Annotated in this window: 53 protein-coding genes (2 of these 53 cut by a window edge); 23 read left to right on the plus strand and 30 right to left on the minus strand. The window is 61.6% G+C overall.

Annotated features, from left to right (window positions below; all coding sequences use genetic code 11):
- The 7 genes from BN3266_RS11880 to BN3266_RS11910 all read right to left on the minus strand — a co-directional run.
- On the minus strand, positions 1-148 hold the start of the coding sequence (locus BN3266_RS11880) for an ABC transporter permease (RefSeq protein ID WP_075109754.1). Its footprint begins 953 nt before the window's first position; 148 of the gene's 1101 nt are visible here — the first part of the coding sequence; its start codon is at positions 146-148; its stop codon lies off the left edge, out of view.
- Positions 132-1676: an ABC transporter ATP-binding protein gene (locus BN3266_RS11885; protein ID WP_242861772.1), complete on the minus strand. Its 1545-nt coding sequence runs from the start codon at positions 1674-1676 to the stop codon at positions 132-134. The genes BN3266_RS11880 and BN3266_RS11885 overlap by 17 nt, the downstream gene beginning before the upstream one ends.
- Before the next feature lie 90 nt (positions 1677-1766).
- On the minus strand, positions 1767-2867 hold the full coding sequence (locus BN3266_RS11890) for a BMP family ABC transporter substrate-binding protein (protein ID WP_059005293.1): 1101 nt from the start codon (positions 2865-2867) through the stop codon (positions 1767-1769).
- Positions 2868-3049: 182 nt separating this feature from the next.
- Positions 3050-4477: a helix-turn-helix domain-containing protein gene (locus tag BN3266_RS11895; protein ID WP_059005294.1), complete on the minus strand. Its 1428-nt coding sequence runs from the start codon at positions 4475-4477 to the stop codon at positions 3050-3052.
- A complete protein-coding gene (locus tag BN3266_RS11900) occupies positions 4474-6297 on the minus strand; it encodes a cache domain-containing sensor histidine kinase (protein WP_059005295.1) in 1824 nt (607 codons plus the stop codon). Before BN3266_RS11900 ends, BN3266_RS11895 begins: the two co-directional genes overlap by 4 nt.
- Positions 6298-6518: 221 nt before the next feature.
- Positions 6519-7991, minus strand: coding sequence for a stage IV sporulation protein A (gene spoIVA / locus BN3266_RS11905; protein WP_021659300.1), 1473 nt, complete (start codon positions 7989-7991; stop codon positions 6519-6521).
- 18 nt (positions 7992-8009) lie between these two features.
- Entirely contained in the window at positions 8010-9548 is a 1539-nt protein-coding gene (locus BN3266_RS11910) for a DUF3794 and LysM peptidoglycan-binding domain-containing protein (protein WP_059005296.1), read from the minus strand.
- A 329-nt stretch (positions 9549-9877) separates the two neighbouring features.
- On the opposite strand from BN3266_RS11910, the gene BN3266_RS11915 reads away from it, so the two are divergent.
- Positions 9878-10522, plus strand: coding sequence for a helix-turn-helix transcriptional regulator (locus tag BN3266_RS11915; protein WP_242861773.1), 645 nt, complete (start codon positions 9878-9880; stop codon positions 10520-10522).
- A gap of 120 nt (positions 10523-10642) precedes the next feature.
- Here BN3266_RS11915 and BN3266_RS11920 read toward each other — a convergent pair whose 3' ends face one another.
- From BN3266_RS11920 to BN3266_RS11935, 4 genes are all read right to left on the minus strand, one after another.
- On the minus strand, positions 10643-11755 hold the full coding sequence (locus BN3266_RS11920) for a nucleoside 2-deoxyribosyltransferase (protein WP_044992445.1): 1113 nt from the start codon (positions 11753-11755) through the stop codon (positions 10643-10645).
- A 1378-nt stretch (positions 11756-13133) separates the two neighbouring features.
- Positions 13134-14042, minus strand: a complete 909-nt coding sequence (gene tsf / locus BN3266_RS11925) for a translation elongation factor Ts (RefSeq protein ID WP_021659305.1) — start codon at positions 14040-14042, stop codon at positions 13134-13136.
- A gap of 109 nt (positions 14043-14151) precedes the next feature.
- On the minus strand, positions 14152-14877 hold the full coding sequence (gene rpsB, locus BN3266_RS11930; protein ID WP_044992446.1) for a 30S ribosomal protein S2: 726 nt from the start codon (positions 14875-14877) through the stop codon (positions 14152-14154).
- Between the two features lie 143 nt (positions 14878-15020).
- A complete protein-coding gene (locus BN3266_RS11935; protein WP_021659307.1) occupies positions 15021-15311 on the minus strand; it encodes a YlmC/YmxH family sporulation protein in 291 nt (96 codons plus the stop codon).
- Between the two features lie 292 nt (positions 15312-15603).
- On the opposite strand from BN3266_RS11935, the gene sdaAB reads away from it, so the two are divergent.
- The 5 genes from sdaAB to sigG all read left to right on the plus strand — a co-directional run bounded on the left by sdaAB (position 15604) and on the right by sigG (position 20192).
- Positions 15604-16275 carry an L-serine ammonia-lyase, iron-sulfur-dependent subunit beta gene (sdaAB, locus tag BN3266_RS11940; RefSeq protein WP_059005298.1) on the plus strand — a complete coding sequence of 224 codons (672 nt, stop codon included), beginning with the start codon at positions 15604-15606 and terminating at the stop codon, positions 16273-16275.
- A 15-nt stretch (positions 16276-16290) separates the two neighbouring features.
- On the plus strand, positions 16291-17163 hold the full coding sequence (gene sdaAA, locus BN3266_RS11945) for an L-serine ammonia-lyase, iron-sulfur-dependent, subunit alpha (RefSeq protein ID WP_021659310.1): 873 nt from the start codon (positions 16291-16293) through the stop codon (positions 17161-17163).
- A 111-nt stretch (positions 17164-17274) separates the two neighbouring features.
- Positions 17275-18222 carry a glycerophosphoryl diester phosphodiesterase membrane domain-containing protein gene (locus BN3266_RS11950; protein WP_059005299.1) on the plus strand — a complete coding sequence of 316 codons (948 nt, stop codon included), beginning with the start codon at positions 17275-17277 and terminating at the stop codon, positions 18220-18222.
- 222 nt (positions 18223-18444) lie between these two features.
- Positions 18445-19251, plus strand: a complete 807-nt coding sequence (locus BN3266_RS11955; RefSeq protein ID WP_059005300.1) for a glycerophosphodiester phosphodiesterase family protein — start codon at positions 18445-18447, stop codon at positions 19249-19251.
- A 167-nt stretch (positions 19252-19418) separates the two neighbouring features.
- Entirely contained in the window at positions 19419-20192 is a 774-nt protein-coding gene (gene sigG / locus BN3266_RS11960) for an RNA polymerase sporulation sigma factor SigG (protein ID WP_044992518.1), read from the plus strand.
- A 72-nt stretch (positions 20193-20264) separates the two neighbouring features.
- On the opposite strand, the gene BN3266_RS11965 is transcribed toward sigG, so the two are convergent.
- Genes BN3266_RS11965 through BN3266_RS11975 form a run of 3 tightly spaced genes read right to left on the minus strand, consistent with a single transcriptional unit; the run spans position 20265 to position 22025 of the window.
- Positions 20265-20753, minus strand: coding sequence for a hypothetical protein (locus tag BN3266_RS11965; RefSeq protein WP_059005301.1), 489 nt, complete (start codon positions 20751-20753; stop codon positions 20265-20267).
- 16 nt (positions 20754-20769) lie between these two features.
- Entirely contained in the window at positions 20770-21243 is a 474-nt protein-coding gene (locus tag BN3266_RS11970) for a threonine/serine exporter family protein (protein ID WP_242861774.1), read from the minus strand.
- Positions 21240-22025, minus strand: a complete 786-nt coding sequence (locus BN3266_RS11975) for a threonine/serine exporter family protein (protein ID WP_021659330.1) — start codon at positions 22023-22025, stop codon at positions 21240-21242. The genes BN3266_RS11970 and BN3266_RS11975 overlap by 4 nt, the downstream gene beginning before the upstream one ends.
- 291 nt (positions 22026-22316) lie before the next feature.
- On the opposite strand from BN3266_RS11975, the gene BN3266_RS11980 reads away from it, so the two are divergent.
- Together BN3266_RS11980 and BN3266_RS11985 are read left to right on the plus strand one after the other, a co-directional pair.
- Positions 22317-23390 carry a 6-phosphofructokinase gene (locus BN3266_RS11980; RefSeq protein WP_044992470.1) on the plus strand — a complete coding sequence of 358 codons (1074 nt, stop codon included), beginning with the start codon at positions 22317-22319 and terminating at the stop codon, positions 23388-23390.
- Positions 23391-23674: 284 nt separating this feature from the next.
- On the plus strand, positions 23675-24367 hold the full coding sequence (locus tag BN3266_RS11985; protein WP_059005302.1) for a DUF2238 domain-containing protein: 693 nt from the start codon (positions 23675-23677) through the stop codon (positions 24365-24367).
- Between the two features lie 236 nt (positions 24368-24603).
- On the opposite strand, the gene BN3266_RS11990 is transcribed toward BN3266_RS11985, so the two are convergent.
- From BN3266_RS11990 to htpG, 3 genes are all read right to left on the minus strand, one after another.
- Positions 24604-24855: a VOC family protein gene (locus BN3266_RS11990; protein ID WP_242861775.1), complete on the minus strand. Its 252-nt coding sequence runs from the start codon at positions 24853-24855 to the stop codon at positions 24604-24606.
- Complete coding sequence (locus BN3266_RS11995) at positions 24852-25316, minus strand: pyridoxamine 5'-phosphate oxidase family protein (RefSeq protein ID WP_059005598.1); 465 nt, start codon at positions 25314-25316, stop codon at positions 24852-24854. Before BN3266_RS11995 ends, BN3266_RS11990 begins: the two co-directional genes overlap by 4 nt.
- A gap of 202 nt (positions 25317-25518) precedes the next feature.
- Positions 25519-27426 (minus strand): molecular chaperone HtpG, encoded by a 1908-nt coding sequence (htpG, locus tag BN3266_RS12000; RefSeq protein WP_059005303.1) that lies wholly within the window; start codon positions 27424-27426, stop codon positions 25519-25521.
- Positions 27427-27629: 203 nt separating this feature from the next.
- On the opposite strand from htpG, the gene BN3266_RS12005 reads away from it, so the two are divergent.
- On the plus strand, positions 27630-27875 hold the full coding sequence (locus tag BN3266_RS12005) for a hypothetical protein (protein ID WP_044992476.1): 246 nt from the start codon (positions 27630-27632) through the stop codon (positions 27873-27875).
- A gap of 911 nt (positions 27876-28786) precedes the next feature.
- Here the strand turns inward: BN3266_RS12005 and BN3266_RS12010 are convergent.
- The 5 genes from BN3266_RS12010 to BN3266_RS12025 all read right to left on the minus strand — a co-directional run bounded on the left by BN3266_RS12010 (position 28787) and on the right by BN3266_RS12025 (position 33281).
- The gene (locus BN3266_RS12010) at positions 28787-28996 is read right to left on the minus strand and encodes a DUF6514 family protein (protein WP_021659338.1); all 210 of its coding nucleotides are present in this window, start codon (positions 28994-28996) and stop codon (positions 28787-28789) included.
- A 131-nt stretch (positions 28997-29127) separates the two neighbouring features.
- Positions 29128-29700, minus strand: a complete 573-nt coding sequence (locus BN3266_RS12015) for an ATP-binding protein (protein WP_059005304.1) — start codon at positions 29698-29700, stop codon at positions 29128-29130.
- Positions 29601-30497 (minus strand): hypothetical protein, encoded by an 897-nt coding sequence (locus tag BN3266_RS13995; protein ID WP_154669082.1) that lies wholly within the window; start codon positions 30495-30497, stop codon positions 29601-29603. The genes BN3266_RS12015 and BN3266_RS13995 overlap by 100 nt, the downstream gene beginning before the upstream one ends.
- Positions 30498-31035: 538 nt before the next feature.
- Positions 31036-31851, minus strand: coding sequence for a sporulation initiation factor Spo0A C-terminal domain-containing protein (locus BN3266_RS12020; RefSeq protein WP_082671830.1), 816 nt, complete (start codon positions 31849-31851; stop codon positions 31036-31038).
- Between the two features lie 620 nt (positions 31852-32471).
- Positions 32472-33281: a sporulation initiation factor Spo0A C-terminal domain-containing protein gene (locus BN3266_RS12025; RefSeq protein WP_059005306.1), complete on the minus strand. Its 810-nt coding sequence runs from the start codon at positions 33279-33281 to the stop codon at positions 32472-32474.
- Between BN3266_RS12025 and BN3266_RS14000 the strand changes: the two genes are divergently transcribed.
- The 3 genes from BN3266_RS14000 (at position 33271) to BN3266_RS12035 (ending at position 35863) form a co-directional block, all read left to right on the plus strand.
- Positions 33271-33477: a hypothetical protein gene (locus BN3266_RS14000; RefSeq protein ID WP_154669083.1), complete on the plus strand. Its 207-nt coding sequence runs from the start codon at positions 33271-33273 to the stop codon at positions 33475-33477. The genes BN3266_RS12025 and BN3266_RS14000 overlap by 11 nt on opposite strands.
- Positions 33478-33542: 65 nt before the next feature.
- Entirely contained in the window at positions 33543-34538 is a 996-nt protein-coding gene (locus BN3266_RS12030; RefSeq protein ID WP_059005309.1) for an adenosine deaminase family protein, read from the plus strand.
- A 44-nt stretch (positions 34539-34582) separates the two neighbouring features.
- Positions 34583-35863: a metal-dependent hydrolase family protein gene (locus BN3266_RS12035; RefSeq protein WP_059005310.1), complete on the plus strand. Its 1281-nt coding sequence runs from the start codon at positions 34583-34585 to the stop codon at positions 35861-35863.
- 84 nt (positions 35864-35947) lie between these two features.
- Here BN3266_RS12035 and BN3266_RS12040 read toward each other — a convergent pair whose 3' ends face one another.
- Positions 35948-36466, minus strand: a complete 519-nt coding sequence (locus BN3266_RS12040) for a ferritin-like domain-containing protein (RefSeq protein ID WP_059005313.1) — start codon at positions 36464-36466, stop codon at positions 35948-35950.
- A 107-nt stretch (positions 36467-36573) separates the two neighbouring features.
- On the opposite strand from BN3266_RS12040, the gene BN3266_RS12045 reads away from it, so the two are divergent.
- On the plus strand, positions 36574-37125 hold the full coding sequence (locus BN3266_RS12045) for a P-loop NTPase family protein (RefSeq protein ID WP_059005315.1): 552 nt from the start codon (positions 36574-36576) through the stop codon (positions 37123-37125).
- 574 nt (positions 37126-37699) lie between these two features.
- Positions 37700-38104, plus strand: coding sequence for a GNAT family N-acetyltransferase (locus BN3266_RS12055; RefSeq protein WP_059005319.1), 405 nt, complete (start codon positions 37700-37702; stop codon positions 38102-38104).
- A 60-nt stretch (positions 38105-38164) separates the two neighbouring features.
- On the opposite strand, the gene BN3266_RS12060 is transcribed toward BN3266_RS12055, so the two are convergent.
- A complete protein-coding gene (locus tag BN3266_RS12060) occupies positions 38165-39871 on the minus strand; it encodes a DEAD/DEAH box helicase (RefSeq protein WP_082671832.1) in 1707 nt (568 codons plus the stop codon).
- A 326-nt stretch (positions 39872-40197) separates the two neighbouring features.
- Positions 40198-41310 carry an FtsW/RodA/SpoVE family cell cycle protein gene (locus tag BN3266_RS12065; RefSeq protein WP_242861795.1) on the minus strand — a complete coding sequence of 371 codons (1113 nt, stop codon included), beginning with the start codon at positions 41308-41310 and terminating at the stop codon, positions 40198-40200.
- Positions 41311-41556: 246 nt separating this feature from the next.
- Between BN3266_RS12065 and BN3266_RS12070 the strand changes: the two genes are divergently transcribed.
- The 6 genes from BN3266_RS12070 (at position 41557) to BN3266_RS12095 (ending at position 48408) form a co-directional block, all read left to right on the plus strand.
- A complete protein-coding gene (locus tag BN3266_RS12070; RefSeq protein WP_059005322.1) occupies positions 41557-43224 on the plus strand; it encodes a formate--tetrahydrofolate ligase in 1668 nt (555 codons plus the stop codon).
- 16 nt (positions 43225-43240) lie between these two features.
- A complete protein-coding gene (gene tsaE, locus BN3266_RS12075) occupies positions 43241-43684 on the plus strand; it encodes a tRNA (adenosine(37)-N6)-threonylcarbamoyltransferase complex ATPase subunit type 1 TsaE (protein WP_059005324.1) in 444 nt (147 codons plus the stop codon).
- Positions 43684-44397, plus strand: coding sequence for a tRNA (adenosine(37)-N6)-threonylcarbamoyltransferase complex dimerization subunit type 1 TsaB (gene tsaB, locus BN3266_RS12080; protein WP_059005325.1), 714 nt, complete (start codon positions 43684-43686; stop codon positions 44395-44397). The genes tsaE and tsaB overlap by 1 nt, the downstream gene beginning before the upstream one ends.
- Before the next feature lie 2 nt (positions 44398-44399).
- On the plus strand, positions 44400-44840 hold the full coding sequence (gene rpiB, locus BN3266_RS12085; protein ID WP_059005327.1) for a ribose 5-phosphate isomerase B: 441 nt from the start codon (positions 44400-44402) through the stop codon (positions 44838-44840).
- Between the two features lie 135 nt (positions 44841-44975).
- Positions 44976-45608, plus strand: a complete 633-nt coding sequence (gene upp / locus BN3266_RS12090; protein WP_021659362.1) for a uracil phosphoribosyltransferase — start codon at positions 44976-44978, stop codon at positions 45606-45608.
- A 328-nt stretch (positions 45609-45936) separates the two neighbouring features.
- On the plus strand, positions 45937-48408 hold the full coding sequence (locus BN3266_RS12095) for an InlB B-repeat-containing protein (RefSeq protein ID WP_059005329.1): 2472 nt from the start codon (positions 45937-45939) through the stop codon (positions 48406-48408).
- A 1179-nt stretch (positions 48409-49587) separates the two neighbouring features.
- Here the strand turns inward: BN3266_RS12095 and BN3266_RS12100 are convergent.
- The 4 genes from BN3266_RS12100 to BN3266_RS12115 all read right to left on the minus strand — a co-directional run bounded on the left by BN3266_RS12100 (position 49588) and on the right by BN3266_RS12115 (position 54256).
- Positions 49588-52176: a S8 family peptidase gene (locus tag BN3266_RS12100; RefSeq protein WP_059005330.1), complete on the minus strand. Its 2589-nt coding sequence runs from the start codon at positions 52174-52176 to the stop codon at positions 49588-49590.
- Complete coding sequence (locus BN3266_RS12105; RefSeq protein ID WP_059005333.1) at positions 52176-53189, minus strand: AAA family ATPase; 1014 nt, start codon at positions 53187-53189, stop codon at positions 52176-52178. Before BN3266_RS12105 ends, BN3266_RS12100 begins: the two co-directional genes overlap by 1 nt.
- Before the next feature lie 27 nt (positions 53190-53216).
- Positions 53217-53432 (minus strand): helix-turn-helix transcriptional regulator, encoded by a 216-nt coding sequence (locus BN3266_RS12110; protein WP_059005335.1) that lies wholly within the window; start codon positions 53430-53432, stop codon positions 53217-53219.
- Between the two features lie 497 nt (positions 53433-53929).
- Entirely contained in the window at positions 53930-54256 is a 327-nt protein-coding gene (locus tag BN3266_RS12115; RefSeq protein WP_021659367.1) for a helix-turn-helix domain-containing protein, read from the minus strand.
- Positions 54257-54451: 195 nt separating this feature from the next.
- On the opposite strand from BN3266_RS12115, the gene BN3266_RS12120 reads away from it, so the two are divergent.
- Positions 54452-54697 (plus strand): hypothetical protein, encoded by a 246-nt coding sequence (locus BN3266_RS12120; protein ID WP_059005337.1) that lies wholly within the window; start codon positions 54452-54454, stop codon positions 54695-54697.
- Positions 54698-54886: 189 nt separating this feature from the next.
- Complete coding sequence (locus BN3266_RS12125; RefSeq protein ID WP_059005339.1) at positions 54887-55435, plus strand: GNAT family N-acetyltransferase; 549 nt, start codon at positions 54887-54889, stop codon at positions 55433-55435.
- 75 nt (positions 55436-55510) lie between these two features.
- Here BN3266_RS12125 and BN3266_RS12130 read toward each other — a convergent pair whose 3' ends face one another.
- Complete coding sequence (locus BN3266_RS12130) at positions 55511-56968, minus strand: GntR family transcriptional regulator (protein ID WP_059005341.1); 1458 nt, start codon at positions 56966-56968, stop codon at positions 55511-55513.
- A gap of 219 nt (positions 56969-57187) precedes the next feature.
- On the opposite strand from BN3266_RS12130, the gene BN3266_RS12135 reads away from it, so the two are divergent.
- Positions 57188-57671 carry the start of a bifunctional diguanylate cyclase/phosphodiesterase gene (locus BN3266_RS12135; protein WP_059005343.1) on the plus strand. 1724 nt of this gene lie beyond the right edge of the window, so the window shows 484 of its 2208 coding nt (coding positions 1-484); the start codon lies at positions 57188-57190; its stop codon lies off the right edge, out of view.

Consider the following 57671-nt stretch of genomic DNA (forward strand, 5'->3'; position numbering starts at 1 on the left):
GGATGGCCCCGTAGGCCCCCAGGGGGTTGGCGCCGGTGAGCAGCAGGATGACCGCCCCCAAAATCAGGGCGATGAGCAGGGCCCCCACCGACTGGATGGCCGTGTTGGCCGAGTGGGCCAACTTTGACTTGTTAAGCGGTTTTCCCATCTGCCAGCACCTCCTCTCCGTCCATTTTGCCGCTGAGCATGTACATGCCGATCTCCTGTTCGCTGAGGGTGTCCGCCGGGGTCTCGGTGACGATCTCCCCCTCGTAGAGGACGGCCAGGGTGTCCGACAGGCGGCGCACCTCGTCCAGATCCGCCGAGATGAGGAGGATGGCCGCCCCCGCGTCCCGCAGGTTTAAAAGCACCTCGTGGATGTACTCCATGGCGCCGATGTCCACCCCGCGGGTGGGCTGGGCGACGATGATGACCTGGGGGTTTTCCTCAAACACCCGGCCGATGATGACCTTTTGCTGGTTGCCGCCGGAGAGGGCGCTGATGAGGGCCTTCTCGCTGGGGGCCTTGATGCGGTAGTCTTTGATGACCTTGCGGGAGAACTCGGTGATGTCGTTCATCTTGAGGAAGAAGCGCCCGGCGAAGCGGTCGCTCCACTGGTAGCCCAAAATCAGGTTCTCGCGGATGTTCAGGTCCTTGATGAGGCCCCGGGCCAGCCGGTCCTCGGGGACGTGGCCCACTCCCTTTTGCAGAAAGTGCAGGGGGCCGCCGGTCAGGGGTTCGCCCCGCAGCAGCACCTGGCCGCTCTCGGGGGTGCGCAGGCCGGTGAGGGCCTCGATGAGCTCGGTCTGGCCGTTGCCCTCGACCCCGGCGATGCCCAAAATCTCGCCGGCGCGGATGCGCAGGTCGATGTTCTTGAGCACCGGGCCGTGCCGGTCGGAACAGCAGAGGTCTTTGACCTCCAGCACCGTCTCGCCGAACTGCTGGGCGCGGCGGGTGCTGTCCAGTTCGATGTCCCGCCCCACCATCCACTTGGCCAGCAGGTCGGTGGAGCACTCGACAATGGGGACGTCGGCCTTGACCATCTTCCCGTCGCGCATCACCGACGCGGCGTCGGAGATGGCGATGGCCTCTTTGAGCTTGTGGGTGATGATGATGACCGTCTTGCCCAGCGAGCGCATCCGGTCGATGACCTTGAAGAGCTCGTCCACCTCCTGCGGGGTGAGGACGGCGGTGGGCTCGTCGAGGATGAGGATCTGCGCCCCCCGGTAGAGGGCCTTGATGATCTCCACCCGCTGCTGCTCCCCCACCGAAAGGTCCCCCACCCGCTTTCCGGCGTCGATCTTGAAGCCGTATTCACGGATGATCTCGTTGACCGCGGCGATGGCCTTTTTGCGGTTGAAGTTCCACCAGGACTGGCGCTCCTCCCCCACCACCACGTTTTCGGCCACCGTGAGCACCGGGGTCAGCTGAAAGTGCTGGTGGACCATGCCGATGCCGGCGGCGATGGCGTCGCCCGGCTTTTTGAAGTTGACCGGCTTGCCGCCGATGGCGATCTCCCCCCCGTTTTTGGAGGTCATGCCGTAAAGGATCTTCATCAGGGTGGTCTTGCCCGCCCCGTTTTCTCCCACCAGGGCGTGGACCTCGCCCCGGCGGACCCGGAAGCTCACGTCGTCGACGGCGAGCACCAGGGGGTACTGTTTGGTGATGTGGGTCATTTCAATGTCGTACTGGCACAACCCTCGCTCACTCCCTCTCTCTCACACAGATCGGGGCCGCGCGGTACTCGCGCCGCCGCAGCCCCGTCTGCTCAATCAGGTGTCAAATTCTCACTTGGCGGGCTGATAGACGTTCTGCTTCAGCCAGTTTTCCAGCTCGGACTTCTGGCCCGGAGGGACCAGTTTCCCCTCTTCCATCTGCTTTTTGATGGCGTCGACCTGGTCGATGATCTCCTGGGGGACCTTGACGTTGGAGCCCTCGGTGGTGTAGCCGGTGCCGCCGCCGATGATGCCGATCTCGTGGATGCCCGGCTCCCAGGTGCCGTCGATGAGCTTTTTCACTTCGTTGTAGGAGATGTTGCGCACGTCCTTGAGGGAGGTGGCGACGATGTGGTCGGGCTCGACATCATTTTGGTTGGAGCCCACGCCGAAGGCGTAGCGGTTGGCCTCGACCGCGGCGTTGAAGACGCCCAGGCCGGAGCCGCCGGCGATGTGCTGGATGAAGTCGGCGCCCTTGTCGTACATGGTCAGGGCCATCTCCTTGGCCTTGCCGGGGTCGGTGAAGGAGCCGATGGTGGCCTGCAGGACGGTGGCGTTGGGGTTGGTGTAGCGGACCCCCGCCTCAAAGCCCACGGTGCCCTCTACCAGGGCGGGCTGCTCGGAGCCCAGCAGGCAGCCGACCACGCTCTTGTCCTTGTTGGCCAGGGGCATGTCGCTGTTGGTGGCAAGCCCCGCCAGGCAGCCGCAGAGGAAGGTCTGCTGGGGCCAGATGGTGGCGATGGAGTTGACGTTGGGCAACTCCACATTGCCGTCGAGCCATCTGAACTTCTGGTCGGGGAACTCGGCCGCGACCTTGGTGATGCCGTCTTTCTGGTCGACACCGGCCAGGAAGATCAGGTCGTACTCGCCGCTCTCGGCGTACATCCGCTGCACCTGGTCGTAGTCGCTCTTGGAGGCGGGGGAGGCGTAGTCCAGGGTGATCCCCAGCTCCTCCTGGGCCTTGACCAGCCCTTCATAGGACATGTCGTTCATGTTCTTGTCGCCCAGGCCGTTGGGGCCGATGACCAGCCCGACCTTGATGTTCTTGCCGGGCTTGTCGCTGCCGCTGCTGCTGTCTCCCTTGTCATCTCCCCCGCCGCAGGCGGTGAGGGAGAGGGTCATGGCGCCGGCCAGCAGGAGGGCCAACAGCCGCTTTTTGCCTTCTCGTTTCATTCCTTCTCGCTCCTTTTGTTTGGTTTTTGGGGGTGCTCTGTCCCCCGCCGTTTTTTGCCTGTCTCTATTGTAGGATTTTGTCGCTTCCCCTGTCGATGGAGGATTTTGCCACCAAAGCATAAAAAATTGACAGATTCTCAAAGGGAAGAATCTGTCAGCTTGTACGATTTTGACATTCTGTTTTAATTTTGACCTGCCGGCGGGGCGGCCCGCCGCTCCTGCTCCGGGGAGAGGCCCATGTGCTTTTTGTAGAGGCGGGAGAAGTAGCTGGCGTTTTCATACCCCACCTGCCGGGCCACCTCGGCCATCTTCAAGTCGGTGGTGCAGATGAGTTCCCTGGCCCGGGTGAGGCGGTAGGTGGTGAGATAGGTGCCGTAACTGACCCCCGTCTTTTGCTTGAAGAGGCGGCAGAAGTACTCGGGCGAGAGGTGGACGCTGCCGGCCAGCTTGGTCAGGGAGAGGGCGCTGTCGCCGTAGTGGCGCTCGATGTAGCGCACGGCGGTGTCGATGGCGGGGGCGTCCCGCTCCCCCTGCCGCTCCTCCACGGCGGCGAGCATCTCCTCCATCTGGGCGCGAAAGTCCTCCAGCGAGCGCACCGGCTTGCCCACCCGGCGGGCGTCAGGCTCGATCTCCCGCAGCTCCTGCAGGTAGCGGTCCTCCATCTGCGCCAGCAGCCGGTGGCAGTTTTTGCGCACCCAGTCCACCCGGGTGGGACCGGCCTGGGCGCAGCGGGTGAGGAACTGGGACAGGTCGCCCCGGACGGTGGGGACGCCCCCGTAGGCGATCTCGGTGGAGAGGCGCTTGCGCAGGGCGTGCAGGGCGCTGTCCAATTGGGGCGGCTCCTGGGCGTCGCCGAAGCGGTAGAGGCCGGGGCGGCCGCTGAGAAAGGCCGTCTCCAGGGCCAGGACGGCCTCCTGCAGGGCGGCCTGCAATCCCTCCGCCCCGGCGTGGGGGGCCGAGAGCCCGACGGCAAAGGGGGGCTCCCACCCGGGAAACCCGGCCGCCCCCGCGGGGAGGAGGGCCTCCCAGCAGTCGCCCCAGAGGACGGGGGTCAGGGGGGTGTCGGGGAGTTGCCGCTGCAGCACCGCCCCCCGGTCCGCCCCCCGCACCGCCACCGCCCGGTAGCGCCCGGGCCCGTCCGCCCCCAGGCGGCGTGCCAGGGCGGGCCAATCCACCCCCTCCGGCTCCTCGATGCGCTCGACCTCCCCCGCCCCGGCGGGCTGGGGGGCGGCGGTGAAGAACCCCTTCTGGATGTCCGCCAGGGTCTGGGCCACCTTCTCGGCGGTGATCTCACTCTTGAGCAGGTAGTCGTAGACCCCCAGCCCCACCGCCCGCTGGGCGAAGGTGAACTCGGCGTGGTTGGTGAGGATGACAAAGACGGTGCGGGGGAACCGCTCCTTGGCCTGCTCGATGAGGCCGATGCCGTCGAGTCCGGGCATCTTGATGTCGGCAAAGACCACGTCGGGCGGGTCCTTTTCCATCTTCTCCAGGGCTTCCAGCCCGCCGGCGGCGGTCTCGACCTGGGCCTTCAGTCCGGGGATCTTCTGGGTGAGCACGTAGGCAAACCAGTCGCGGATGGGCGCCTCGTCGTCGGCAATCAAAATCTTCACGCGGGTCCCTCCCCCTCTTCGATGTGATAGAGCACGCTGGTCCCCAGCCCCTTTTGGGAGCGGACTTTCAAATAGCTGCCGCTGCCGTAGACCAGTTCCAGCCGGCTGTGGATGTTGGCGATGCCCACGCTGTCGTCCATCTTGATGGAGAAGCTCTTGATGCGCTGCAGCCGCTCCTTGTCGATGCCCTGGCCGTTGTCGGTGACGGTGATGCGGAGCACCCCTGCCCGGTAGCGGGCCCGCACCCGGATCTTGCAGGGCGGGCCGCCGGTCTGCAGGTTGTGGTAGACGGCGTTTTCGATGGTGGGCTGGAGGATAAAGGAGGGGATCTGCCGCGCCCCCGCCGCCGGGTCGATGTCGTAGGCGATGGAGAAGCTGTCCGGATAGCGGTAGCGGAGGATCTCGGCGTAGTTTTGGATCTGCTCCACCTCCTCCGCCAGGGTGACTTGCTTGTCGGTCTTGTCGGTGATGTAGCGCATCATCTTTACAAAGCGGATGAGCATCTCCTCGGCCTCGTCGTTTCTGCCCATGGCCACCATAAAGCGGACCGAGGAGAGGGTGTTGTAGATGAAGTGGGGGTTGATCTGGGCCTGCAAAAAGTCCAGTTCGGCCTTGCGCTTGAGCCGCTCCCCCTCCTTGATGGACCGGATCAGGGACTGGGTCTTGGCGGCCATGTTGTTAAAGGAGGAGGCCAGCCGCCCCAGTTCATCCCCCCGCTCCACCGGGGTGCGCACCGCCAGCTCTCCCCGGGAGAAGCGATCCATCGCCCCCTCCAGGGCGAGGATGGGGCCGGTCATCCAGTGGGTAAAGATAAGATCGGCCAGGGCCACCAGCAGGACGATGGCCCCCAGCAGCAAGATGGCGTAAAAGCGGAGGGCGCGCACCGGCTGCACCAGTTCCGAGAGGGGGGTCAGCTCGACAAAGGTAAAGTCGGTGCCCTCCACCGGGGTGCGCACCACCATCACCTGCTCTCCCGAGGAGGCGGTGGCCACGCTGTACCCCCCCTCCTTGGAGAGTTCACTCCGCCAGTCCCCCACCTGCTGGATGGGCTGGCCGATATCGGGCTTGTACCAGCTGGAGAGGACGGCATCACTCTTGTCCACCAGATAGGCCTGCCGGTGCTGACTGCGGGCCGAGCCCATGGACTCTGCGTACTTGGCCTCGCTGATCTTAAAAAAAGTGATCCCCACCGGCTTGCCGGTGATGTGGTCCTTGACCAGCCGCGCCTTGATGATGTAGTAGCGAAAGACCCCACTGCCCTGTTCGTCCCGGTAGGTGCTGCTGGTGACAATGGCGCCGTCGGCCTCCAGCACCTGCCGGTACCAGCTCTGCCCCTTCAGGTCTTGCTGCGAATAGCGGTCGGAGGCGAGGGTGTTCAGGGACATGCCGTTAAAGCCCACCACATAGGCGTTGATGGCGTAACCGTAGCCCCCCGAGGTATAGGTGAGGGAGGAGTAGGGATCGGCGGCGGCCGTGCCGGTGGACTGGGCGCTCCAGCGGTCCAGCAACTTGATGCGAGCCTCCCGCTGGCTGGTTTCGTCCACCTGCTCCGCCGGGGTCTCCAGGGCGGCGATGATGGCGCTGTCCTCGGCCAAGCCGTGAAGGAGCCGGTCGGTGGAGAGGCTGTAACTGGCCACCGCCTGGGCCAGTTGGGAGGAGGCGGCCCGCTGCATCTCAAAGAGGTTTTGCTCCAATGCCTGCTGGGCGTTGCCAAAAAGGGCCCAGACCGCCAGCGCCACCACCGAGACCGGCAGACAGAACACCAGCAGAAAGACCTTGTACTTGATACTCAGCCCCTGCCTGTTGTACTTCCTCGCCAAACTCGACACCCCCCGACAAAAAACTACAACTTTATCATACTGTCCCGGCGGTGGGGTTGTCAATCGAGCTCTTTGGTCAAAATCCATTTCTTTTGCGGGGGCAGAGAAAAGACGTCCCCTCCCCCCTGCGCCGGCGGCCGGGCAAAAAGAGAGGGCGCCGGGGCGGTCTACCCGCGCCCGGCGCCCTCACGGCCACCCGTTTTTCACGTCCCTGGGGCCCTCTAGATGATGATGCAGATGAGCCCCGAGCAGCCCTCGTTGATGACCCGCTCCACCGTCTCCTGGATTTTGGTGCGGGCGTCCATGGGCATCCGGTAGAGCTTGTTGTGCAGCCCCTCGTTGACCAGGTCGTGCAGGCTCTTGCCGAAGATGTTCGACTCCCAGATCTTGCCCGGGCTCTCCTCGAACTCCTTGAGCAGGTACATCACCAGCTCCTCCGACTGCTTCTCGCTGCCGACGATGGGCGAGACCTCGGTGGTGATGTTGGCCTTCATCATGTGGATGGAGGGGGCCGACGCCTTGAGCCGGACCCCGTAGCGCCCGCCCTGCTTGACGATCTCCGGCTCCTCCAGCGAGAGCTCGTCGATGGTGGGCATGACGATGCCGTAGCCGGTGGCCTCCACCTCGGCCATGGCGTCCTTGATCTTGTCGTACTCGGCCTTGGCCTTGGCCAGGGAGACGATGCAGGGCATCAAATCGGACTCGTCGTTTAGGTCCAGCCCGGTGTTCTCGGCGATGATCTTGTAAAAGAGATCGCTCTCCAGGCCGATATTCAGGCTGGCCGCGCCGGTGCCCAGGTCGATGGACTTGACGTTGACGTTGGAGATCTGGGGGCAGTCGTAGAGCTTTTGGGCCGTCTCGTCGATTTGAGAGATGCGGTCCACCTCGCCGAAGAGCTCGGTGATCTTGCCGAAGACCGCCGACTTGAGCCAGTGGTCCTTCTCCAAGGTGTTGATCCAGCGGGGCATCTGGATGGAGATCTCCTTGACCGGGAACTCGTGCAGCAGCCCCTTGAGGACGCCGGTGATGTCGGCGGCCGACAGCTCCAGGCAGTTGAGGGGGAGCACCGGCACCTGGTGGCGCTCCTGCAGGTAGTCGCGCAGGTGGAGGGTGCGCTCGTCCCCCGGGTGGGCCGAGTTGAGGATGACCACAAAGGGTTTGCCCAGCTCCTTGAGCTCCTTGATGACCCGGGTCTCGGCCTCGGCGTAATCCTCGCGGGGGATCTCGCAGATGGAGCCGTCGGTGGTCACCACCACCCCCACGGTGGCGTGCTCCTGAATGACCTTTTCGGTGCCGATCTCAGCGGCCTTCTCAAAGGGCATGGGGGTGTCCGACCAGGGGGAGTCCACCAGCCGGGAACCCTCGCCGTCGGTGTAGCCGATGCTCGACTGCACCACAAAGCCCACGCTGTCCACCATCCGCACCTTGAAGTGGGAGCCGCCGTCCAGCAGCACCTCCACCGGCTCCTCGGGGATGAACTTGGGCTCGGTGGTCATGATCATCTTGCCGGCCGCCGACTGGGGCAGTTCGTCCACCGCCCGCTGGCGGATGGCGTCGTCGCCGATGTTGGGGATGACCATGGTCTCCATCATCCGCTTGATGAAGGTGGATTTGCCGGTGCGCACCGGGCCCACCACCCCCACATAGATGCAACCCCCTGTGCGGCGGGCGATGTCTTGATAGATGTCGTTCATTTTTTTACCCCCACTTTCCTATTCGGACACGATCGGGATGAGCAGCGTCCGCTTTTCGGGCACGGTGTCTCCCTCCAGGCTGTTTTCCTGCACGATTCCCTCCACCGAGGTGTTGTAGCGCTTGGCAATCTGCCAGACGTCCTCTCCCCTGTCGCAGTAGTAGATGGTGAGGGCGATGTTCTTGTCGGTCTCCTTGGGCGACTCCTCGTCCACCGACAGGTCCTCCACCACGTTGCCGGTAAAGGTGGAGGTGAGCACCGCCTCCCCCTCTAAATCAAAGCGGAGTTCGGCCCCGCCGTCCGGGGCGAGGGAGGCGCTGCTGCCGGTCAGCTTGATGGTCAGGTCGGCCGTCTGGTTCTGGCCGTCCCCGGGGGCGGGGATGCGGGTCTCGAAGTCCACGTTCTTCTCAGAAAAGTGGAGGGTCCCCTCCCCGTCGGCCCCAATGACGGTGGCCTTGACGTTGCCGGCGGCCACCAGCACCCCCTCCTCCATCTTCTGGGTGAGGAGGTTGACCTCCCCCCAGACGTCGTAGACGGTGGTCAGGGCCGGGCCGTCCAGCTTGACCTGGCGGGTGACGGTGAAGGCCTGCTTGGGGAGGATGGACACCGAACTGGCGGTGAAGGGCCGGGTCTTGTACTCGCTCTCAAAGGTGGTGGAGAAGAGGTCGCGGATGGTCTCGATCTCCTCTTGCCGGTAGCAGACCACCGAGGCCTCGCAGACCATCTGGGTGGAGAGGACGGTGTTCTCCCCCTCGATGTTCTGTTTGAGCTCCGCCTTGCAGTCCAGCACCGCCGCCCGCACCGAGAAGGCCATGTCGGCGCTGCAGTTCTCGATGTCCACGATCTGGCTGACGGGGATGGTGTAGTCGGCGCTCTCCACCTGGTTGTTCTGCAGCAGGTAGCTGACGTGGTTGCGGCACTCGCCCTTGAGGATGACCTTGCCGGTGATGACCTTGTAGTCGTCGATGGAGAGGTAGCTGTCCACCCCCAACACCGCCTCCGGCGGGCTGGAGAGGGCCAGGTCGGTCTCGTCCTCCAGGCTGAAGGCCTTCTGCCCCGAGGCGGCGGGGACGGTGGCGGAGAAGCGCTCCTTCTTCATCTGCACCCCCATGCCGCTGACGTCCGAGAGGACGGTCTGCTCGGCCTTCCCCACCGCCTTGACGCGGATGGAGACCGAGCTGCGCACCGAGATGGCGCGGGGGTTGGTGGCCCGGCAGTTGATGTACTCGCCCTTGACGGCGGTCTCCACCAGCGCGTCCTCCACCGCCACCTTGGCGTCGATCTGTTTGGTGAAGGGGATGGACTGCTCGAAGCTGTAGAGCTTGGCGCCGTCCTCCGAGGTGTAGAGCAGGTGGAAGTGGACGTAGCCGTCGAGGATGATCTTCTGGTCCGCCCTCTGCTTGGAGACGATGTGGGGGGTGCCCATGCACTTGACGATCCGGACAATTTCGGCCAGATAGTCGGGCAGGATGAACTCGCTCTCCACGGTCTGTTCAAATGTTTTATCCAATATCACTTGGCTGAGCTGGTAGGAACGGGTGGCCTTTTTGAGCTCCATAGCGAAAAACCTCCTAAAGTCAATGCTTTACTTCCATTCTATTGGGCGGCTTGGCCGGATATGCCAGCGCGGCCGGGGCGGGGCGGCTTTTTTTGCGGGGGGCAGGAAAAGGGCGGGCCGGCCCATCCCCTATGCCCAGATCAAAGCGCGCAGAGGAGGGCTCCCCCTGTCGGGCAACCGGGAGTTGCCCTCTCCCCCCAAAACGAAACCTGGCGTTTGTGGAAGCCCTCCCGCGCGGTGTGGTATACTGGGCGCACCAAAGAGAGAAGGAGGAAAGGGAGATGCATTTTGGCCAGAATTTGCAGCTTTTGAGGAAGATCAGAAGCGGGATGACACAGGAGGAACTGGCGGAAAAAATCGGGGTCAGCAGACAGACTGTCTCCAAATGGGAGCTGAACGCTGCCTATCCCGAGATCGAAAAGGTGATTGAGCTGTGCACCCTGTTTTCCTGCTCGATGGACCAGCTGATCCGGGAGGACATGGGGGTGATCGACGAGTCCTATTCAGACATCCGCTGCGAGTGGGTGGAGTCGTTTCGGTATCTTCAATACGCGGTTGTCAGCGCCGACCCGGAGGGGGACGCCATCGGCCATGTGACCCGCTGGGCGGAGGAGATAAAGATAGAGGCGCCCCGAATCATCGGCTGGGATTTCCCCACTGTGTCGCAGGAACAGATCAACCTGTTTCACATGCACGGCTACGCCGCGGCGCTCATTTTGGAGGACGGGATCGAGCTCTGTGAGGAGGGGATGGAAATTGTCTCGCAGCCGAGGCAGCAGTATGTCGCGCTCACCATCAGGCAGCCGTTTACGTCTCCCTTCCACCTGATTCCCAACGCGTTTAAGGTCCTGCTCACCTACATGAAGGCCAACGGAATCAAAGCGAGGTATGACAAAGCCGTACTCTCCTGTTTTGAGCGGGTATACACCGCCGACGGGGTGGAGTACATGGACATCTATGTGGCGCGGGAGTAGTCGCCGCGGCTGATCGGCCCCAAAAGAGAAAAGAGCATCTCCCCCGGTTCGCGCCGGATGAGATGCTCTTTTTCTTTTTGTAAATATCTCCGCCCTGTCGGGAAAAACCGAGGGGGAAAACTACTTGTTCAGCTCTTCCATCACCTGGTCGATGATCTCTTCAAACTTGCCGCCATAGACGGGCATCGAGCCGGAGAACATCAGGTTGACCGGGTAGTTGAAATTCTCCACGTCGTTGCCGTAGATGTCGCGGTTGTCCTTGTCCTCGCCGTAGTGGGCGATGCGCTGGCGCATCCAGGTGGCGTCGTGCATGTAGGCAAAGCACTTTTTGCCCAGCTGCCAGGCCATGCCGCACTCAAAGGCCACATCGCTGTTGGGCTCAAAGCCGTGGTAGTCGCTCAGGTCGGCGATGATGATGTCGCAGTTGCGCACGTGCTGCTGCCAGCGGTCAAAGAGGTTATAGGCCTTGGTGTAGGGGTCGTCGGACTCCACTTCGGCCACGCCGGGGGCGGCGTCGAGGGGGGTGATGGCCACCAGGCCCCGCTCCTCGCAGAGCTTCTTCATGGCGGCGTACTTCTCGGCGGCGTCGGGGTCGTACCGCTCGGGCCCGGCCAGGTAGACGACCGGCTTGTCGCCCTTTTCCAGGGTGACCTCGGCGCTGTGGTCCACGGCGGGGGTCTGGCGTTTGGCCTTGTGCTTGCGCTCCTCGTCCAGGTCGGTGCGCAGGGCCTTTAGGCAGTCGGTGTACTTGCCCTCGACGATTTTGCAGGAGCCGACGATGCAGGGGGCAAAGGGGATGTCCATGTGGGGGAGGACCCGGCCGTCCAGGTCGTAGACCTTGCCGTCCTCCTTCAGGGCCGCTCTCTGGTACTTGTGCACCACCGGGCGCAGGTCCCGGGTGTAGGCGTAGCAGCGCAGGCCGCGGGCATAGGCCATGCCGATCTCGTAGATGGTGCCGCCGTCGGGCTCGGTGCCGCGGAAGGACTCCAAATCGGCGAGGATGGCGGTGGAGACGGCCATGCTGTCGGCGCAGTTTTGGAAGATGGAGCGGGCGTTGTCGCGGGGCTCGGTGTCCGACCAATCGAGCTTTTTGTCGTTGGGCAGGGCCACCTGGAAGCCGTAGAACTCGGACTCTTTGCGCATGGCCGCCAGGAAGTTGGAGCCGCCGGTGTAGAAGCACTCGGGGCCGGCGATGTAGAGGCTCTCGTCGGGGTATTGGCTGTACTGATGCATACTTTTTTCCTCCTTAAAAAGAGCGGCGGAACCAAATTCCACCGCGATGGGCAAGGGGTGTCTGGGACATTTTTCACCTATTTTCAGAGTAAAGCAAAGGGCGGGGCTTGTCAATACAAAAGCCCTCGTCGCAGCGCACAAAAAACCGGGCGAAATTTTTACGGCAAACGGTTGCAGGGCGGCGCGCACTCCTTATCTCTTCTGAAGCTGTCCCTCAAACTGCGAAAAGACAATCCCCCGCGCGGCCGGCCCGCGCCGCCCCTCTTGAACAGGCCGCTCCTCGCCGCGGCGCTTGAAGCAGGTGTCTGTCCTGCATCCTCCCTCCCCGCGGTTTTGCAGCCGGCGAAACCCGCGCGGAGGGCGCCCCTATATGTCTGACCGCACCCCTTCTCGTGGCGATTTTGATTTGTGCCCCCCATAGGCGGCGAGGACGATGCGGGGATGGGCCCTGATAACATCGCGGCCATTCACCCACCCGCCTGGGGGAGAGCGGGATGGCCTTCGCGCCAATTTGGCTGTTTGGCAACTTTCGATTTGCGCATCCATGTGGGGACGTCTTCCCGTTGCCCGGCGCGCTTTCCATTTTCGGCATTTCAATCCACATGTCCGCTTGGGGGATACCTTCTGATGTCAGGGCCTGACCGCGGTCGCAACCACTTTGGTTCATGTCCCCCCACGTGAGGGCGAGACCAGGCCAGCGCTTTATCGGCCCCCCGCCGGGCGGATTTCAATCCACTCGCCCTGTGTGAGGGGACGACACGACACGCTCTAGAACTGCGGGATCGCCCCTGCATTTCGACTTATCCTCTCGCGCAGGGGACGACTCCAGAACAGACTCGGCAAAATGGGGAAAAGCAGGCGTTTCCCCCACGTTCCCACGCGGGGGCGGCCCAGGGGTGCTTCAGCATCCGTCAATCCTTGCGGCATTTCAATCTACGTCCCCGCGCAGGGTGCGACGGTGCCGCGAGCTCCTTGGCCTCGCCGCGGCAGTCATTCAACCCCCAGCACCCGAACGGGATGTGACCATTGCCCACCAAACCGCCCTCTCTTTATCAATCTATTTCAGTCCATACATCCGGGGTGCGACTATACCCGCCATACGGCCCAGCCGGTACGCCGCCCATTTCAATCCACACACCCGCGCGGGGTGCGACCTGCTGTATAAGCACCAGATTGGAGGGCGGGAGAAGATTTCAATCCACGTCCCCGCGCGAGGTGCGACCCGACGCGGTTTCTCCACCAGAAGGACGGCGGCTGCATTTAAACCTGCGCTCAGCTGCACCCCATCCGCCCGGCCCCTCTCCCCCGTCCGCGCCCCGGCGCGCAAAGAGGGCCCGGGGCAGATTGCCCCGGGCCCTCTTGACGCGGTCGGTCCCGCTTATTTCACCATCTTGGCGACTTCAGAAGCCAGATCGTCCTCTCTCTTCTCGATGCCTTCGCCCTTTTCAAAGCGGGCGAACTTGACGATGGAGATGTTGCCGCCCAGCTCTTTTGCCACCTGGGCGGTGTACTTGGCGACGGTCAGGTCCTGGTCCTTGACAAAGGGCTGCTCCAGCAGGCAGACCTCTTTGTAGTACTTGTTGATGCGGCCGTTGACCATCTTGTCGACGATGGCCTCGGGTTTGCCCTCGTTGAGAGCCTGCGCCCGGAGGATCTCCTTCTCCTTCTCGATCTCGTCGGAGGGGACCTCGTCCTTGGAGACATAGGTGGGGTTGGCCGCGGCAATCTGCATGGCCACGTCCTTGCCGTAGGCGGCAAAGCCCTCTTTCCCGGCCACGTCGGTGTCGAAGAGCACCATGACGCCGTGGGTGCCGCCACCGTGGATGTAGGTGACGACCTCGCCCTCAAAGCGGGCGAAGCGGCGGACGATCAGGTTCTCGCCGATGGTGAGGATCTTGTCGCGCAGCAGGGCCTCGACGGTGTCCTCGCTGCCGGCGGCTTTGCAGGCCAGCAGGGCGGCCACGTCGGCGGGAGCCTCTTTGATGACGGTCTTGGCGCAGGTGTCCACGAAGTCCTTGAAGTCGGCGTTCTTGGCCACGAAGTCGGTCTCGCTGTTGACCTCGACCAGGGCGCCCACCTTGGCGGCCTCGTCGACATAGGCGTAGACCAGCCCGTCGGCGGCGACCCGGCTGGATTTCTTGGCGGCGGCAGCCAGACCCTTTTCGCGCAGCAGCTCGACGGCCTTCTCCATGTCGCCGTCGGCCTCGGTGAGGGCCTTCTTGCAGTCCATCATGCCGCAGCCGGTCTTCTCACGCAGCTCTTTTACGTCTTTTGCAGTAAATGCCATTGTACTTCCTCCTATATGCGAATGATCAAATATGCCTGTTTGTGGGGCGAATATATCGCACAAATGCCCGTGCAACCTGCGCGGGCATTTCTCGGCGTATGGGGGCTGATTACTCAGCGGCTTCCTCGGCCTCAGCGGCCTCTTCCATCTGCTCGCCCTGACGGCCTTCCAGGTAGGCGTTGGCCATGGCGCCGGAAATCAGTTTCACCGCGCGGATGGCGTCGTCGTTGCCGGGGATGATATAGTCGATGTCGTCGGGATCGCAGTTGGTGTCGACGATGGCGACGATGGGGATGTGCAGCTTCTTGGCCTCGGCCACGGCGATCTTCTCCTTGCGGGGATCGACGATGAACAGGGCGCCGGGCAGCCGGTCCATTGTCTTGACGCCGCCCAGGAACTTCTCCAGCTTCTCGATTTCGAGGTTGAGCTTGGTGACCTCTTTCTTGGGCAGCAGGTCAAAGGTGCCGTCCTCTTTCATTTTATTGAGCTGGTACAGCCGGTCGATGCGCTTGCGGATGGTGCGGAAGTTGGTCAGCATGCCGCCCAGCCAACGGGCGTTGACATAGTGGCAGCCCGCGCGGGTGGCCTCGTCCTTCACAGACTCCTGGGCCTGCTTCTTGGTGCCGACAAACAGGACGGACTTGCCCTCTTCGGCGACACTGCGGACAAAGTTGTAGGCATCGTCGAGCTTTTTGACGGTCTTCTGCAGGTCGATGATGTAGATGCCGTTTCTCTCGGTGAAGATGTAAGGAGCCATTTTGGGGTTCCATCTTCTGGTCTGGTGGCCGAAGTGAACGCCGGCCTCCAAAAGCTGTTTCATAGATACTACTGCCATGATTTCTTTCCTCCTAGGTTTTGTTTCCTCCGCCGGGTTTATGGCGCGGTCTCACGGGGTCGTTCCCCGCAACCTTCCGCACAGGCCCGGCGTGTGTTTTACCGGAGTATTATAGCATACCCTCCGGCAGGTGACAAGCCCATCTAGCCAAAAAATTTGTCCAGAAGGGCCCCTTTTTTCTTGCGGATCTCGGGCTTTTCCAGGTAGTCCACCAGCACGGTGTCCTTGCCGATGGTCTGGATCTCCTCCCACTTGATCACGATGTCGGGCTCCCGGCCCAACAGGCCGAAGAATTTCAGTTTGCCGAAGAGGACGATGGCGGTGATCTGGGCGCTCTCGCCGTCAAACTCCAGATCGCACACCTCGCCCAGTTTGACCCCGTCTTTAATGTTGACCACGTCCTTGTCTCGCAGATCGTAAAAACTGCTCACCATCGCCGGTCTCCTCCTCCCCCGCGCAAACCGTCTCGGTGCGCGGTCTCTCCCCACAGTGTATGCCCCCCCGCGCCCGCTCTATTCGACAAAGCCCGTCCCCTTCCTGCAAAAAAGACAGCATCCGAGGTTGTCCGCGCGCTATGAACAGTTTTTGGGGGCCCTTTTTGGCGGGTGGGCAATTGACTTTCCCGCGCCCTTTGCCCCATAATAAAGATGGTTTCCGGGCGCGGCGGGCGCCCCTTTTTTGCGGCGGGCGGACCGGCCCGCCAGACATGAGAAAGGCGGTATCTCTATGAGTTCTTCCTCCTCCAGCCTCTTTGACGTGCTGGGGCCGGTGATGATCGGCCCCTCCAGCTCGCACACGGCGGGGGCCCTGCGCATCGGCCGGGCCGCCGGCATGCTCTGTCAGCACATCCGCAAGGCGGTGTTCTACCTGCACGGCTCCTTTGCCCAGACCTACAAGGGCCACGGCTCCGACCGGGCCCTGGCCGCCGGTATCCTGGGGATGCAGACCTACGACCCCGACATCAAAAACGCCCTGGACATCTGCGAGAGCCGGGGGATCGCCGTGGAATTCGTCCCCACCGACCTGGGCGAGGTTCACCCCAATACCGTCAAGGTCGTCCTCACCGACGACCAGGGGGTGGAGCACAGTCTCACCGGCTGTTCGGTGGGCGGCGGCGAGGTGCGGATCGTGGACATCGGCGGCTTTGCCACCAGCATCTCGGGCGAGTACGCGGCCATCGTCACCAAGCACCAGGACAAGGTGGGGGTCATCAAAAACGTGGTCTCGGCCATCTCCGACGCGGGGATCAACATCGTCTCCATCAACCTCTCCCGCAGCCAGAAGGGCAAGCTGGCCACCGCCATCATCGAGGTGGACAGCCCGGTGGACGAAGAGATCATCCAGCGCATCCGCGCCATCGACAAGATGGTGGACGTGCTGGCCATCAAGAGTTTTTAAGGGAGGGCGCGAGCGATGTTCAAATACGGCTTTGAATTGGCCGACCACTGCCAGAAAAATGACCTGCGCATCTGCGACGTGGCCGTCAGCCACGAGATGCAGGTGGGCGAGTGCAGCCGGGAAGAGGTCTTCAAGCGGCTGAAAAAGCGGCGCAACGTCATGTACTCCGCCTGCCACTCCACCCTGCACAACCCCGTGCCCTCGGTCAGCGGGCTCACCGGGGGGGACGCCAGCCGTCTCTACCGGTACAGCGGCGAGGGCTCCCCCCTGAGCGGGGACACGGTGGCCCGGGCCATGAGTTACGCCCTCTCCTGCTTTGAGGTCAACACCTCCATGGGCCCCATCGTGGCCTGCCCCACCGCCGGCAGCTGCGGCATCGTCCCCGGCGCCCTCTTCGCCGCCGCCGAGACGCTGGACGCGAGCGAGGAGGCCCTGCTGGAGAGCTTTGCCACCGCCGCCTACATCGGGATGATCATCTCCAAAAACGCCACCGTCTCGGGGGCCGAGGGGGGCTGCCAGGCCGAGTGCGGCTCCGCCTCCGCCATGGCGGCCGCCGCCCTTGCCGAGATGCAGGGCGGCAGCCCCCAGCAGTGCCTGGACGCAGCGGCCATCGCCCTGAAAAACGTGATGGGCCTGGTCTGCGACCCGGTGGCCGGCCTGGTGGAGATCCCCTGCGCCAAGCGCAACGCCTCGGGGGTGGCAAACGCCCTCCTCTCGGCCGACCTGGTGATGGCGGGGATCCGCTCCATGATCCCCTTTGACGAGGTGGTCAGCGCCATGTACAAGGTGGGGCGGATGCTCCCCGAGGCCCTGCGGGAGACCGCCAAGGGCGGCGTCGCCACCACCCCCACCGGCCTGCGCTACAAAAAGCAGGTGTTCGGGGAGTAGGCCAATCAAAAAGCGGGGACCCGACGAGGGGTTCCCCGGGCCTTTTTGCAAGCCCCCCTTTTGTCCGCTTGCGCCCAGGGGGGCACCGCCGCACGAGAGGAGGGGGATCGCTTGAGAGAACGCTCGTCCGCTGCCCGCACCGTCGCCGGCACCGCCCTGACCGCTCTGCGGAGAAACGGGCTTTCCCTGCTGCTGTTCGAGCTGGCCTACAAATTTCTCTTCTCCGCCGTGATGGACGGGGCCCAGGACCTCCTGGCCCTGGCCATGGAGCGGTGCGGCCTGTCCTACCTGACCCCCGCCACTGCCGTCACCCTGCTGCGGGACCCGCTGTCGGTGGCCCTGATCCTGCTCTTTATCTGCCTGCTCTTCTACTCCGTGCTGGTTGAGATAACGGCCCTGATCCTCTGCTGTCAGCGCGGCTTGCAGGGGGAGCGGGTGGGGCCCTTTGCCCTGCTGCGGGCGGCGCTGGCCCGGGCCACCCGGCTGCTGCGGCCCCGAAACGCCCCCCTCCTCTTTTTGCTGTTGGTGCTGGTCCCCGTGGTGGCCCCCACCTTCACCTCGACTGCGCTGCGCAACTTCCAGATCCCCTCCTTTATCCTCGACTTCATCCGCGGACGGACCGCCCTCTACCTGCTCTACCTGGGGCTTTTGGCCCTGCTGTGCTGGCTGCTCTTGCGCTGGCTCCTGGTGCTGCCGGAGATGGTGCTCACCGGCCGTTCCTTTCGGGAGGCGCGGGTCCGCAGTTGCGCCCTGTTGGCGGGGCGCAAGGGCCGGGTGTTGGGGGCGGGCCTCCTCTGGGGGGCGGCCGTCCTGCTGCTGGCTGGGCTCTGCTATCTGGGGAGCACCCTGGTGCTGTTGGGGGACGTGAAGCTCCTGCACCAGGGCTCCCTGTCCACCTTCTGGTACCAGTTTCTCCGCCTGGACGCCTCGCTGCGCACCCTCTTTGCCATCGGCGGGGCAGCCTGTTCCTCTGCCCTGGTGACGGCCCTTCGCACCCGGCTGCTGGGGGAGGTCCCCGCCCCCCCCCCCCCCCCCCCCCCTCCGCTCCCCCCCATGTAGTCTATCCACCCCAAGGCGACTGCCCACACCAACACCGCCGCGAAGGCCGACGCACCCCGCACACCCCACCAACATCGCCAAAGCTCCGACACGGAACAACGGCGCGGCGGCGAAGAGGGAAAGTGCAGGGGGTGGGCGGCACGAACAACACAAATAACACAAACTGATCACGCCCGCGCGGCCGGCGCTCTGGCCCTCGGCTACCTGCTGCTCATCTTTCACGTGGAGAGCACCGTCAACCTCTGGCGCGACCCCCTGGCCCCCGCCCCGGTGCAGGTGGTCGCCCACCGGGCCGGCGCCCTCTATGCGCCGGAAAACACCCTCGCTGCCCTGGACCAGGCCATTGAGAGCGGAGCCAACGCAGCGGAAATCGACGTGCAGCAGACTGCCGACGGGGCGCTGATCGTCCTGCACGACACCAATTTCAAGCGGGTCGCCGGGGTGGACAGGAACACCTGGGAAGTCACCTTGGAGGAGGTGCGCAGCTACGACGCGGGCAGCGCCTTCTCGGAAGACTTTGCCGGGGAGGGCGTCCCCACCCTGGAGGAGATGCTCCAGCGCGCAGACGGGAAGATCGGCCTGATGATCGAACTGAAGTCCACCGGCCACGAGCGGGGGCTGGAGAGGGCCGCCGTAGACCTGCTCCGTCAATACGACGCCGTCAAAAGCTGCACCATCGCCTCGATGGACTACTCCATCCTCGAGCGGGTAAAGGCGTACGACGAGCGGGTCCAGACCGTCTACATCCTCCCTGCCGCCTACGGCGATCTGGCGGAGATGACAGCCGCCGACGCCTTCAGCGTGGAGGCCACCTTTGTGACCGGCATGCTCTCCGCCACCCTGCAATACGCCCAAAAGCCCCTCTACGCCTGGACGGTCAATGACAGCGGCGAGATCGACCGCCTCTTGGACCTGGAAATCAGCGGGGTGATCACCGACGACCCCTACCTGGCCCGCTACACCATTGCCGCCGGCGGCCGCTCCTGGTGGGTCAGCGCCTTGGCCGAGCGATTTCTCGACGGCGGCTGACCGCCCGCCCCCTAGCCACAGCGGCCCCGCTTTTATATTGACAAAAAGCGGGGCCGCTGTGGCGTTTTCCACCCTGTCAACCTTTCCCAACCCGCCCCGGCGCATGGGGGCGGGTTTGCGGGCCCATACTGTCACTGTACGTAAAGAGAAAAGGGCGTGTGGGCATTTTGTACAGTGGCAAAGTGGAAATCTGCGGGGTCAACACCGCGCAGTTAAAGGTCCTCAAGGAGGCGGAAAACCAAGAGCTGATCCGCCGCTATCGGGAGAGCGGCTCTCGATCGGCCCGGGAACAGTTGATTTCCGGCAACCTGCGGCTGGTGCTCAGCGTCATCAAGCGCTTCTCCAGCCGGGGGGAAAACCTGGACGACCTCTTTCAGGTGGGCTGCATCGGGCTGATCAAGGCCATCGACAACTTCGACACCAGCCATCAGGTGCGCTTTTCCACCTATGCGGTGCCGATGATCATCGGCGAGATCCGCCGCTACCTGCGGGACAACAACCCCATTCGGGTCTCCCGCTCACTTCGGGATGTGGCCTACAAGGCCATGAAGGCCAAGGAGGCCTTTATCGCGGAACACCGGCGGGAGCCCACCACCACCGAGTTGGCGGCCGCCCTGGGGATGGAGGTCAGCGACGTGGTCATCGCCCTGGAGGCCATCGTCGACCCGGTCTCCCTCTACGAGCCCATGTATCAGGACGGGGGGGACATGCTCTTCGTCATCGACCAGGTGGGCGATTACAGCGACGCCACCGACTGGCAGAGCGAGATCTCGATGCGCTCGGCCATTCAGGCCCTGAGCGAGCGGGAGAAGAAAATCATCTCGCTGCGGTTTTTGGGGGGCAAGACCCAGATGGAGGTGGCCGAGGAGATCGGCATCTCCCAGGCGCAGATCTCGCGTCTGGAAAAGGCCGCCCTGGAAAAAATCAAAAAAGAATTGTAGGGACACGGACCGCAAAGGGGCGGGGAAGCTGTTGGCTTCCCCGCCCCTTTTTCTGGTTCACATCCGGCCTCATCAGCGGCCCCGGGTGGCGCGGCGGCTCTTCTTGCGGGCAATGTGGGCGTAACTGCCCAAAAAGCAGAGGAGTGCTCCGCTCTGCACCAGCGGGAGAAAGAGGGCCCGCCAGCCGCCCGCTCCCAAAGGCAGGAGGGCGCAGCCCCCCAGCAGGCAGAAGGCCGCCCCCATCCCCTGTAGCCAGCGGTGGGCACGGGGGTGCCCCGCCAGCACCAGCAGGGAAAAGAGGAGGTATCCCCCCAGCGCCAGGGCCCCCAGTATCGCCGGCGCCCCGGCCAAGAGGCCGCCCAGGGCCGACCCCTCTCCCCAGGTGGCGGCCAGCCCCTCCGTCCAGCGGCAGAGAGCCCCTTCCCCGGCGCAGAAGAGCAGCCAAAGGGCCGCGATATAGAGGACTGAAAGGGCGGCAAAAGCAGGCCCCACCCGCCGTTTGGGGGCGGCCTTTTGGGGCTGTGCCCCCCGCCGGGGCATCCGGTAAATCAACTGCTGCACCCGCTCTCCCCCCTCTCTAGCGGGACTGGGCCGGCCGGCCCCGCCTCCGCCGCCACCCCCGCCAAAACGAGGTGGTCAGCCGCGCCACCGAGGAGACCAGGGCGATGCCCGCCACAATGGCCCCGGCGATCTTGCAGGTCTCCAGCCCGGTCTGCAAAAAGCGGGCGGTGTCCCCCGCCATCCCGTACTCCATGGTGTAGTAGATTTTGCTGCCCGGCACCAGGGGGAGGAAGGAGACCACCAGATAGATGGTCACCGGCGACTTGTGCAGCCGCGCCATCCCCTCGGAATAGAGGGCGATGGCCACCGTGGCCACAAAGTAGCAGAGGGTGTCGTCCATCCCCGCCCCGGTGCACAACAGGTAGACAAACCAGCTCAAAGTGGCCCCCAGGGCCGCCAAGACGAGGTTTTTCCCCCGCAGGTTGAAAATCACCCCAAAGCCCAAACAGGCGATGAAGACGTACAGGCACTGCAGATAGCTCCCGTTCACGCCGCCACCCCCAATAGAGGCCGCAATACGGCCAGCGAGACCGAGACCCCCACCGCGATCCCCGCCCCGATGAGGATGGCCTCGGTCAACTTGATCATCCCGGCGATGCAGTCGCCGGCCATGAAATCGCGCATGGCGTTGGTGAACACGATCCCCGGCACCAGGGTCATGAGCATCCCGATGATGATGGCGTCCGGGTGCAGGGCGGGAAAGGCCAGGGCCAACAGGTGGGCCGAGGCGGCCCCGAAGAGGGCGCAGACCAGGTTGCTGAAAAAGGCGTTGCCCCGCAGCCGCCGCATCCCCTCGGCCAGGAGTTTGAGCGGCGCCCCCACGAGGAAGGCGCAGGCCGCATCCCAGGGCGAGCCGCCGAAAAAGAGGGCAAAGGCGCAGGCCGCCACCCCGTAACTCACCACCTGCCAGAGCAGGGGGTAGGTGGGGCGGGCCCGCAGCTCGTCCAGCTCCCGCCGGATCTCGGCGCAGCCGGGCCGGTCGCGGCAGATGCGGCGGCAGAGGGCGTTCAGCCGGTCCACCTTGTCCAGGTCGGTGGCCCGGTCAAAGATCCGCTTGCTCTGGGTGTGGGCGCTGCCGTCCGCCAGCCGCAGGGTGAGAATGACGTGGGAGGGGATGGCAAACACATCGGCCCCCGCCAAACCGTAGGCCGCGCCGATGTACTGAAGCGACTCCTCCACCCGATAGACCTCGGCCCCGTAGGCCAATAGGCCGCCGGATATTTCCAACAGCAGCTCTGTGAACTGGGGCATCTCCCCCTCGGTCAACTGCATGTGCTCTCCCCCTTGCCGCGCCTGCGCGCACCATCTGAACACTGGTTATACCATATTTTTGGCAGACAAGCAAGAAAAATGACGCGCCCCTTCTCTGCCGTGCCCCGCCCCTGTGGGAAACGGCGACAAAGCCCCCCGCCCGATTTTGTGAAAACCCCACAAAGCCCCTCTTTGACCGGCCGCAACCGGGTATTTTCGTTGCCTTTTGGGAAAAATTGCCCTATACTGGACTTACAGTAAACTGCGCCCGGCGGGCCGGGAGAGCCGGGCGGACGGAAAGGGGCAAGGAACGTGAAACGAATCGGCATGCTCACCTCTGGCGGGGATTGCCAGGGGCTCAACGCCGCCCTGCGCGGGGTCGCCAAGACCCTGTACGAGGAGTACGGCGAAGAGGTGGAGATCTACGGCATCCGCGACGGCTACCGCGGCCTGATCGAGGGCGACTACCACCTGATGAAACCCTCCGACTTCTCGGGTATCCTGGTGCAGGGGGGCACCATCCTAGGCACCTCCCGCCAGCCCTTCAAGCGGATGCGGGTGGTGGAGAACGACGTGGACAAGGTCGCCCGCATGAAAGAGACCTATAAAAAGATGAAGCTGGACTGCCTGGTCATCCTGGGCGGCAACGGCACCCACAAGAGCGCCAACCTCCTCTCGGAGGAGGGGCTCAACGTGGTCACCCTGCCCAAGACCATCGACAACGACCTCTGGGGCACCGAGATGACCTTTGGCTTTCACAGCGCCATGGAGATCGCCACCAACGTGCTCGACTGCATCCACACCACCGCCACCTCCCACGGGCGGGTCTTCATCGTCGAGGTCATGGGCCACAAGGTGGGCTGGCTGACCCTCTACGCGGGGATCGCCGGCGGGGCCGACGTCATCTTGCTGCCCGAAATTCCCTACAGCGTGGACAAAATCGCCAAGGTCATCGAGCGGCGCAACCAGGCGGGCAAGCGCTTTTCCATCCTCGCGGTGGCCGAGGGCGCCCTCTCCAAGGAGGAGGCCAAGCTCTCGAAGAAGGAGTTCAAGGCCGCCCGCGCCCAGATGAGCGACCCCTCCGTCTCCTACCGGCTGGCGCGGGAACTGGAAGAGCGCACCGGGCAGGAGATCCGGGTCACCATCCCCGGCCACTTCCAGCGCGGCGGCAGCCCCTGCGCCTACGACAAGGTGCTCTCGACCCGCTTCGGCGCGGCGGCGGGCCGACTGATTATTGAAAAGAAGTACGGCAACATGGTGGGGCTGCAAGACGGCAAGGTGGTGCCGGTCCCCCTGAGCGAGGTGGCCGGCAAACTCAAGACCGTGCCGGTGGACTGCGAGGAGATTTCCGCCGCCAGGGCCCTGGGCATTAGCTTCGGCGACTAGACAGGCAAAGCCCATCGGGCGGGGCGGACCGGCAGGTCCCCCCGCCCTTTTTCTCGGGGACGGCACGATCGAGGTCGGATGCGTTTGCCGTTCCATCTATCCGCGCCGACCCCTTTTCCCAAACCGCGCGGCCCGCGGCGCCTTCGAGACGCCCTTCCCCTTCCCGCCCTCCCCAACCGGGAAAATTTACAAAATCCCAGTGGATTTTCCCCCTTTCCCTGCTATACTAGATGGGAAATACCGCCGCTTGGCGGCCGAAACTCACACGAAAAGGTTGGGATTTTTTGCTCAAACGCGAACAGACCTTCGCCCTCGTCAACCGCATCTTTGTGTCGGCGATCGTGGCGCTGCACCTGGGGTTTGCCTTTACCTACCTGCTGCGCGACGGGGACAGCTACCTCTTTCAAAAGTCGCTGCTGGGGCTGCCGCTGCTCCTGCTGCCCACCCTCGTCTTTCGCATCTTCCGGCTCAAGACCTGCCACCAGCTCAACTTCTGGGTCTACCTGTTCATCTTTTTGGCCCACACCATCGGCATCACCATCACCCACTACAACATCCCCTACTACGACAAGGCCATGCACACCCTGTCGGGGGTGTTCGTCGCCTTTCTCGCCCTCTGCTGCTTCTACTTTTTCAAGCCCGGGCGGGCAATCGACCGAAAGGACGGGCCGCTGTGCTGTCTTTTCGTCTTCGCGGTGAGCATGGCGGTGGCGGGCCTGTGGGAAATCGGCGAGTACACTGTCAGCTGCATCGACGGCTCCGACCCGCAGCTTGTTCTCAGCACCGGGGTGGGCGACACCATGCAGGACATGATCGTCTGCATGGTCGGCACCCTGCTCTTTGTGGGGGTGTTGGCCCACTGGTACCTGCGCCGCGACAACCGCCGTTCCGGCCCCTTGATGGGGGCCTTCGACACCTTTTATCAGTACAATCTGGCCCCCCGTCGGGCGGCCGGTCAAGGGGGTGAAAAAGAATGAGAAAGGGACTTTCAGTGGTGGCCTTTGTGCTGGGCATCTGCACCGCCCTGTGCGGCATCGGCGTCACCGTGTTGGGCGCCGTCGGCATGGGGAGCCGCAGAAGATAGGGCAAAACCGCAGGAGAGCGGGCGGGGACCGAATGCAGCTTCGGTCCCCGCCCGCTCTCTCTTTTGCAGGGGTCTTTTTTTACACAAACAGGCACCAGCGAACGCCGTAGCGGTCGATGAGGTCGGCCATCAGGGGGCTGTACTCGCAGGGCCCCAGGGGGATGAGGAGGGTCGCCCCCTCCCGCAGGGTGTCGTAGGCCCTTGTGACCCGCTCCTCCCCGCCACCGCCAACACCTGGCCCTCAAAGGCCAGTTCCGAGTGGTAATAGGTGCCGTCCCCGTTTTGATAGCTGCTGATCAACTCCGCGTCAAAGGCCCTTTGATAAAAGGGCACGGCCTCGTCGCTCCCCTTGACATACACCTGCATCATTGCGCGCTTCATCTCTTCGATCCCCTCTCTTTGGCCGCCCGAGCGGCTGCAAAATCAATGTCGTAGCGGGTCCCATGGCTCATCAGCACCCCGCTGTCCAGCCGGATGCACAGGATACAGCTGTTGGGGTCGCCCTCGTCCAGGTGCCCGTTTTGGTACCAGTCCGCAAAGACACGGCGCAGCCGGGCGGCCAGCTCCGCATTCTCCTCCCTGCCCAGCCAGCCCAGGTTTTCCCCCCTGCCGCGGGCGGTGAACCACTCGCCGCAGACGGCAACGGCGGGGTCTCTCTCGATTTGACGCACCTTGCCGGAGAGGGCGTGGGTAATCACATAAAAGGCCCCGTCCTCGTAATAGGCGTTGACCAGCCGCACCGCGGGGCCCCCCTCCCCCACCGTCGCCAGGGAGAGAACGGTGTCCCGCCCAAAGCGGTCCTCCATCACCTCTCGGGCCGCCTGGGGAAAATGATCGGCCATCATTCCTCTCCCCTCTCTCTGCGGACCCCCTTGCGGGCTGTCCTTGTGGGGTAGAGTACACAATGCACGACACAACCGCCCCGCTTCACAGGTCCCGCCCCCTTTTCTTTTGGCCCATGGTAACACAAAGGCGGCGGAAAAGCAATTGGCCGGGCAGGCCCTGTGGGCGCTGTCCGGCCAATCGGCTCTCTTCTATTATAAGTTACAGCAGTTCACAGACCAGATCGGTGTAGGCGGTGGGGTTTTCCACCGGGAACCCGGCAATCAGGGAGGCCTGCTCGTAGAGCAGCAGCGCCAGCTTTTCGGCGCGCTCCCGGTCGCCCTTGTAGGCCGCCTCCAACTTGGCAAAGACGGGGTGGCTGGCCCCCAGCTCCAGCACCCGCTGGGCCTTGGGCGCCTCGTCCATCTTCATCTGGGCGAAGTACTTCTCCATCTCCAGGGTGACGCCGCCCTCGCTGGTGAGGCTCACCGGGTGGCTGCCCAGTTTGGGGGAGATGCGCACGTCGCTGACCTTGTCCTTGAGCGCCTCTTTGAGGAAGTCCAGCAGCTCGCCGTGGGCCTTGGTCTCCTCCTCGGCGGCCTTCTTCTCCTCCTCGCTGACGGTGTCGGCGTCGCTGACGCTCTTGAGCTCGTGCCCGTCCTGCTCGTGGAGGACCTGCATCACAAACTCGTCCACCTCGTCGGTGAGGTAGAGCACCTCCCACCCCTTGTCCCGCACATACTCGGTCTGGGGCAGGTTGGCGGCCTTCTCCACCGAGTCGGCGCAGGCGTAGTAGATGTGCTCCTGCCCCTCCTTCATCCGGGAGACGTACTCTTTGAGGGTGACCGGCTTGCCCTCGGTGGAGGAGTAGAACAGCAGCAGGTCGGCCAGCAGGTCCTTGTGGGCGCCGTACTCGCCCACCACCCCGTATTTGAGTTGCAGGCCGAACTGGGCGAAGAAGGCCTCATACTTCTCCCGGTCCTCCTCCATCAGCTTGGACAGCTCCCGCTTGATTTTCTTCTCCAAACTCTGGGCGATGGTGCGCACCTGGCGGTCCTGTTGCAGCATTTCCCGGGAAATGTTCAGCGAGATGTCCTGGCTGTCCACCACCCCCTGCACAAAGCGGAAGTGCTCGGGCAGCAAGTCGGCGCACTTCTCCATGATGAGCACCCCGCTGGAATAGAGCTGCAGCCCCTTCTCATAGTCGGCCGAATAGTAGTTGTAGGGGGTGCGGGCGGGGATGAAGAGCAGCGCCTCGTAGGAGGCGGTCAGCCCCTCGGCGCTGACGCGGATGCTCTTGAGCGGGTCCTGGTAGTCGCCGAACTTCTCCTTGTAAAAGGCGGCGTAGTCCTCCTCGCCGACCTCGCCCTTGGGCTTGTGCCAGATGGGGACCATGCTGTTGAGGGTCTCGTCCTCCTCGTAACTCTCGTAGGCCGGGGCCTGGTCGTCGGCCTCCTCTCCCTCGGGCTTTTCCACCGGGCGGGTCTTGTGGCAGAGCATCTTGATGGGCCAGCGGATGTAGTCGGAGTACTTTTTCACCAACTGGCGCAGGCGGTACTCCTCCAAAAACTCGCCGAACTGCTCGTCCTCGGTGTCGGGCTTCAGGTGCATGATGACGTCGGTGCCGGGGGTGGCGCGCTCGCACTCGGCGATGGTGTAGCCGTCGGCGCCGGAGGACTGCCACTTGTAGCCGGTCTCCTCGCCGTAGGCGCGGGAGATGACGGTGACCTTGTCGCTGACGATAAAGGCCGAGTAGAAGCCCACGCCGAACTGGCCGATGATGTCGGTGTCGTCGGCCCCCTCCTGCCCCGCGATGTCCTGCTTGAACTGAAGCGAGCCGCTGCGGGCGATGGTGCCCAGGTTTTCTTCCAGGGACTTTTTGTCCATGCCGACGCCGTTGTCGGACACGGTGAGGGTGCGCCCCTCCCTGTCGGGGGTGATGCGGATCTCAAAATCCCCCCGGGATAGGCCGACCCCCTCGTCGGTCAGGCTGCGGTAGCACAGCTTGTCGATCGCGTCGGACGCGTTGGAGACGAGCTCCCGCAGAAAGATTTCCCGGTTGGAGTAGATGGAGTGGATCATCAAGTCGAGGAGCCGTTTGGACTCGGCCTTAAACTGTTTTTTCGCCATGGTCTCAATCACCTCTCGCAAAATTAGCACTCCTTGTATACGAGTGCTAAAAACAGGATAGCGCACAACCGCCGGCAAATCAATGTACAAATTGTGAACATTTTCGCGGAGGGGGGAAAACGCGGCGGCCGCCCTTGCATTTTTTCCAGCGCTGTGCTAGTGTGAAGGCACCCGGTCGAGGGCGCAGGGCCGCCGGGAGGACGATGAAGAAGGAGGGAGCCATCGTGTACTGTCCCCGCTGTGGGAGCGAGCACGTCACCGTGCAAGCCGTCAACCACACCACCATCAAGAACCGGGGGTGCATCGGCTGGTTTTTCTGGATTTTGCTGGCCATCTGCACCTTTGGACTGATCCTCATCATCCCCGCGGTGACCAACCAAAAGGTCAAAAACACGGTGCACACCGAGGCGGTCTGCCAAAACTGCGGCAACCGCTGGTTCGTGCGATAACAGAGAAAACAAAAGGCCCGGAAGGGGGGATTTTTCCCCTTTCCGGGCCTCTTTTTTTGGGGGGTGGGACCCCCTGCCGCCGCACATCGCTGCCTTTCCGAAGCGCGAGGATGGAACAGTGCCGAGCGGAAGACCGCCTGTTCGCAGGGGGACACCGCTGCCTTTCCGGCGCGCGGGGATGGAGAAGCGCGCGAGGATAGAGAGGCGCGCGGGCGCGGAGAGGCGCGCGAGGGCGGAGAGGCGCACAGGGATGGAGAGGCGCATATAAGCGACAGCCCCTTGTCCCGCACATACTCGGTCTGGGGCCGGTTGGCGGCCTTCTCCACCGAGTCGGCGCAGGCGTACTCGAACGGCTCCTGCCCCTCCTTCATCCGGGAGACGTACTTTGAATAGCCGTACGGGATGATGTAACGAGCAATCATGACGCTGTCTCTTATACGCATCTAGATGTGTATAAGAGACAGGCGGAGGGGCGGGCGGAGACGGGGCGGTGGGCGAGGGGGGAGGCGCGCGGAGACGGAGAGGCGCGCGGGGACGGAGAGGCGCGCGGGGATGGAGAGGCGCGCGGGGACGGAGAGGCGCGCGGGAAACGACCTTGCAAATATGCCCACTCCTCCCCCTCCCCTCCCCGTCTGGACGGCAGCGCCCCTGCGCCGCCCGGCAACAGGGGATGGCGGACAAAATGGCTGCTGTAAGGAGGGGCGCAGTGAGGGGCTTGCGGCCCCTTTATCCCCCCAAAAGGCAAGGACCCGGGAAGAGGGAGGATGAGCCCCTCTTCTCGGGTCCTTTTTGCCTGCGCCAATGGGTATCTGGTTAGGGCCCATCAGCACACTGCAAACGAATAAAAGGCAGGGAATCGCTTGTTTTTTGCGCCCTTTGTGCGCGTTTTCTCACAGAGAGCGTCCCTTCTGTCAGAGGGGCAAGCCGTAAGAATCCTCCACGATGTCATACAGGTGGCACTCGCTCACCTCCAGGCGGCTACACCGCTCTGCCAACGCTTCAACCTTTTCGCGGTCAAGGGAAATGTCGCTGATTTCCACTGTCTCCCCCGTCAGGCCGTAGGTGGTGCGGGTGATGCCCTCTATACAAATTTCCGTCTGGTTAACCGTGTAGGTCTTCATATCGATTGCACTTCCTCTTTCATTTTTGGGGGAGGGGTCGCTTGCCCCCTTCCCCCGTCGTCAGTGACCGCCCGGCTTTTTGCCGAAGGGCGGGCCGCTGGGCCGAGGTGCGCCCGGGTGGTGAGACGCGCCTATTTGGTTGTCAGGGCTGCTCCACCCCTGTTCTTTTTTTGAGAACGCTTCTCCGGGAGGGTGACCCGGACACACTTGGTAAACTCGGGGTCGTCCTCCAACTTTACCACTTCAAAGTCTCCACCGTAGTCGTCGAGAAGCTTGACGGTATCCGCCAATCCAAACCCATGGTCTTTGCCCTTGGTGGTGTTGCCGAATTCTCCCAGTGCCGCCAAGATGTGCGGCGGAAAATCGGGGCCGTTGTCATAGACGCAGATTTCGTAATCTCCATACTCGTTGAAGCCGAGATAGACCTCTACCGCGCCGTGACCATTGGCAGCAGCGCCCGCCGCGCGGATGGCATTTCTCGAGAGGTCGCCAATCAGGCGGACCACTTCGCGCAGCTTCATAAAGTGAAGCAAGGACTCGACCCTCGTAAAGACGACGACCCGATAAAGGACATGCTCTTTGGCTGCCATCGCCGCATGGTTTTTCAAGGTGTTGTTGAGGGTGGAGATGCCGGTGTCCGGCGGCTCGTAGCCGTTGATGATGCGGTCACGGATCTCCTCCGCCTTTTCGTTGGCCAACTGCAAGACCTCGGCCTCGTCGGGGCGAAACTCTCGGCGAGTTCGACATCGTATTCAGCGAGCGCCATTCTCATTTTGACAAGGCTCACCGCAACAGATGGGAGAATATCTTTCTCCTTGTGGTCCCTGTGCACAGCTTCGCGGCGCTCCAGCTCTTTGTTGAGTTCGTCTTCTTTTGTCTCTGCCATTTTAACCGTCATAATTGCTACGATAAGAACGGCATATCCCAAGATAAAACCTTCCGCATACTCTGCCAAAATGGTGTGGTCCATTTTTACAACAGCAATCATCGAAAAGATTGTAATACAAATTCCTGAAGAGATTGCATTGAAACGCTTGGAAAAGCGATTTGTAACCATGCTTTTAGGTGTTTTAGGAAAACACATCCGCACCACGATAACAAAAGTAATCAAGCGAGGGATAATCGCACAAACAGTCACAACATCTCTGTAATATCCTGACTGGATGATGTAAAGAGCAATCATGACTACATCACCTGATAAGCCACTGGCAACTACTCCAACAGCATATAACGCAAAGATACAGTAAATAGACGTAATAATTGTTCGATGCTTTGTGCGGGAATGGTAAATACTGATTAGCACAACAAACGCCAGGCCAACCAAAGGTGACAAGGCAAAATCTCCAATCAGCGCAATTGCCGCCGTAGACACAAGAGAAATGATGATAGTCTCAATAATCTTTCTGTGCCTGGTTATGGGTATTTTCTCAAGCTCGTAGTACAACAGGTTTGTCTGCGCAAAAATAGTGGCAAACTTAATCGCTAAAATGTATTTCAGCATGACTTCACTCTCCTCTTTTGAAATTGTATAAAGGACATCATCATGCCTATCATAGCGAAAACCTATGAGAAAAAGGGGATTGACTCATCCCCTTTCCTCTACTCACACCGCTTATTAGTGCCACCCTTTGATCCAATCCAGAAATGCTTCCCAAAAACTCACGGTCACGCCCTCCCTTCTTCCGTAGTTGCTTGGAGACTCTCCACGCGCAATCTATCACGGTTAGAAGGGAGCCGACCTCGAGATTGGTCGGGCATTTCTGTCGTCAACTGTCGATACATGACGAAAGCTGAAAAAATAAAAAACGGGAAATGGCTTGATTGTAAACTTTTTATTAATTATACACCAGCGAACTTTCTGTCGAAAGATTCTCGGCCGGCAAGCGGGATTTTATAACCTGAAACGAGTATTTTTATCCAAACAAACACAAGGGGCTGTGGAGAGAGATGATTCTCCCCGCAGCCCCTTGTGCCTGTTAAAGCCTATTGAAAAATATGTTTTTCTGCTCTTTTTCTAAATTTCCCCAAATGCCGCTCAATCAGTGCCGCTCTCGCAGCCGGGCGACAAACGCATCCAAAAATTGGGCATTTGTCGGAATGGCGCCGCTGGCCTTCACCAGGTGGGGAAAGCGGATGCCTGTCTGCTCAAAGTTGGCGGGCATCCAGGCAATTTTGATGGCGTTGCGGATATTGTGCTCCACACTGTGCCACTTGCAGCCCACCTGTTTGCCCACGTTTGGATAGAGGTCTTTGGTAAAGAGCTGCTTGCCGTCCCCCTTGTACTGGTAGTGATAGAGGGTGGCCCAGGCCGTGCACTGGGCGGCCATCAGCCCGCGGCGAAGCCCCATGCACTCCAACTCGCGGAAAATCTCGTCGAGCAGCCGCTCCTCAAAGGATTCTTCCTCCCCCGGGCAGGGCATGACCGACGGGCCGCCGCTCTGCTGCCGCAGCCGCCGACCGCGCAGAAAGCGGCCCATTCGCTTGACCGTGCCGATGACCTGCTCAGGGCCATAGTTTTGCAGCCGCTTCTCGTAGATATAGCCAACATAGTTGTGCAGGTAGGCCTGGGTGTTCTTGTCGGTGACCTTGGTCGTCACTATGACATAGGGGTTGTGGGGCTGCTCCGGCGCGGCGAGGGCGGGGGCCAGGTCCAGCCCGCAGCCCTCCCCCTCGCCCAGTTCCAAATCCAGTATCACCACGTCGGGGCGGTAGCGGCCGTTCCACTTGAGCGCCTCGGCGGCGCTGCCGGTGATCCCCACCAAATCGATTTCCTCCTGCCCGCGCAGGTACTCGACAAAGGCGTTTTGCTCCTCCAGTTCGTCCTCCACGATCATAAGCCTTGTCTTATTTTCCATCGTTTCCTCTCTCCGTTTCCTGTTTTTCCTCTCTTATAGCGCCCCGCAGGGCGAATTTGAAACTGGTGAATCAATGCTCCCCCTCTCCGTCAGCCCCAAACCGCGGGGGAAAGCGCTCACATCCCACCTCCTATCCGCGCCAGCCAGCATGCAGGGGGCGAATACCGGGTATTTTCCCGGCGGCCCTGCGTATCTATGTAGACAGCCGGGATGGATGGGCGGGCCAAACACCCCACAAAGAGGGGGGCTGTGTAGCTATCGCCCGGAGGGTACGGCAGGGCACACCCGCGCCCGAGAAGGGGAGCGAGTAGGCCCCCTCTTTTGGGCGGAATCGCCCCTCTTTCCTCTCCAAAGGGTTTCTCCTGAACAAGCTGTAAAAGGGCCTGTGGAGGGCAAATAGGGGGACACTGGCGATGGCTGGGCGCTCCCCTCTCGGGCAGTGACCGCATCCCCCTTTCTCCCCATGTGTTTACAGGGACAATTCACAGTGCGCTTTATCCCCAATGGATGGCTTTTTCCCGCCGCCATCGTTCGCGTCTATCATACCCCTACCAAGTGGGAGGGATAGACATCCAGCAGATGACAGAGGGCATATTTTTTCTCCACCAAACAGCGTTTTTTTACTGCGCGTGCTTGCGCCGCATCCGCACCACAAAGGCCTCGATCAGCTCGCTATTGGTGGGGAGTTTGCCGCTCTTTTTGACCAAGAGGGGGAAGCGCGCGTAAACCAGGTCGAGGCGCTCGTTCCTCACGTCCCACGCCTTTTCGATGGCGGAGCGGATGTTGCGCTCCACATTGTCGGGCTCGCAGTGCAGCTCTTTTGCCACCATGGGATAGAGCTCCTTGCCGAGGGAGAGGGGTTCCCTGTGCTGCAACTGGTAGTACACCGCCCACACCAGACAGCGGCAGTTCTTCCGCCTGCGGCAGAGGCCCATGTCCTCCATCTCGGCGCTCAACTCCTCGATCAGCCGCTCCCGGCGCAATTTGGCCGCCTCCTTTTCGGCGGCCGCCTCGCCCGAGCGGCCCAGGCGGCGGCCTTTGAGAAAGCTCCCCATCCGCTTGACGCCGCGCAGCACCTGGTCGGGGCCGTAGCGCTCGATATTCTTGTCGTAGATAAAGCCGACCCCGGCATCCCGCAGCATATCGAGGGTGTGGCGGTTTTCCGTCCGGGTGGTCACCAGGACGTAGGGAGAATAGGGCCGGCTCGGGTCGGTGAGGGCGGGCGTCAGGCTCAGGCCGTCGCCCTCCTGCAACTCCAAGTCGAGGATCACCACGTCGGGCCGGTAACTGTCCACCAGGGCCAAGGCCTCTGTCTCGCTGCCGGTGATGCCCACCAATTCGATTTGGCACTCGTTTTGCAAACACTCCGCAAAAGCCGCCTGCTCTGCGGGTTCGTCCTCTACAATGAGGAGGCTGATCTTGTCGTCCATTGTCCTGTTTCCCCCAATCACATATTCTCTTTTGACCCTGCCCGCGGTCGAGCCGTCGGGCGAGAAATGGCCTGCCGCACAGGCGGAAGGCAAAAAAAACTATGCTGTCAGTTTAGCAATTTCAGAAAATCTTGTCAAAAATAGTGGAAAATTTAGGAATCGCCCCTCCAAACGACTCGTTGACAAAACCACCTGAGGGGGGTAGCATTAACCCAAGACAAACCAATCGACGGGCCCCGCCCGCGCAAGGAGGACGACGAATTGAAAACTGTTCCCAAAATTGAACTGCACCTGCACATCGACGGCTCGGTCCCGCCGGCCACCGCCTGGCAACTGGCCAAGGACCAGGGTCTGCCCGAAGGGGAGCTGACCCTGGAGGAGGTCACCCGGCGGATGGTCATCCAGCCCGGGGAGAACGGCACCGATTTCAAGGAGTTCGACCTGCCCCTGGCGGTGATGCAGACCGCCCCCGCCCTGCGCCAGGTGACGGCCGACCTGATCGCCCGGCTGGCGGGCGAGGGGGTCTGCTACGCCGAACTGCGCTTCGCCCCCCAGCTCCACCGGGAAAAGGGGCTGACCCAGCGCGACGCCATCGAGGCGGTGTTACAGGGGGTGGCCGACGGAGAGGCCGCCTGCCCAGAAATCGCGGTGGGCATTTTGCTGTGCGCCATGGGAAAATTGGAGCCGGCCGAGGTAAACCGGGATGAAAACCTGGAGACGGTGCGGCTGGCGGCCGAGTTCATCGCCGCGGGCAGCAAGGTGGTGGGGGTCGATCTGGCGGGGTACGAGGAGCACCTGTCCGACTACGCCGACCTCTTCGACCTGGCGCGGGAGCTGGGGGTGCCGGCCACCTGCCACTCGGAATTCGAGGTGCCCCAGTGCCTGCCCTTCGGCACCGCCCGCATCGGCCACGGCTACCAGGTGGCCCAGCGGCCCGATTTGGCGGAAATCGTCAAGGCCCGCGGGGTGACGCTGGAGATGTGCCCGGTGAGCAGCATCATCTCCTACGACCTGCCCGAGGACGGGCGGCACCCGCTGAAGGTGCTCTACGACCAGGGGGTAAAGGTGACGGTGAACACCGACAACCTGACGGTGCTGGGCACCAGCTTGGAGCGGGAGTACGAGTACTGCCGCCGGATGGGCTTTTGCGACCGGGATCTGATTTTGATGAACATCAACAGCGCCGAGGCGGCCTTCCTGCCGCCGGAGGAAAAGGCGAAACTGGTGGCCCGGCTGCGGGCCTGTTTGGAGGAGTAGGGGCGGACACGGCGTCCCGCCCCAGGAGAGAGGAGCACAGGCAGATGAAATACGCGTACACAGGCGGTATCCTGCTGGACGGCAGCGAGGAGATGGAGCCCCGGGCGGGGCTGGTGGTCAAGACCGACGGCGAGAGGATCGCCGCCATCGAGCCGGAGGGGGGCGAGCTGGCCGGGTATGAAATAATCGACCTGGCGGGGCAGTACCTGATGCCGGGGCTCATCAACATGCACGTGCACCTGCCGGCCAACGGCAAGCCCAAAAAGAAGCAGCAGGACAACGTGAAGATGGTGAAGCTGATGACCAGCAACGGGCTGATGAAGGCGGTGCTGAGGAAGATGTGCGAGGGCTATGCCCGCACCCAGCTCATGAGCGGGGTGACCACCATCCGCACCATGGGCGGGGTGCTGGACTGCGACAGCGCCATCCGCGACCGCATCGACGCGGGGGAAATCGTGGGGCCCCGCATCCTGGCGGCCAACATGGCGGTCTCGGTGCCGGGGGGACACATGGCCGGGTCGCTGGCCTACGAGGCCCACAGCGCCGACGAGGCGCGGGACTATGTGGCAAAAATCGCCGCCGAAAAGCCGGACATCATCAAGCTGATGATCACCGGCGGGGTGCTGGACGCCAAGAAGAAGGGCGAGCCGGGGGAGCTGAAGATGCCGCCGGAATACGTAAAGGCCGCCTGCGACGAGGCGCACCGCCACGGCCTGAAGGTGGCCGCCCACGTAGAGAGCCCCGAGGGGGTGCGGGTGGCCCTGGAAAACGGGGTGGACACCATCGAGCACGGGGCCAAGCCGGACGAGGCGATCCTCGCCCTCTTCAAAGAGCGGGGGGCCTGCCAGATCGCGACCCTCTCCCCCGCGCTGCCCTACGCCCTCTTCGACCGGGCGGTGAGCGGGGTGTCGGAGATGGAGCAGTACAACGGCGCGGTGGTCTTTGAGGGGATCGTGGAGTGCGCCCGCGCCTGCCTGAAGGCCGGTATCCCGGTGGGGCTGGGCACCGACACCGGCTGCCCCTACATCACCCACTACGACATGTGGCGGGAAGTGAACTACTTTCACAAGTACTGCGGGGTGTCGAACGCCTTCGCCCTCTCCACCGCCACCAAGAAAAACGCCGAGCTGGCGGGGCTGGGGGACCGGCTGGGCACCCTGGAGCCGGGCAAGTGCGCCGACATGATCGTCACCGCGAAAAACCCGCTGGAGGATCTGACCGCCCTGCGGGAGGTGGCGATGGTGGTTGCCCGGGGCAAACCGATCCGCGCCCCCAAGGTGAAGAAGATGCCCCAGGTGGAGGCGGAGCTGGACAAATTCATTTAGCCTTTGCACCCTCTGTCGGGGGGTGAACGCCAAAAGAGAGGGGGAAGGCCCGCGGGCCCTCCCCCTCTCTTTTTTGCGCCCCGATCAGAGGCCGTACTTCTCGATGAGCTGGCGAAAGATGCGAAGGTGCACCTCCTCGTCCTTGACGATGCGCGCCAGCAGTTTGCAGACGCCCTCGTCGCCAATTTGGGCGATGTGGCGGCGGTAATTCCGGATGGCGGCGTACTCGCCGGCCAGGTCGGCGTGGAGGTACTCCCCCAGGCTGCCGCCGTACTGCACCGCCGCGGCGCACCAGGGACGGCCCTCGGCGGAGTAGGTCGGGTCGCCCCCCAAGGCGCGGATGGCCCCGGCCAACTTCTCCATGTGCATCATCTCGACGATGGAAATCTTCTCCAGCGCGCGGGAGATGTCGGGGCAGTCCTTGGCGGCGGCGTGGTGGTAGATATATTGCAGCGAGGCGGTCAGCTCTCCATCGGCCCCGGCGTAGTCCTCGGCCAGGAGGGACGCCCAGCGGCTGTTGGGGGCGCCAATTTCCAGGTCGGGCCAGGGGGATGGGTCGGCAAACCCCTCGGTGTAGTGGATGTCGTCTGTCACGGGTTGCATGAATGGTCCCCTCCTTTCCGGCCAGTCTATGACCGGGGCGGCGGATGTGCTATACTGAAAACAGCACCGGCCGCCCCAGGCGGCCCGGAAATGAGGAGGAGAGGCAGATGGCGAGGGGCATCATCGTATTCGGCTCCCCCGGTTCGGGGACCACCACCCTGGGCCGGGCGGTGGCCGCCCAACTGGGGTTTGCGCACTTTGACTTGGACGACTACCTCTGGCGGTGGGACACCGAGGTGCCCTTCACCCGCACCCGCCCGCGGGAGGAGCGGATCGCCCTGCTGATGGGCGACCTCTCCCAGCACCCCCACTTTGTGATTTCGGGCTCGATGGACAGCTACAACCAGCCCTTTGTGCCCCTGTTTGACCTGGCGGTGCTCAACACCGCCCCGGCCCCGGTGCGGGTGGAGCGGGCCCACCGGCGGGAACTGGCCCTCTTTGGGGCGCGCATCCTGCCCGGGGGCGACATGTTTGAAGAGCACCAGCGCTTCCTCGACAACGTGGCCCGCTACGACAGCGACGGTTCCCCCTGCCTGCGGGTGCACGAGGCGTGGGCGGCCACCCTGCCCTGCCCGGTCCTGCGCACCGACGGCACCACTCCGGTGGCGGAGAACGCCGCCCAGGTAGTGGGGGAATATCACCTGGCCCTGGGGCTTTAAACGGGGAACGCAGGGGGGGAGTTGAGGTGGGGGAAGGCGTTTTTTCTTTCTCTCTGCCCGCGAACGGGTAGATTGGGTAGGAGAGCCTCTTTTCGTGTGTTCTGTGACCGGCGCGCTGGGCAGATAGGGCGCTTTTTGTCCCTGCTTGCGACTGGCAGATTGGATGCGGGGAAATCCTCTCCCCTCCTGCGACTGGCATATCGGCTGGGGGAGGGAAAGACACTGCTCGCCCTGGGGCGGGTGATGGTCGCCCGGGAAGCGGAGAACCAGCATCGGCTGGCTGCTGGGCTTTTAAAGAGGGAAACACAATAGAGGTCGAAGTGGCCGGGCAGGCAAAGCTCCCCTTTCTTTCCCTTTGCAATTGACAATATCAAGAGGGAAAAATCTCTCCTCTCCCCCCTCCTGAGACCGGTACATTGGCTGGGGGAGGGAAAGATGCTGCTGGTGGGATGGGTGATAACGGTCTGGATGGCAGAGGGAACAAAAGACACTGCCGGCCCCGGGGCAGATGATGGCTGCCCAGATGGCAGAGAACCGCCGCTTGACCCGGGGCCTTTGAAGGAGGACAATGCAGATGGACATCAGAGTAGCCGGACAGGGAGAACTCCCCTTCCTCTCCTCCCGCGACCGGCACATCGAACGGGGGGAACTGGAGACGCTGCTCTCCCTGGGGCGGGTGATGGTCGCCCAGGAGGGCGGCGAGACCATCGGCTGGCTGCGGTGGAACCTCTTTTGGGACAACACCCCCTTTTTGAACCTGCTGTTTGTATTGGAGGGGCGCCGGGGCCGCGGGGTCGGAACGGCGCTGCTCGCCCGCTGGGAGGAACAGATGAAAGGGGCAGGGCACCCGCTGGTGCTGACCTCCACCCTCTCCAGCGAGGAAGCGCAGCACTTCTACCGCCGCCGCGGCTACACCGACGCCGGCGCCCTCTTGCTGCCCGGCGAGGCGCTGGAGATTTTCTTTGTCAAAGCGATATAGGGCCGCAACCAAAAAAGAGGCCGGATGCCACTGGTGCATCCGGCCTCTTTGCGATTTGGTTTAGAAGGGTTTCTTGCCCGGCTTGGGGAAGCGGCCAGGGCGGCGGGGGCGGTCCTTGTCGGCCCGGTAGGGGCGGGGTCCGCGGGGGCGGGGGGCTGCAAATTCGCCCTCCTTCGGGGTGTAGGGGAAGGCCTTGACGATCCGCCCGGCGATCTTGGTGCCGTCGATGGCGCGGATGGCCTCCTCCGCCTTGTCGGCGGGCAGTTCCACCACCGTCTTGCGGTCGTAGATCTCGATCTTGCCGATCTCGCGGCCGGTGATGTCGGTGCGCTCGGCGATGGCGCCGACGATGAAGTTGGGGGCGATGTGCTGCTCCCGGCCGATGCTCAGGCCGATGCGCACCCCCGCGCCCCGGGGCAGCCGCTCCCCCCGCACGGGGGTCTTGACCATCTGGGGGATGAGGTGTTTTTCCTTGCCGAAGAGCATCTCCAGGGCCATGGCCGCCACCTGGTCCATCGAGAAGCCCTCGTCGCAGAGCTCCTGGGCCATGTCGGCGTAGCGGTAGACCTCGGCGGCGCGCAGCTTCTGCAACATCTTCTCAAAGGCGCGGGCGCGGCGGGTCTCGGCGATCTCCTCCGGGGTGGGGATGGGGCGGGGCTCGATGGTGGAGCGGGTCTGGCGGGCGATGTCCCGCAGCTGCCAGACCTGTTTGCGGCCCGAGACCAGGGTGAAGGCCCTGCCCTCTTTCCCGGCGCGGCCGGTGCGGCCGATGCGGTGGACGTAGTACTCGCTGTTCTGGGGGATGTCGTAGTTGAGCACCATGTCCAGGTCGTCCACGTCGATGCCGCGGGCGGCCACGTCGGTGGCCACCAAAAGAGCGGTCTTGCGGCGCTTGAACCCGTCCATCACCTGGGTGCGCTGGCTCTGCTTCATGTCGCCGTGCAGGCCGGCGGCGGAGAAGCCGTGGTCGTTCAGGTAGGAGGTGAGCTCGTCGACCATGCTCTTGGTGTTGCAAAAGACGATGGCCGATTTGGGGGCGTAGGCCCGCAAAACCAGGTTGAGGGCGTCCATCTTGCGGCCCATGGGCACCTCGAACGAGGCCTGCTCGATGGCGTCGATGGTCACCTGCTGGCGGTTGATCTGCACCATCTCGGGCTCTCTTTGGTACTGCTTGGTGATGGCGAGGATGGCCGGGGGCATGGTGGCCGAGAAGAGGACGGTCTGGCGCTCCTCCGGCGCAAAGGAGAGGATGGTCTCGATGTCCTCCCGAAAGCCCATGTTGAGCATCTCGTCGGCCTCGTCGAGGATCACCAGCTTGAGGGTGTCCAGTTTGAGGGTCTTGCGGCGGATGTGGTCCATCACCCGGCCGGGGGTGCCGATGACGAAGTTGGCGCCCTGGCCCAGGCGGGCGATCTGCCGGTCGATGGGCGCGCCGCCGTAGACGGCCACCGTCTTGACCCCGCTGCGGTATTTGGAGAGCTTCTGCACCTCCTCGGCGGCCTGCATGGCCAGCTCGCGGGTGGGGCAGAGCAGCAGCACCTGCACCTGATGGCGGCTGTCGAGCTTTTCGATCATCTCGATGGCGGGGATGGCAAAGGCCGCGGTCTTGCCGGTGCCGGTCTGGGAGCGGCCGATGACGTCCTTCCCCTCGCGGATGAGGGGGATGGTGCCGCTCTGGATGTCGGTGGCGGTGGTGAAGCCCATCTCCTCCACGGCGCGGAGGAGTTCGGGGGTGAGGCCCAGTTGGTCAAAGGGGATCTCGTTCATGTGGTTCCTTTCTGCTGGCGGACGGGGCAATTCCCCGCCCGCCGGTCTGGGGCGGGGGCCGCAAAGGGGCCCGCCACCCGCTTGGTCTGCACCACATCCCCACCTGGCAGCGCGGCGGCAAAGCCGCCAAATGCCCACAAAAAGAGCGCCGACACGGCCCGTGTCGGCGCTCTGCGAAGGGGGGCGCTACGGCCCCCGCTCACATCCCTTTTTCGGTACGAACGTGGTTGATTGCTGATACAAGCATAGCACAGCTTTAGGCGATTTGTCAAAACTTTTCTTTAAAAATTTGACAGCTTGTACAAAGACCGTCGAACCCTGTCGGCTTAGGAGAAGATCTCCTGCTTGTTGTTCATATAGACGCTGAGCACCAGCCCAATGGCCATGTAGAGCATGATGACCGAGGTGCCGCCGGCCGAGAGAAACGGCAGGGTGAGGCCGATGACCGGCATGATCCCCAGGCACATGCCGATGTTGGCGAGGATCTGAAAGAGGAGGATGGCGAAGATCCCCACGCAGAGGAAGTAGCCCAGCCGGTCGGAACTGCGGCCGGCGGTGGCCAGCACCTTCCCGGTGACCGCCAGCAGCACCGCGATCACCAGCAGGCAGCCGACAAAGCCCAGGGTCTGCCCGATGTAGGAGAAGATGAAGTCGTTGCGGGCATAGGGCACCTCCCGCGGGACGACGCTTGAAAAGAGCCCGGTGCCAAAGGTCTGCCCGGTGCCGATGGCGATGAGCCCCTGGGACTGCTGGTAGCCGATGTTCTTGGCGTCGGCCGAGAGGTCGGCCAGGATGAGAAATCGCTGTTTCTGGTTCTCGCTCATGACGAAGTTCCAGAGGATGGGGATGCCCACCCCCGCGGCCACAAAGCCGGCGGCCACATACCGCCAGGAGATGCCGGCGGAAAAGAGCATGGCCAAAAAAATCACCACAAAGGAGAGGGCGGTGCCGTCGTCCCCCTGCAAGACCACCAGCCCCACCGGGATCATCCCGTGCAGGCAGAGCAGGAGGACATTTTTGTACTGGTTGATGTTCTCCCCCACCGACTCCAGGTGCATCCCAAAGGTGAAGATGAAGGAGAGCTTGAGCAGCTCGGTGGGCTGCAGGGTCATACCAAAGGGCAGGGGCAGCCAGGCCTTGTCGTCGGCGCCGGGGTTTTGGATGCCGAAGACGAAGGTGGCCAGCACCAGCCCCACACAGAGGACGACGTGCCACTTCCAAAAGGTGGCGCCGATGTGGTAGTCCATCTTGGAGATGATGATGGCCATGACGATGCCGATGCCGGTGGCCAGGGATTGGGTGATGACCACCTTGCTGGTGATGAAGCCGTAAAACATCTGCGAACAGAGGGTGATCACAGACATGGCGCTGCAGGCGATGCAGAGCAACCAGAGTATCTTGTCGGTGTCCTTGAGGTACTGGTGGACCGAGCGAATCACTTTTTTCAAAGCAGGGCTCCTTTATTGTTCCTTATATATAATAGAAGACGGCGCGCAAAAGGGCGGCGAGACCGCCGGGCACACCCCGGCGGGAGCGACAAAAAGAGGGCGGCCCAAGCCGTGGCCGCTATTTGGTATATTGTATACTACTGCGCCGTTTTATTCAAGGCGGAATTGTGGTATACTTTATGAAGATTTGCCGCCCTGCCGGTGGGGGCCGGGCGGGTGAAAAGGGGGAAATGCACTGTGAAAAGCGACATCGAGATCGCCCTGGAATGCGAGATGAAGCCCATTGTCCGGCTGGCCGGGGAACTGGGCATCAAGGAGGAGGAACTGGAGCCCTACGGCCACTACAAGGCCAAGCTGGGCCAACCCCTGATCGACCGGCTGCGCGGCCGGCCCGACGGCAAGCTGGTGCTGGTGACCGCCATCAACCCCACCCCTGCGGGGGAGGGAAAGACCACCACCACCGTAGGGCTGGGCGAGGCCATGCAGAAGCTGCGCAAAAACTGCGTCATCGCCCTGCGGGAACCCTCTCTGGGCCCGGTGTTCGGGGTGAAGGGCGGGGCCGCCGGGGGCGGCTACGCCCAGGTGGTGCCGATGGAGGACATCAACCTCCACTTCACCGGCGACATGCACGCCATCACCGCGGCCAACAACCTGATCTGCGCGGCGGTGGACAACCACATTCAGCAGGGCAACCCCCTGGGGATCGACCCCCGGCGCATCACCTTCAAGCGGGCCATGGACATGAACGACCGCGCCCTGCGAAACATCGTGGTGGGGCTGGGCGGTCCCCTGTCGGGGGTGCCCCGGCAGGACGGGTTCCTCATCTCGGTGGCCAGCGAGATCATGGCCATCCTCTGCCTGGCCGACGACCTGAAAGACCTAAAGGAGCGCATCGGCCGCATCCTGGTGGGCTACACCTACGAAAAAGAGCCGGTATACGTGCGGGACCTGGAAATCAGCGGCGCGGTGACCTGCCTGCTCAAAGACGCCATCAACCCCAACCTGGTGCAGACGCTGGAGGGCAGCCCCGCCATCCTCCACGGGGGGCCCTTTGCCAACATCGCCCACGGCTGCAACTCGGTGCGGGCCACCCGCCTGGCCCTCAAACTGGGGGACTACTGCATCACCGAGGCGGGCTTTGGCTCCGACCTGGGGGCCGAGAAGTTCTTGGACATCAAGTGCCGGGCCGCGGGCCTGGCCCCCAGCGCCATCGTGGTGGTGGCCACGGTGCGGGCCCTCAAGTACAACGGCGGGGTGAAAAAGGGCGATCTGGCCCTGGAAAACCCGGGCGCGGTGCGGGCGGGGCTGCCCAACTTGCAGGCCCACTTAGAGAACATGCGCAAGTACGGGGTGCCGGTGGTGGCGGCCATCAACCACTTTGCCGGCGACTTTGACAGCGAGGTGGCCGAGGTGGCCCGCTGCCTGGAGGGGATGGGGGTGCCCTACGCCCTGTCGGACGTCTTCTCCCAGGGCGGCGCGGGCGGGGTGGAGCTGGCCAAGCTGGTCTGCCGGGCCTGCGAGGAGCCGGGGCGGTTTGCCCCCCTCTACGACGCGGCCCTCCCCATCGAGGAGAAGATCGGCGCCATCGCCCGGGAGATCTACGGCGCCGCCGGGGTGGAGTACACCTCCGCCGCCCGGCAGCAGATGCGCCAGATCGAGCGGCTGGGGCGGGACGACCTGCCCGTCTGCATCGCCAAGACCCAGTACTCCCTCTCGGACGACCCCAAAAAGCTGGGGCGGCCCCGGGACTTCACCCTGCAGGTCAAAGAGGTGCGCCTCTCCTCGGGGGCGGGATTCCTGGTGGCCCTGGCCGGGGACATCATGACCATGCCCGGGCTGCCGCCGCGGCCCGCCGCCTGCCAGATCGACATCGACGAGGACGGCCGGATCACCGGCCTGTTTTAAGGAGGGAAACGCGCAGATGACATCCTACCTTTCCCACAGCGTGGCCGAGACCGAGGCCTTTGCCGCCCGGCTGGCCGCCCACCTCCGCCCGGGGGACGTGGTGGCCTACCGGGGCGGGATGGGGGCGGGCAAGACCGCCTTCACCCGGGGGCTGGCCGCCGGGCTGGGGGTGCGCGGGGAGATCAGCTCCCCCACCTTCGCCATCGTCAACGAGTACCGGGGGCCGGTCAACCTCTACCACTTTGACATGTACCGGGTGCTGGACATCGACGACGTGGAGACCACCGGCTTTTTCGACTACCTGGAGCGGGGGGACAGCATCCTGGCGGTGGAGTGGAGCGAGAACGTGGAGGCCGTCCTCCCCCCGGAGACCATCACCGTGACCATCGAGCCGGAGGGGGAAGACTGCCGGCGGATCACGGTGGAAAACCTGCAGATCGACAAGAGGAGGGAGAGCTGATGCGGATCTTGGGACTGGACTGTTCGGCCAGATCCGCCTCCTGCGCGGTGGTGGAGGAGGGGGTCATCCTGGCCGAGAGCTTTGTCAACATCAAACTGACCCACAGCGAGACCCTGCTGCCCATGATCGACGGGATGCTCCAGGCGGCCAAAATCGACCTGGGGTCGGTCGATCTGCTGGCGGTGACCCACGGGCCGGGCAGCTTTACCGGGCTGCGCATCGGCGCGGCGGCCATCAAGGGCCTCTGCGCCGGGGCCGGGCTGCCCTGCGTGGGGGTCTCCACCCTGGAGGCGACCGCCTACAACCTGGCCCACGGGCGGGGCTATGTGGTCCCCTGTATGGACGCCCGGCGAAACCAGGTCTACACCGCCACCTTTTTTGCCGACGGCAGCGGCGCGCTGAAGCGGGTGAGCGAGGACGAGGCGGTGGCCGCCGAGGAGGCGCTGCGGTTTTGCAGCGACGAAAAAATGCCCATTTTCCTACTTGGAGACGGCGGCCGGATGTGCTATACTATTTACAATGGAAACGTGCGGGTGCGCCTGGCGCCCCCCCACCTGCTTTCCACCAGGGGAAGCGCCGTGGCCGCCTGTGCCGCCGCGCCGGAAAACCGGCGGCGGGCGGGGGACGGGGCGGCGCTGGCCCTGCACTACATACGCCTCTCCCAGGCCCAGCGCGAGCGGCAGGAGCGGCAGAGACTAAACGGAGGAATGTGAATATGTTAGCCATCGGTTGCGATCACGGCGGATACGCCCTGAAAGAAGAAGTCAAAAAGCATTTGGACGAGCGCGGCGTCGAGTACATCGACTGCGGCTGCAACGGGGAGAGCGTGGACTACCCGGTGATCGCCAGCGAGACCTGCGCCCACATCACCTCCGGCGAATGCGAGATGGGCCTGCTGTTCTGCGGCACCGGCATCGGCATCTCCATTGCCGCCAACAAGACCCCCGGCATCCGGGCGGCCTGCTGCTCCGACTATTACAGCGCCAAGTACACCCGCATGCACAACGACGCCAACGTGCTGTGCATGGGGGGACGGGTCATTTCCTCCGGCCTGGCCTGCGAGCTGGTCGACGTGTTTCTCGACACCGCCTATGAGGGCGGCCGCCACCAGCGCCGGGTCGATATGCTCACCGAGCTGGACAAGAAAAAACAATAGACCCTGAGAGGGTGGGAAGGCGGAGGCTGCTGACAGGCCCCCCTTTCCCACCCTCCCTTTGCACCGACGCACATCCGGCGGCCGGGCAGCCCCCTGCAAAGCCGCCTTTGGGACAAATACAAGGAGGATTTTCAAATGGCAAAAGAACCGTTCATCATGGACCACCCCCTGATCCAGCACAAGATTTCCCTGCTGCGGGACAAGAACACCAGCACCAAGGAGTTTCGCGAGCTCATCAGCGAGATCGCCATGCTCATGTGTTACGAGGCCACCCGCGACCTGCCCCTAAAGGCCGTGGAGATCGAGACCCCCATCGCCACCGCCAAGGCCCACATCATCGCCGGGCGGAAAATCGCCTTTGTCCCCATCCTCCGGGCCGGCCTGGGGATGGTGGACGGCATCCTCAACATGGTCCCCTCGGCCAAGATCGGCCACGTGGGTCTCTACCGTGACCCCGAGACCCTCAAGCCGGTGGAGTACTACTGCAAGATGCCCACCGACATCAGCGAGCGGGACGTGATCGTCCTCGACCCGATGCTGGCCACCGGCGGCTCGGCCATCGACGCCATCAACCTGGTGAAGAAATACGGCCCCCGCTCGGTCAAGTTCATGTGCGTCATCGCCGCGCCGGAGGGGCTTGCCGCCCTGCAGGAGGCCCACCCCGACGTGGAGATCTATGTGGGCGCCCTGGACGAGCGCCTCAACGAGAACAGCTACATTGTCCCCGGCCTCGGCGACGCCGGCGACCGGATCTTCGGCACCAAGTAAGTTTTTCCAACCAGATGGGCGGCCCTTCCGTTTTGGCGGAGGGGCCGCCTTTTTCATTCCGAAAACCCGCTCAAAATGCAGCGGCAGACGCCCCTCTCCTCCGCTGCCCGGCAGGCCCTTTGGCCGCTTGGCGCGCCTCTTTCGCCGCCCGACGGGTCCCCTTCTGTTGTTCAGCGGGCCCCGTCCTGCCGCCCAGCCCCTCCCCCTTGTCGAAAAGGTTTGACAGGAAGTTGTCACAGGGCATATAATAAAGTCACAGATATTTACAAGGCAAAATGTGCGTGACCGCACAGAAAGAGGCAGTGTTTTCTGCCGCGAGGTAACTGTTGTGAACAAGCGATTGGGTTGCTGGGCCCTCTCCCTGCTGCTGGCTGTGGCCATGTTGGCCGCCGTCCCCTTTGCCCAGGGGGCCACCGTTCTGCGCATCGGGGCGGGGGGCGATTTTCCCACGGTGGGCGAGGCCTTCGCCTCCCTCGGCGAAAATACCGGGGATTTGACCCTGCTGCTGAGCGAAGACCTGGGGGAGACGGGGGACCTGGTGGTCCCCGCCGACCGGGGGATCACCTCCCTCACCCTGGACAGCGGCGACGGGCAAAACCACACCCTGGGGGCATACCGCTTCTTTGCCAACGGCGTTCCCCTGACGGTCGATCGCGCCAAGGTCCGCTACCTCTACGGCGGCGGGCTCGACCGCACCGTCCCCTCCACCAAGGTCACGGTGCGCGGCGGCAGCATCGGCTGGCTGCTGGGCGGGGGAACGGCAGACCAGCCCGGGGGCGAGGCCCGGGTCACCGGCCAGGCCGCCGTCACCTTTGACCATGCCGACACCGTCTTTCACAGCGACGATTACCTCTGGGGCGGCGGCTATGCCAATGTGCAGGGGGTGGACGTGTCGGTGGGCTCGGTCAAGATCGAGATTCTCGACACCGACCTGCCGGAGCGGGAGATCATGGGCGGCGGGATGGCGTCGGACAGAAACTGCAACGCCGACGCCGGTCAGGTCTCCATCACCATTCGGAACTCCACCCTCCACGGGGACGTCTACGGCGGCGGCCACTGCGACACGGCCACCGCCTCGGCCCGCTCCCAAAACACCTCGGTCACCATTGTCGACAGCGACTTCCCCCTCTACAACGGGGACTACGGCGGCAACATCCTCGGCGGCGGCTTTCTCTTCAACGGGGGCGGTTCGGTGGACATCTCGGGCACCGCCAAACTGGACATCCGAAACAGCACCATCACCGCCGCCATCGGCGGGCCCCTGGGCCTCTCCAGCAAGAGCGTCTCGGCGGGCAACACCTCGGTCACCCTGCAGCACTGCACCGTCCGCCAACTGGTGAGCGGCGGCTGTTACAGCGGCGACGGGATAGCGGCAGTGCAGTGCGAAAATGCCGACGTGCGCATCGTCGACGGCATCACCTTCCCCGACGGGGGCGCCATCTACGCCCAGGGCTATGTGGAGGAGAAGGGCACCGCCGTGGCCACCGGGCGCGCCTCCCTTTCCATCGAGGGGGCCGCCGTTTCTGTCGACGCCATCTCCGGCGTCACCGACTTGACCCTGTCCGCCCCCCTCACCGTCGGTCAGAGCTGGGAGCCCGCCCCCTCCGGGGCGGCGGCGGTCACCCTCAAAGGCAGCTGGACCGACGGGGACGCGGCCATCACCTATCAGGGCGACGCGCCGCAGCAGGGCTGGTTTGCCTTTACTGAAGAGGGCCCGGCCGACTACCGGCCGGGCGGGGAGGCTGTCTGGGCCGTTCACGCCCCCGACCTGCACCTCACCGCCCAGGTCGTGGGGGAGGGGACCCTCTCCCCCGCCGGGGCGCAGACGGTGGGCTGGAACCAGTCCATCACCTACACCGCCCAGCCCGCCGACGGGTGGGCGCTGCAATCGGTCACCGCCGGCGGCGAGCCGGTGCCTTTCGAGGGGGACCGCTTCTCCCTCTCCCAGCTGCGCGCCGACACCCAGCTGGTGGTCACCTTTGCCAAGCAGCCCCTGGATTTAAAGGACACCGGCACCGAAGTGCAGCTTTACTGCCCGCCCGCAGCCATCCCCGAAGGGGTCTCCCCCTCGGCGGTGACCCTGCAGGCCGAACGGCTGCAAGAGGGGGCGGACGACTGGCAGCTGGTGCAGAGCGCCCTCGACGAGGTGGCCGAACAGTACACCGCCTTTGACATCTCCCTCCTCTGCGACGGCAGCAAGATCCAGCCGTCGGGCAAGGTGTCGGTGCGCATCCCCATCCCCGACGGGTACGACGCCGACCGCCTGGTGGTCTACCGGGTCGAACCCACCGGCGCGCGGGTCCCCTACCCCGTTGAGGTCAAAGATGGGTTTGCCTGTTTTGAGACCGACCACTTCAGCTACTATGTGCTGGCCCAAAAAGCGGAGGAGGCCCCTCCCGCCAAAGGCGCTCTCCTATTTGAACAGCCCACCAACGGGCGGCTCACCGCCGCCGCTGACGGCCAGCCGGTGGAGAGCGGTGCCTCCCTCCCCGAGGGGACGGTGGTGCTTTTCACCGCCCTGCCCGCCACCGGCTACCAGTTGGAGAGCTGGCAGCTTGACGGACAGACCCTGGCGGGGGAAGACGGCCTGCAACTGCGGGTGACGGTGGGAAAGGAAGGGGCCCGGGTGGCGGTGACCTTTCAGGCGCGCGAACAGCAGCCGACGCCTGCCCCCACTCCTCCCACCCCCTCTGCCGGCGGCGGGAGCCCCTATACTGGGGACAGCGCGCCCCTGCCCCTCCTCACCGCCCTTCTGCTGGCGGGCGGCGCGGCGGCCGTCCTGCGGCGACGCCGCCAATAAATCCCTGACCTGATTGCCCGACTGCTCGGCCACTGTGTAAGGCGAGTCCTTCTCCCCCACACAGCCCCTCCATCCCCCCTTTTCTCGGCAAGGGGGATGGAGGGGCTGTTGCCTTGCGACGGCGCCAATCCTTTCCCGCCCGGTTTTCTCGCTGCTCAGCCACTGGATGAAGCGGCTCTCCTCCCGCGTGCCTCCTGTTTTTCTCGCCCTCTCCCCGGCGGGGGGATAAGCCGTGCGGCAGTCACCTTGCGGCGTCTCCGCCAATAACCTCTGCCCCTCGCGCGGCCACCGCATGGGGCAGACCCTTCTCCCCTCACGGCTCCCGCCTTTTCCTCTTCCCCTTCCCCGGTGGGGTAGAGGGAGAGGATTGCCCTGTGACAATGCCAATCCTCCCCCTCTCTCGGCTGTTCAGACGCTCTGCCACTGCGCAAGGCAGGCTTCCTGCCGCCGCGCAATCCCTACCCTTACCCGCCCTTTTCTCCGCGGGGACAGGTGGCGCGACGGTCGCCTTATAACGGCGCTGCCAACAGTCTCCACGTTCGGTCATCCAGCTACCCGGCCACAGTGTGAAGCGGGCCCTTCTCTACCGGGCGCCCTCTGTCCCGCCCTTTCTCCGTCAGGGGTGGGCGATGAGCCATTTGGCTTGCAGTGGCGCTATCGGCGGGTCACCAGTTCAGCCATTTAACTGTTCAGGTGCAGTGTAGGCGAGTCCATCCCCCCATACGGTCCCTGTCCTTCCCCAGGCGGGGGCCGGGCGGCACGGCGACCGCCTTGTAACGGCGCTGCCAGCGGTCCTCTCGCCCAGCCATTCAAAGGTAGTAGAAAGAGTTTACTACAAAATTTACTACTTTTTGCTCTCTTGTTATTCTTAAATACGCCAGCTTATGCAACTATCTTCCGAAAAAGAAAATGCCGATAAAGCCCGTAAATACAGGACATATCGACATTTGCTAACTTATGAAAAGATAATTTGATTTTTACATAGAAATACTATACCAAAAAGCTAAGATGTATCCTAACTATAATAAAAGCAGCGGTTATTCAGATAAAGGCTGCCCCTTTAATGAATAGCCGCTGTTTTCATGAGTCTTCTAGACTCATATCATTAACTCGCTATATTGATTTATTTCTTACTTTTGGTAACTAACCACTCTTTTATTTTTATCACCAATATGTAAATTATACTGTGACTGGCGGCTTGACCTTTGTGGACACTCTTTCATATACGTCAATATTTACCGCTGCATCTACCTCAAAAGAAACCATTAATGCATAGGGAACTGTACCGCTAAACTTATCATCTGCAACATTTGCACAATTTACTTTAAGCTGTATTGCATCATCCGCACCCCAAAAAATGATCTCATCATTTTGAAAAATCTCATGCTGTAAACTTCCTCTTCTTGTAGCCTGCCAATCGGCATTTATACGATTATCAATCAAGTGCTTTTTAGCACCTTCTATAGAAAACCACAATTGTGCTGACCGATAGGCTTGCCGTGAAGGTGTTATGGGAGAAAAACAGGCAAGAGTAGCCGTTAAGCGGCGAAGTATTTTACTGCGGCTGAATTCATCGAAAGGCAAAGGGAGATTAAAAAGGTGAGCTTCTCCATCTTTGAGTTCTCCATATCCTAGCAGTGTAATTCGGTTTTTAGCGCATTCAATTGCCTTGTCGATATCTGGCTTTCCATAACCAAAAAACCTATAAACATAGTCTGTAAATCTTTTAGGATTGCCAAGGACTGAATTAAATGTATTGTATAGGTCACCCCACTCGGATCCATGAACCAACATAGCTTTAATAAGTAATGCTACCGCGCCATAAGGTAAAGACTCCCCAGCATCATTAAATACATCAGAAAGAGTGTCAAAACAGCGTGACGCTTCGTGTGAAATTAATGCGGCAGCATTGCTTGTCCCAAATGAGTGCATTATTTTTTGAGAGCCACTGGATAATTCATATGGGGCTGCCGAAAGAGAACCCGGTGCTCTTGTGAGTGATGAACGCCAATGCAATTCTGTGCCACCTACACTATTCTGAAACAGGGTGTTTCTTCCGCCGTCAAAAATAATATCAGGTTTGATAGAATTGTTTACGCCTCTGCCAAGTGCGCTAATTGGACTCACCATATCATCCAAACAAGGTAATACCTGCCGGGCATCTGCGGTAAAAGATGATTCGTCCGAAAAAGAAGCGCCTATGGTAAGGGCATTTACGCTTTCCGCGGGTGAAAGAAGCCTTTGAAAACGCAGATTATTGTTCATATGCTGAATAATAATGTTCGTTCGCTCCTCAATAGTGAGGGCAGAAAAGTCACAAAAGGGCATTCCAACATCTATGGCCCCAGCATGGTTTCCTGCGCTCACAACAAAAAGAACGCGGTATGTATAGCTTAACCAGTCTAGCAAACGAGCTAAAGGGCTCATCATTTGATCAAATATTCTCCCCGGAAAACCGATAGAAAGATTTATTACTCTGACAGTAGGGGCAACACGTCCCGCGTCTGCTTCATAAAGCCGTCGCACCGCCTCATATATTTTATCAACAATTAAAATATCATCTGGTATCTCTTCTTGAGGGCCAGCAAAGGAGTTCCGTGCCCGCATAATTGGTCTTACGTATATTTTGTGAGTAATTTGATGGCGAATATTATTAAGGTCTCCATGAGCAATAAATGAAGCCATAGATGTTCCATGCATTCTGGCAGATACCGTATACTGTGCCGCATAGTTATCAGGATCATCTATATTTAATATACCATCTAAGTATGGATGATTCTCCTGAGGCAACCCATCGAACAATGCAATAATCGGTTCATCTTCAATGACGCTAGGTATATTTACCTGCGCAGTACTTTCAGAAATATTATCTGCAGAAATTACTACACTCTGTCCTACGGCTTGGAAAAACATTATCTGATCTGCAGAAGCCAGTGAAACATCTTTTTGGTCGATAATGGATTGAACCGTCTGTCTTGGCAGGGATGCCAAAATGGCGTGATAGTTTATTCCCTCAATGACAGTTTGGCTCAACACTCTTCCTCCAGCAGCTTGCACCAATGCTTTAACATCATTCTCTCGCCGTTGCCTAATTTCCCTAGACTTTCTATAAAATAGCTCAATTTCACATTTTACTTCGCTTAGATCAGGATCTAAATTTAGATCTTCCCTCCATGCATCTAAAATACCTGTTTCTTCAATCCGCTCTTTATAACCCCAGAAATGGATGTCAATAAGGTTGTTAAAAACATCTTTTAGTCCTGCTTTACCAGATGGGAATTTCATCTCAGGGTTTTTTGAATAATTCTTCCACAGAGATACCATTTCTTCAAGAGCACGATTGTTCGCAAGGACACAGTAGACCTTCCCTTTAAATTGAGATTTCGTTTCATCTCGTGATAAAACTTTTGTATGTTTATCTGTTTTACAGACATAAAAATCATCTGAGGCAAGCATATATTTAGAAGTATCAAATATCCACTCCGCATCACTGCCAAGATTTTTAACAGCGGTATAAAAAGATGATAACTCGCCAGACACCTCAAAGACAAGAGTTTTTTCAGGCTCAATTCCAGTGGGGGATTGTTGAAGCAATATTTTATTGTCATCAATGACCTTTTGAAGCATCTCCAGCTTTGGCTGTAAACGAGATGCTTGTTTTGCATGGGACGGCATACCGATTTTGGGTGCCCCTCCGCCTTTATTACTCCTATCAGCAGTTTGCGGTCTACCAAATAATAAAATAGGGCGTTCTTGTCTTTCTGGCATTATTCAGCACCTTCTTCCTGATTTGTTTTTGCATCAATATTGCTTTGTGCGCCTGCTAAATAAAGGCTAAGTTCGTTTTGGGTAATCTCTTTAACATTACTGTTTGGAATCCTTAAAACATATTTTCTGTAAACCGATAATGCAAATTCCTCAGCCTCGGCAAAACTTTTACCCAAAAGCTTCTTCGCTAGTGTTGAGGGTGCCAATCCGAAGTCAAAGCCAACCCTGCGCTCAAATTGTTTAAACCATATCTCTAAATCACGACGGGAAGGTTTGGGGAGCGAAAGACGTAATTGAAAACGTCGCCATGCTGCTCTATCTAAAAGAGTATCATGATTCGTAGCTGCTATGACAATAGTATAACTCGGCAACGCATCAATTTGCAGGAGCAAGGAACTTACTACTCTTTTAATCTCTCCAGTTTCATGAGTGTCTCCGCGCTCCTTTCCGAGTGTCTCAAATTCATCAAAAAACAAGACGCATTGCCTTGTTTTCGCATAATCAAATAACTTGCCAAGGCGAGTTGCCGTTTCACCAAGATATGCACCAACGATACTTTCATACTTTACAGTGAATAACGGTAGCATCAACGCTTCTGCAATAGCTTCTGCTAAGGATGTTTTTCCATTACCTGGCGGGCCAATAAGTAAAATTTTATTACGAGGCTCTAAGCCATGCGAACGCAACAAATCAGCCCGGGATTGTTCCTCTATAAGATCATGGCAGCTCTCTACCACTGATTTCGGCAGTAATAACTGTTCGAGCTTTTTGGCAGGAATCTTTTCAACAAACAAGTTTTGTTCGCCATTACTATTCCGTATAGTAGGTTGTAACGGATCTTTCATCAAAGGACGGTTTTGTATTCGAAGTAACTCCTCAATCCTATTCGCCAATACTCCGTGTTGTTTTGCACGTTCTTCTGCACAAATGGCCTCTGCCACTTTACGAAAATTCGGATTATCATTGACCAGGCCATATTTTATTAAGTCATAGAGCAAATCTGCTCTTGCCATATCTATCACCTTCTTTCTACTTGATTATTATTCGTTCCCATCCTGTTTTAACAACTGCGAAATATTAATAAAATTACTCTCGCAAAAATCAAAAAAACTCTTTTGAGCAAGGTTGCTTGGTACAACATGACCATTCTCCCAACGGTTAATCGTTGTATAACTTACATTTAAGGCTTGCGCTAGTTGCTTCTGAGTTAAGCTAAGTTCGAGCCTTACTTTCTTGACAATAGAAGAAAAATCCATTTTGAATCTCCTATAATTTTACTTTTATATTACATCTGTTATGTTTAATTATAGCATATGCTATATGAGAAAGAAATGGGATTTTGTATTAAATTTTTAAGCCACAGCAAATTTATTCCGATATTCGAATATAATTCATTAGGCTCCAGACTTGGACGGTTCAATGTCTCTACAATGTAGAACAAGCGTCTGTTTTTTGTAGAGTAGATATAATTACCAAGCTAATCGCACATTTTATCCAATTAACATTTTTGTACAGGTCCAGAGCTTAGGAAGCTTAGGAGAAATGCAGAAAACCCCGTTCAATTTTGGAATACCAAGGTATACATGGTACCATGTGTACCATTCGATAAATCCAGTAATGACGGGGCTTTCCGGCTATTGCAGGTTACTATGGGTCATCGCAGATAAGTACGCTGGCTAAACTCCCCGGCGGCAGGCCACAAAAAGCCCCTCTCCCCCACAGCGGGTCGGAGAGGGGCTTTTTCTTTGCCCTGTCATTTTTGGAGGATGTAGAAGATGTACTGCTCCACCTCCGCCAACTGGCGGCGGGAACAGCTCCGGATGAGGGAGGCCACCTCCTCCGCCCGCCCGGGATAGGAAAAAGCCAGAGAATCGCCCAACAGCAGGTCCGGCGGCACCTGCAGGCAGTTGCTGATCTTGACAAAGGTCTGAAGTGTGGGGATGGAGTGGGCGCACTCGATGTTGCTGATGTGTTTCTGGGTCAACTCCACCAGGTTGGCCAGCTCCTCCTGGGTCAGTCCCCGCCGCTTTCTGAAATAGCGGATGCGCCTGCCGAGGCCGGCGTAATCTACCTTCTCCACCTTATCACTCCTTCTTTAACAGGGTATCGAAATGGCGGCGAGTTGTTAACCCAATTGGAAAAGAGATACTCTTTACAATTACTAAAACTTGTGATTTAATAGTGGTATATACTTTTTAGAGTGGATAAAATCGCATTTTTTTACAGGGCAATTGTTCCTGTTTTGGAAAAAACACCTTGAAGGAGGCGTTGGTAAATGGCGTCGATGGGGCTTTTGGACACCGCTGCAGAGTTTTGCGGCACCTACCTGTCTGAACTGCGGCGAGGTGCCACCAGGCAGCAGGTCATTCCCTACCTGCTGCAAATTCCGGACGACCGCTATCCCCTCGACGAGTGGAACGACGCCCTCGCCTACCTGTTGGGGGCGGCGGAGCCATGCTCCAGCGTGGCGGCCGTCAAAGACCTGTTGGCGGCTTCCCTTCGCCAGCCGCCCTGCCACTGATTTTCCAAAAGCGCCCCTGCCCGCCGCCGGTCGCCCGCAGGGGCGCCTTTTTTGTCCGGCAAAAACGGCGCGCGCCTACCGAGAGCGGGCCCCTGTCCCTTCGGCACGTTGCGCTCTCGCGGCGCCCGATAGGGGCAGTTTGGCCGCACCTTTGGCCCACTATTTTCTTTTTTAGGGAGGTAGAAAACCATGCTCATCACCCCGCAGACGATTTTCCTGAAAGACGGCCGGGAGTGCCTGTTGCGCTCCCCCCAGGCGGAGGACACCGAGGCCGTACTGGCCCACCTTCGCCAGACGTCGGCGGAGACCGGGTTCATGGCCCGCTACCCCGACGAGATCACCCAGACCACCGCGGAGGAGGCCGCCCTCCTGCGGCGGCAGGCAGAGGATCCCCTCGCCCTGATGGCGGCCGCCTTTGTGGGGGGCGAACTGGCCGCCAACGCCGGTCTCGCTCCCGTCGCCCGGCTGGACAAGTACCGCCACCGGGCGGAGTTCGGCATCTCGGTCAAGGAGGCGTTTTGGGGGCAGGGCATCGGCTCTGCCCTACTGCCGGTCGTCATTGCGGCCGCCCGCGCCGCCGGCTACCTGCAGATCGAGCTGGAGGTGGTGGCCGAAAACCGGCGGGCCGCCGCCCTGTACGAGCGCTTTGGCTTTCAGAGTTACGGCCTGCGGGAGCGGTCCTTCCGCTTTCGCGACGGCAGCTTCTGCGCCGAAAAGCTGATGATTTTACAGCTTTGAGCGACAGGGCAAATGAGAAATGAAAAATGAAAAAAGAGAGGTGGCCGACGCCGCCTCTCTTTTTTTGCCGCCGCTTTAGGGCAGGGCGATCTCGGCGGCGCCTGAAAGGCCCGCCTCGACGAACCGCTGCCGGGCCCGCTCGAAAATCAAGCGATAACAGTCTGTCAGCTTCTGGACAAACACCGCCTCCTCGTCCGCCTGCAGGGCGTTTGCCGCCTCGACACAGATGTGAAAGACGGCCCGTATGTTCCGCTGGGCCCGCCGCCCCTGCAGGTAGAACAGGAAAGCCCCCCGCTGGAGCAGCCGGTTGGTCTGTTCTACGATCTGCCGCAGGGAGGCCAGGGGGATGGCCTCGATGACGGCGGCGATCAGGGGGGTGAGGGGGCTCTCCCCTCCCCCTTTGGCCGCCTGGACCACCCGCTGGGCCACCCCCCTTTCCATGTGGGGAAAGGCCAGATGGGCCACCCGGGGCAACACCAGCACCATGAACTGCATCCCCTGCAGGTAGAGGAGGGCGTCCCGCCGGTTGCCCGCCTGACAGATACTCTCCTCGCTCAACTGCATCCGCCCCAGGGTGACCTGGGTGCCCCGGCCGTTGTACACCTCCACCAGTCCCAACTGGCGCAGCATCTCCAGCGCCTGGCGGAGGGTGGAGAGGGAGACGCCGTAGCGCTGTGCCAAAGCGGCCGCCGGGGGCAGAAAACTGCCGTCGGGATAGACCCCGGCGCGGATGCCGTCCAGCAGGTCTCGCCCAATTTCGGTGTAGGTGCAGACCCGCCCCTTCTCCGCATCCCAGCGAAAGGCGCTGGCAGGGTCCTCCTCCACCTGGGGGTGGTCGGCCGCCAGGGTCTGCAGATACCGCTCCACCTGCAAGCCGACGTTTCGGTACATCTGGCCAAAACACTGCTCCACCCGCTCCGGCGGCCCCTCTGCCAGGGCGGCAAGGGCGGTGGAAAACCCCGCCGGATTTTGGCGAATGGCCTCTAAATAGGGATTTTGATACCCCTCAAAGACCGGCACCTGGGTGTACAACTCCATGCTGGAATAGAGCTCGCCCAAAAGGGGACTGCCGCACCGGGAGAGCAGCCGGTGCAGCGCCGCGGAGGAGGCCCGCCAGTTCTCTTTGGGGGCGGCGGTGCCCACCTTCTGGTAGCCCCGCTGCAACTGCCGCAGCATCCGCTCGCCGCTGCAGCGCGCCCCAAAGGAAAAGATGGGCGGGGTCAGGATAGCCAGCGTCTGGTACATCTCCATCACCGAGGAGCGCCGCGCCAACAGGGCGCGGATGGCCCGCTGGTTTTCCCGACTGACGTCCTCCCTGTAGATCACCACCGCGCAGCGCCGCTCCTCGGTCTTGATGTACCCCTCTTCGCGCAGGGCGGCGAGCACGTCCCGCACCGTGCGGATGCCCACGCGGTAGCGCTCGCAGAGCTTTTTGGCCGACGGCAGCGACTCCCCGCAGCGGATGCGGCCGGTCTCGATTTCCCCCACAAGCGCCCCGTGCAGGTAGGCAAACAGCGTCGTTTTTTCGTTCACAGCCCCTTCCCCCCTCCCTCTGCATTTCCCTTCTAGTATAGCACAAAAAAGCCCTTAGCTATATGGATACGTGTACAAATATGACCTTGTTTTATAACCCCCCATTTGCTAGAATGGTAAAAACGGCTTTATCATTCTGTATACGTACACAAAAAAGTTTGTCATTTTTTCCGGCTTTTAAGAGCCGTCTGCCATTCTGCATCCGGGAGGAGGAGCGCTGTGCAGGGACATAAGAAACACCTCTCACAGGGGGTGCGCCGGTGGGTGTTGGTCGCGATGGCCGCCCTCTTGGTGGGGATCGGGGCGGTCGCCGTCTGGAACGCGGTGGCATTGCGGCAGGCGGTCGACCGCCGCACCCAGCAATACCTGACGGACGTCTCCAACCAGTCCGCCCAGCTCATCCGAGCGCGCATCGACGGCACCATGGGCCAACTCGTCCTCACCGCCGAGGACTTGGCGGCGGGCGTCCTCTCCCCCGAAGGGCTGCACGCCCGCGCCTCATTTGCAAAATTTGACGAATTGGCCGTGGTCGGCCCCGCGGGTGAAAACCCCTTCACCGAAGACTACTCCGTCAATTTGGGCGAACTGCCCGCCTTTCAGTCGGCACTCAACGGCACGCGCGTCTTCTGCCCCCTTCCGGGAAAGGACGGGTTTCTCTATCTGGTCCCCCTCGCCCGCGACGGGCAGGTCACGGGGGTGTTGG

This window comes from Bittarella massiliensis (ex Durand et al. 2017), from assembly GCF_001486165.1.
Lineage (GTDB): Bacteria > Bacillota > Clostridia > Oscillospirales > Ruminococcaceae > Bittarella > Bittarella massiliensis.

What these genes read in the sequence shown, in the direction of transcription:
- BN3266_RS11890 (WP_059005293.1), bottom strand. Translation starts at nt 2,867, where the DNA reads ATGAAACGAGAAGGCAAAAAGCGGCTGTTGGCCCTCCTGCTGGCCGGC.
- spoIVA (WP_021659300.1), bottom strand. Translation starts at nt 7,991, where the DNA reads ATGAACGACATCTATCAAGACATCGCCCGCCGCACAGGGGGTTGCATC.
- BN3266_RS11910 (WP_059005296.1), bottom strand. Translation starts at nt 9,548, where the DNA reads ATGGAGCTCAAAAAGGCCACCCGTTCCTACCAGCTCAGCCAAGTGATA.
- BN3266_RS11915 (WP_242861773.1), top strand. Translation starts at nt 9,878, where the DNA reads ATGACACAGGAGGAACTGGCGGAAAAAATCGGGGTCAGCAGACAGACT.
- BN3266_RS11920 (WP_044992445.1), bottom strand. Translation starts at nt 11,755, where the DNA reads ATGCATCAGTACAGCCAATACCCCGACGAGAGCCTCTACATCGCCGGC.
- tsf (WP_021659305.1), bottom strand. Translation starts at nt 14,042, where the DNA reads ATGGCATTTACTGCAAAAGACGTAAAAGAGCTGCGTGAGAAGACCGGC.
- rpsB (WP_044992446.1), bottom strand. Translation starts at nt 14,877, where the DNA reads ATGGCAGTAGTATCTATGAAACAGCTTTTGGAGGCCGGCGTTCACTTC.
- BN3266_RS11935 (WP_021659307.1), bottom strand. Translation starts at nt 15,311, where the DNA reads ATGGTGAGCAGTTTTTACGATCTGCGAGACAAGGACGTGGTCAACATT.
- sdaAB (WP_059005298.1), top strand. Translation starts at nt 15,604, where the DNA reads ATGAGTTCTTCCTCCTCCAGCCTCTTTGACGTGCTGGGGCCGGTGATG.
- sdaAA (WP_021659310.1), top strand. Translation starts at nt 16,291, where the DNA reads ATGTTCAAATACGGCTTTGAATTGGCCGACCACTGCCAGAAAAATGAC.
- BN3266_RS11975 (WP_021659330.1), bottom strand. Translation starts at nt 22,025, where the DNA reads ATGCAGTTGACCGAGGGGGAGATGCCCCAGTTCACAGAGCTGCTGTTG.
- BN3266_RS11990 (WP_242861775.1), bottom strand. Translation starts at nt 24,855, where the DNA reads ATGAAGCGCGCAATGATGCAGGTGTATGTCAAGGGGAGCGACGAGGCC.
- BN3266_RS11995 (WP_059005598.1), bottom strand. Translation starts at nt 25,316, where the DNA reads ATGGCCGATCATTTTCCCCAGGCGGCCCGAGAGGTGATGGAGGACCGC.
- htpG (WP_059005303.1), bottom strand. Translation starts at nt 27,426, where the DNA reads ATGGCGAAAAAACAGTTTAAGGCCGAGTCCAAACGGCTCCTCGACTTG.
- BN3266_RS12005 (WP_044992476.1), top strand. Translation starts at nt 27,630, where the DNA reads ATGAAGAAGGAGGGAGCCATCGTGTACTGTCCCCGCTGTGGGAGCGAG.
- BN3266_RS12010 (WP_021659338.1), bottom strand. Translation starts at nt 28,996, where the DNA reads ATGAAGACCTACACGGTTAACCAGACGGAAATTTGTATAGAGGGCATC.
- BN3266_RS13995 (WP_154669082.1), bottom strand. Translation starts at nt 30,497, where the DNA reads ATGCTGAAATACATTTTAGCGATTAAGTTTGCCACTATTTTTGCGCAG.
- BN3266_RS12020 (WP_082671830.1), bottom strand. Translation starts at nt 31,851, where the DNA reads ATGGAAAATAAGACAAGGCTTATGATCGTGGAGGACGAACTGGAGGAG.
- BN3266_RS12025 (WP_059005306.1), bottom strand. Translation starts at nt 33,281, where the DNA reads ATGGACGACAAGATCAGCCTCCTCATTGTAGAGGACGAACCCGCAGAG.
- BN3266_RS12035 (WP_059005310.1), top strand. Translation starts at nt 34,583, where the DNA reads ATGAAATACGCGTACACAGGCGGTATCCTGCTGGACGGCAGCGAGGAG.
- BN3266_RS12040 (WP_059005313.1), bottom strand. Translation starts at nt 36,466, where the DNA reads ATGCAACCCGTGACAGACGACATCCACTACACCGAGGGGTTTGCCGAC.
- BN3266_RS12045 (WP_059005315.1), top strand. Translation starts at nt 36,574, where the DNA reads ATGGCGAGGGGCATCATCGTATTCGGCTCCCCCGGTTCGGGGACCACC.
- BN3266_RS12055 (WP_059005319.1), top strand. Translation starts at nt 37,700, where the DNA reads ATGGACATCAGAGTAGCCGGACAGGGAGAACTCCCCTTCCTCTCCTCC.
- BN3266_RS12060 (WP_082671832.1), bottom strand. Translation starts at nt 39,871, where the DNA reads ATGAACGAGATCCCCTTTGACCAACTGGGCCTCACCCCCGAACTCCTC.
- tsaE (WP_059005324.1), top strand. Translation starts at nt 43,241, where the DNA reads ATGACATCCTACCTTTCCCACAGCGTGGCCGAGACCGAGGCCTTTGCC.
- tsaB (WP_059005325.1), top strand. Translation starts at nt 43,684, where the DNA reads ATGCGGATCTTGGGACTGGACTGTTCGGCCAGATCCGCCTCCTGCGCG.
- rpiB (WP_059005327.1), top strand. Translation starts at nt 44,400, where the DNA reads ATGTTAGCCATCGGTTGCGATCACGGCGGATACGCCCTGAAAGAAGAA.
- upp (WP_021659362.1), top strand. Translation starts at nt 44,976, where the DNA reads ATGGCAAAAGAACCGTTCATCATGGACCACCCCCTGATCCAGCACAAG.
- BN3266_RS12100 (WP_059005330.1), bottom strand. Translation starts at nt 52,176, where the DNA reads ATGCCAGAAAGACAAGAACGCCCTATTTTATTATTTGGTAGACCGCAA.
- BN3266_RS12105 (WP_059005333.1), bottom strand. Translation starts at nt 53,189, where the DNA reads ATGGCAAGAGCAGATTTGCTCTATGACTTAATAAAATATGGCCTGGTC.
- BN3266_RS12110 (WP_059005335.1), bottom strand. Translation starts at nt 53,432, where the DNA reads ATGGATTTTTCTTCTATTGTCAAGAAAGTAAGGCTCGAACTTAGCTTA.
- BN3266_RS12120 (WP_059005337.1), top strand. Translation starts at nt 54,452, where the DNA reads ATGGCGTCGATGGGGCTTTTGGACACCGCTGCAGAGTTTTGCGGCACC.
- BN3266_RS12125 (WP_059005339.1), top strand. Translation starts at nt 54,887, where the DNA reads ATGCTCATCACCCCGCAGACGATTTTCCTGAAAGACGGCCGGGAGTGC.